Raw genomic sequence first — 55985 nt, 5'->3', positions numbered from 1 at the left:
GCGGCAGCCCATAACGCCACGCCGAGGCAGGCCAGCGGCAATCCCAGCCAGCGGCCGCGGCGCCGGGTCGTGGTTTCCTCCGGCGGCGGATCTTCGCCGGGAATCCAGCGCGGCAGTTGGTACGACAGCCACGCCAGCGTCAGCCCGACCGGCAGGGCCAGGGCGACGGCGATCAGGCTCCACAGCGTCAGGGGCATCTTGATTGCTTAGGCGGAAGCGTGCCGCTTGTCTCGACCGTCGGTCGGCGGCGCAGAAACCGAGCGTGACCATTCGCCGGGTCGCCCCGACCCCCGCCCCTGTGTAATCGGTTTCACTGAGCCCAAGATCGCCGTCAGGACGACAGCCGGAGACGCCTTCCATGCCCCACGACGCCACCCCGCCGCTCGGCGCCACGCGCCGCCGCCTGCTGGCTACCGCCCTGTTCGGGGGCGCCGCCGTGGTCGCCGCGCCCCGGATCGCCTGGGGGCAGGCGCTGCCCCACGCGGCCCGCATCGAGCAGCTGATCGCGGCCATGACGATCGAGGAGAAGGCCGGCCAGCTGAACCTGCTGAACGACCCCTTCCGTTTCCGCCCGCAGAGCGTCAATCCGACCGACGGCGAGGGTGATCCCGCGCGGGTCGCCGCCGAGATCCGGGCCGGGCGCATCGGCAACCTATTCAACGGCGTCGGGGCCGAGACCGGCCGCGAGATCCAGCGTATCGCGGTCGAGGAATCGCGCCTGAAGATTCCGCTGCTGTTCGCCGCCGACATCATCCACGGCCTGTTCACCGTCTTCCCCGTGCCCCTGGCCGAGGCGTCCAGCTGGGACACCGACCTGGCCTATCGCACCGCCCGGGCGGCGGCGGTCGAGGGCGCGGCCTCGGCCATCCACCAGACCTACGCCCCCATGGTCGATGTCGGCCGCGACCAGCGCTGGGGCCGCGTCGTCGAGGGCGCGGGCGAGGACGTGCTGCTGAACAATCTGATGTCGGTGGCCCGCACGCGCGGTTTCCAGGGCGAGCGCGGTCTGGCCGACCCGCAGGCGCTGCTGGCCACGCCCAAGCACATCGCCGCCTATGGCGCGGCCGAGGCGGGGCTGGACTACAACACCGTCGACATGTCCGAGGCCCAGCTGAAGGAGGTCTATCTGCCGCCCTTCAAGGCCGCGTTCGAGGCCGGCGCCCTGTCGACGATGAGCGCCTTCAACGACATCAACGGCATTCCCGCCACCGGCAACGAATGGCTGCTGACCGAGCTGCTGCGCGGCGAGTGGGGCTTCGAGGGCTTCGTGGTCTCGGACTACACCTCCGAGCAGGAGCTGATCGCCCACGGCTTCGCCGCTGACGGCCGCGACGCGGCGCGCATCGCCCTGCTGGCCGGGGTCGACATGAGCATGGTGTCGGGCCTGTATCTGGAACACATCCCCGACCTGGTCGCCTCGGGCGACGTGCCGATGGCGGTTGTGGACCGGGCGGTGCGCCGCGTGCTGTCGGTCAAGGCGGCGCTCGGACTGTTCGACGATCCCTATCGCGGGACCAGCGTGGAGCGCGAACGTCGCGAGGTCGGCACGGCCGAACACTACGCCCTGGCGCGCGAGGCCGGGCGCCGCTCTGTGGTGATGCTCAAGAACGACGGCGGTCTGCTGCCCCTGCCCAAGTCGGGCAAACGCATCGCCCTGATCGGCCCGTTCGGCCCCAGCCTGGATGTTTTCGGCCCCTGGACGATCTGGGGCGACGAGTCCAAGCGTGTGTCGGTCGAACAGGGTTTCCGCGAGGCCATGACCGACCCGTCCCTGCTGACCGTGGTCGAGGGCTCGGGCGTCGAAGAGGCGCTCGACGGCGGCATCGAGGCGGCGGTCGCCGCCGCCCGCGCGGCCGACATCGTGGTTCTGGCCCTCGGCGAGAGCCAGGGCATGTCGGCCGAGGCCCAATCCCGCGCCGACATCGTCGTGCCCCCGCCCCAGCAGGCCCTGGCCGAGGCGGTGGCCGCCACGGGCAAGCCGGTCGTGGTGCTGCTCAGGAACGGCCGGGCGTTGGAGCTGTCCGGCGCGGTGCGGGACGCCCCGGCGATCCTGGTCACCTGGTTCCTGGGGTCGGAGATGGGTCGGTCGGTAGCCGACATCGTATTCGGCGACCACGCCCCGGACGGCCGCTTGCCGGTCAGCTTTCCCCAGCTGTCGGGCCAGCAGCCCTTCTACTACAGCCGCAAGACCACCGGGCGCCCCGCCTCGTCGCGCGACGAGGGGTACAAGGCCCAGTTTCGCGAGGTCGGACACGCGCCGCTCTATCCGTTCGGCCATGGCCTGACCTATGGCGCGGTGACCTATGGCGCGCCGAGCGTAGGCGGCGGCGTTCTGCCGTGGGACGGGTCGCTGGAGGTGTCGGTCCAGGTTACCAACACCGGCCGCCGCGCGGCCTCCGAGGTGGTGCAGCTCTATATCCGCGACCGCGTCGCCACCATGACCCAGCCGCGCCAGCTGCTGAAGGATTTCAAGCGGATCGAAATCGCGCCGGGCGCCACCGAGACCGTGCGCTTCACCCTGCGACGCGAGCAGCTTCTGTTCGTGGGCCGCGACCTGGAATGGACCGTCGAGCCGGGCGAGTTCGACCTGTGGCTGGCCCCCTCTGCCGAGGTGGGCGAGCCGGTGCGGTTCAGGCTGGAGCGGTAGACGGCTTTCCTCCCCATCGCTGCGCGACGGGGAGGAAAGCGACCTCAGAAGCTGACCCGGAGCCTTGCGCCGTAGGTGCGCGGGCGGGTGAAGAAGCGGGTGTTGTCGAACTCGGTGATGATGATCGCCGCCTCGTTGACCGCCTCGGTCAGGTTGTTGCCGTAGACCTCGAACCGGTACTGATCCTCGGGACCGAAGGTCAGACCGGCGCCGACATCAAGGGTCCAGTAGCCCTCGACCTTGTCGCGCAGACGCATGCGCGGCGCGTTGGGGAACAGGAAATCCTCGCCGTTGAAGATGGTCATGTACTGCGACGAGCGGTAGCCGGCGGAAACGACCCAGTCGGCCTGGCCAAAGGATGTCGGGATCGCCTGGCTGAGGCTGGTGTTCAGTTGCAGCTCCGGGGTGCGTGGCAGGCGTTTGCCGTCGATCGAGCGGAAGATGGCCTCGGCCGGTGAGACGTCGGCTTGGAAGCGGAAGTCCTGGATCGGCTCGGCCTCGACCACCTCCGCCTCCAGAAACAGGGCGGTGAAATCCAGACCGAAGTTGTAGGGCAGATCGATGCCGCCATCGATCTGGGCCCCGTAAATCCGCGACGAGGCGGCGTTGTAGGAATAGCTGATGACCAGGGCCAGCGAGGTGTCCGGCGGGATCGGGATGTTCTGAGGCCCGCCCAGGAATTCGACGATCTGGGCCACCGACAGCAGAGAGGTCAGAACCTGGTCCTCGTAGTCGTTATAGAACAGCGAGGCGTTCAGGCGAGCGCGGTAGTCGCCGACCCAGAATTCGTTCTTGGAGCCGATCTCGAAGAGAGTGACGGTCTCGGGATCGTAGGTCGGGGCGACGCCGGCGTTGCCGATGTTGTCGTTGAACCCGCCCGACTTGTTGCCCGTGGCGATCAGTCCATAGACTAGGTTGTCGTCGGTGATGTCGTATTCGGCCCTGAGGCGCCAGTCGACGAAGTCGGCCTGCATGTCGCCCACCTGCTGGAAGATCTGGCCGGTGAAGGGCACGGCGAACGAGAACTTGCCGTCGGCCGGGCAGACGAAGAAGTCGCCGGTGATGGTGTCTAGGCAGTCGGGACGGTTCTCGGCGCCGCCCGGCACCGGGCCGCCCGCGAAGATGTCGTCGACGTTGTCGCGCGCGCCGAACTGAGCCACGCCGTTGAAATAGAAGTCGAGGATCTCCTGCTCGGAGATGGTCCCGTCACCGTTGGTGTCGGGGTTGAAGATGGTCCGGCCGCGACCGGCGAACTCGAAGCCCTCGGTGCCCACTCGGACGCCGCCGCAGCAGGAGAAGCCATCTCCGCCGATGGCGAAGCCGTAGCGAGCCGCCACGCCGCGCCGCTCCTTCTCGTCATTGGTGTATCGAAGGCCGACGGAATAGCGGAAGCGGTCGGTGACCTCGTAGGTCAGGTCGCCGTAGAAGGCGAAGCTCTGGGTGTCCATGTCCGGCACGTTGAATTCGATGCCCTGGAAGAACAGGCCCCGGTCGCCGGTCGAAGCCAGGAACGAGTACTGGTCCTCGCGCATGTAGAAGCCGCCCGCGCTCCAGATCAGGGGGCCTTCATTGTCGAAGAAACGGAGTTCATGGACCGTGCTTTCCGAGTCGGTGATGAACTGGAAGCGGGAGAAATTGTCGAGCACCTCGTCCAGCGGGCGATCGCCGGCGAGATCGTCCAAGACGCCGTCGTAGGACGGACCGAACGGCGTGGTGGCCTCGTAATCATACACCAGGTCGCGGTAGCTTCCGGTGTACTCCACGTCGAAGGCGTCGCCGTCGTAGAGGAGGTTGGCGCGCACGCCCCAGTGCTTGGTGTCCAGATCTGGCGTGATGCCGCGCGCGATCACCCGGCGCGGATCGTCGATGTCGTCGGGCGAGATGCCGTTGGCCAGGGGCTGGGCGTAGTTGGTGCCGGTGTAGCCGGTGCCGGTCTCGTGGACGTAATCGGCGGCCAGCAGAATCGAAAGCCGCTCGGTGGGTTCGTAGAGGAATTGGGCGCGGCCGGCGTAGTTGTCCTCCGCCTCGGCGACGTCGATGCCCTGCACCGGTCCGACATTCTCGTAATAGCTGTCGTGGCTCATGCCGTAGCCGGCGAGACGGATCGCCGCCTGATCGCCGATCGGGATGTTGAGCATGCCGCGCAGGGCGCGGTGGTCGTAGTTGCCGATCTCGGCCTCGACCTCGGCGTCATAGACCCCCAGACCCGGACGCCAGGAGATGATGTTGACCGTGCCGGCGGTGGCGTTGCGACCGCGCAGCGTGCCCTGCGGCCCCACGTTCACCTCGACCCGGTTGATGTCGAAGAAGGCCGAGCCGATGCCGTTGGGGCGCGGCAGATAGACGCCGTCCAGATGGGTGGCGGCCGCGGGGTCGCCGAGCTCCGTATTGTTCGACGAGCCGATGCCGCGGATCCAAACCTCGATATTGCCCTGGTTATTGGCGATCGACAGACCGGGCACCCGGCCCTCCAGGTCGGTCAGGTCCTGCACCCCGACCTTGGCCAGATCATCGCCTGACAACGCCACGGCGGTGCCGGCGTAGTTCTGAAGGCTCTGCTCACGTCGTTCGACGGTGACCACCACCTCGTCCAGGGTGGTGACGTCGCGGTCGTCATCCTGCTCGACCTCCCGATCGGGCGCGGCCGGCGGCGCGGCCTGCTGGGCCATTGCAGGGCTTGAGGCGAGGACGAGGGTCAGGGCGCTGCCGGCCAGCAGCGCGCAACGAGTATGGGACATCGGCTTCCTCCCGGTTCGCGATCTGTGACGCCGCGATGACGTTATCCGGCCACATTATGATAACGTTGTCAATCCCACCACGCGGGTGTTATGAGGACTTGACCTGAGCGGAGCGGCGACCGATCACCGGACGCGAGGGTGCGTCTTTCGACGTTGGGGACGGCGGATCATGGGCACGGTCACGATCAAGGATGTGGCGCGCGAGGCGGGGGTCTCGCTCAAGACCGTGTCGCGGGTCGCCAACAACGAACCCAACGTCACGGCCGCCACCCGCGAGCGGGTATCCGAGGCCATCGAGCGGCTGGGTTATGTGCCCAACATGGCCGCGCGGCGCATGGGTGGGGCGCGATCCTATCTGCTGGTCGCCTTCAATGACCGACGCCACACCCTGAGCAACTGGGAGAGCGGACGCGGCAACGACTGGGTCGATCAGATGCTGCACGGCGCCATGCTGGCCTGCGAGCGGCTGGGGTGGCGGCTGATGTTCGATCTGGTCGATGGCCAGGCCGACGATCTGGACCGTCGGGTGTCCGGGATCATTTCGTCGCTTCAGCCCGATGGCGTGATCCTGACGCCGCCGCATTCCGACGACGAGCGGATCATCGCCCAGCTGCGCGAGCGCGGCATACGGTTCGTGCGCATGGGGACCCCCGGGCCCGCCGATGGCGAACGGGTGTTCATGGATGATGAGTATGCCGCCCTGGACGCCACGCGACTTCTGGTTCGGCTGGGCCATCGCCGGATCGGCTTTATCGAAGGCAGCGCCCGCTTCGCGGCCAGCGAGTCGCGCAAGTCCGGCTTCGTCGAGGGCCTGGCCGAAGCGCAGGCGCGGCCGCGCGCGGAGTGGGTGCAGCCGGGCGACTTCACCTTCGACACGGCCGTGGAGTCGGCGCGGACGATGCTGACCGGTTCGGAGCCCCCGACGGCCATCCTGGCCGCGAACGACGAATCGGCGCTGGCGGTGCTGAGCGTGGCGCACGACCTGGGGATTTCGGTGCCGGGCCAGCTGTCGATCATCAGCTTCGACGACACCCCGGGCGTTCGCTCGGCCATCCCGCCCATGACTGCAATCCGGCAGCCGATCGCGGCCATGGCGGCGCGGGCGGCCGAGATGCTGATCGCGCGATCAAGGGGCGAGGAGCCGGACCTCAGCGACCCGAAGATGCCGCACCGGCTGGTCGAGCGCGCCTCGACGGCCCCGCCACCGCTCTGACGTCAGTGAAGGAGGGGCGCCAAGGCCGCGGCCAGGAACGCCAGACCGGCGACGAGGCCGAACAGGTCGAGGCTGCGCGCGCCGATGGATCGTGAAGGACGCATGACCGAAGGGTCGCGCCGCGACACCTAACGAGCCCTTAACAGCTCAGGGCAGCATCGCCGCCGGCGCCGGGAAGGGTCGACCGGCGGGTTCGATGTCGAGCGCCAGGGTCTTTTTCGCCAGCGCCCGTTCACGCCAGGCCAAGGCGGCGGCGCGGTATTCAGAGCGGATCGGCGAGTAAGCTTCTTCGTCCTGAGCGCCCGCGCCGCTCTGAGTGAGCGATCCGGCGTGCAGGCGCCCGATGGTCAACGGAAGGCGCAGTCGCGCCGTCTGGCGGAGGCCGAATCGCGTGGTCAGCCGCAGCCAGTGCTCCAGATCGCCGTCGATCCGCACCCGATCATAGTAGCCGATGGTCTCGCGAACGACGTGTGTCCGATAGAAGGGCGACGCCGGATTGGCGTGGGTGAAGACGCCCAACGATCGACGGAGGGCCGGCTCGCCGTCCTCGGCCATGCGGAACCAGTTGGAGCGGGTGGCGACCAGCCGGTCGTCGCGCTCCATGACGCCGACGTGGCGTTGAAGACGGCGCGGATGAGCCCAGTCGTCGGCGTCCAGGCAGGTGAAATAATCGCCGGTCGCGGCCTCCAGCGCCCGGTTGCGGGCGACATAGGTCCCGGCGTTGACCCTCGTCTCGAACACGCGAACGCGGGCGTCTTCGGCGGCAAGCCGGTGCAGGATGGCCACCGTACTGTCGCTAGAGGCGTCGTCGACGGCCAGGATCTCCAGATTTCGGTGCGACTGGGTCAGCAAGGAACGGATCGCCTGCTCCACCGTGGCGGCGGCGTTGAAGGTGCTCATCGCCACGCTGACCTTCGGACCGTCCTCGCGTGCGTCGGCGGGCGAAGTCTTGATGGCGTCGAAGCGAAGGTCGCCCGAAGGCCAGGTCGGCGTGTCCAGACGCGAGTGGTCAAAATAGGCCGCGATCCAGGCCCCTCGGGTTTGGCCGGCGCCCAGGCGGTGGGCCAGGGCCGCGCCGGCGAGGCACAGCTCAGGCGGCGCCGGATCGCCGCGCTCGCGCCGCCGCAGCAGCAGACCGCGCGCCACGGCCATCCCGGCGTGGGCGTCGCCGCCGATCGCCGTCAGCCACACGGCCAGGACCTCGGACGCCGGGGGCGGATCGTCGGTCATGGCCAGGCGCGCGGCCAGTCCCCTGCCCTCCTCCGAGGATCGTTTCCAGCGGCCGATTAGAGAGGCGCGCGCCACGGCGAGGGGCCGTCGCTCCTCTATATCCGGCGAGACGTCCTCGGCGGGCTCGCCCAGCACCAGGGCGGCGCGCATCCGGATCGACTGAGCCTCGAACACCGGGCCTGGGCCGGGGCAGTCGTCGAGGCCGGGGCAGGACGTCGCCAGATCGAGCGCGCGTCGAGCGGCCTCCAACGCGGCGCGGTAGGCCTGGGCGCGCCAGCTGAGAGCCATGTCCAGATAGGCGCCGGCGAAGGCGGTCACGGCGTCGGACCGCCCGCAATCGGCCAGCGCCCGCTTCAGGCGAAAGCCCACCCGGAAATCGGTCAGGCGGGAGATCTCGTCGATCAGGCCAACCAGGGCGCAGGCATCGGCGCCCCGGACCCAGGCCTCGAAGTCCTCCGGCAAGGGACCTTGGCGACGAAGAGGCGCCAGCACGGCCGGCCGCTGTTCCCAACCGGTCTCATCAGGATCGATGGTCCCCCCGATGTCCGCGGCCGTCGCCCACAAGGCAAGCGCCCGTTCGGGCTCGTCGGCCTCGGCGGCCCGGGCCTCCGCGATCAGCGCTTCGCGTCCGCTCACGACGGGCCCGCCCGGCTGGTCCAGCGGATCGGCGTGCGCCAGTCGGCCCCATAGCGCGCTTCGAGGAAAGCGCTGGGATCGGTGGGCCGGAGAAAGGTTCGGCCCAGAAATTCGATCGGTTTGAACGGCAGCACCGCGTCTCGTGACAGCCGGGCCAGCTTCAGCTTGTGCATGTAGAGCGCGACCTGGCTGTCGCCCCGGCGGCTGATGGGAAACAGATCGACCGGCGGTCCCTCTCCTCGTCGAAGTTGGAGCACCGGCTGGCGCGTTTCACCGAAGCTTTTGATCTCAAACCCTTGCGCCGCAAGAGCTTGCGCGAGGGCTGAGGTTTCGGCCTCGGCGCCGTCGGCGTCGGCGTTCAGCATGACCAGCATGTCCAGATCGTCGTCGTGGGCGATGAAATCGCCGTCTCGCACGGCGCCCAGGAAGGTGCCGTAGCCGATGGCCGCCTGGTAACCGGCGGCGGCCACGGCGCGTTCGACTTCGGCCATTGCGTCAAGATGCCGTTCGGGGTCAGCGCGTAGTCGGCTGCCGCTCAAGGTGTGCTTTCGGAACAGGATGGGATGCAAACGCGGGTCGCCGCCGGCTCGGGCGTGCAGGGCGTCGACGGCGGCCTCGACCCGATCCATCGCCTCGGGCGTGTCCAGCATCCGACCGAATTCGCTGAGCATCGGCCGACGGACCTCGCCGCCGCGATTGACCAGCACATGGGCGAACATCAGGGCGGTGGCCGCCTCCCGCCGCTGCCGGTCGGCCCGGTCGCGCGCGGCCTCGGCCTTGTCGATCACGGATGGGATGACGCCGGCGGCGCGCTCCAGATAGTCGGCCAGATCGGTCACGCCGCGGTCTGCGGCCCCGTCGGCGATGCGGTCCAGCAGGCGGTCGCGGGCGGCGGGCCCTCGCGCCGGTCCGCCGGCCAGCGCCGATGTCACATCCTCGAGAACGTGGCTGATGGCGTGTCCGGCCTCCGGCAGCCGGACGGCGCGCTCGCGCCAGGCCGCCAGTCGTTGCGACACCACCGCCGGATCATCGTTCACTGTCGTCACTGTAAGAGCGCCGTCGTCGCCCAGCACCGTGACCTCGAGGTCGTAACTGGCCTCGGCCCGCTCTCCGGGCTGAGCCAGCAGCCAGAGCGACGCCGGTCCGGGGCGCTCGAACTCGACCCGCCACCAGGGCTCGACGCCACCCCCGCGAAAGCCGTTCGCCAGGTCGCGATCCCAAGGCGCGCCACGGCTCGGCGAGGATTTTACCGCCAGGGCGCCGACAACCTCCGGGTCGGCGCCGCGAAGATGGATGGCCTTGAGGTCGATCGGCCCCGAGCCACGGCGTCGGATGCGGAAACCCGTGCAGCCCGAGTCGCCCACAATCTCCCAGCCCCCCAGGCCGGGATGCAGAAGCCCCGGCAGGGCCTCGCGCAGGGCGGCGGGATCGGGCACGGCGTCTCCGAAGCGGCTGACGCCCTCGAATAGCCGCCTGACACGCCGCACGAAAGGTGCGGGCCGGTGACTTCGCGCGCCAGACAGGCTAACGGCGCGCGCACATGTCCAAGCTGTCCCTTCCCGAGGAGGCCGGTCGCCGCCGGACCTTCGCCATCATCGCCCACCCCGACGCGGGCAAGACCACCCTGACCGAGCACATCCTGCTGTCGGGCGGGGCCATCCGCGCGGCCGGGGCCGTGCGGGCGCGGGGCGAGAACCGGCGCACGCGTTCGGACTGGATGAAGATCGAGAAGGAGCGCGGCATCTCCGTCTCGGCCTCGGTGATGACGTTCGAGCACGACGGCAAGATGTTCAATCTGCTCGATACCCCGGGCCACGAGGACTTCTCCGAGGACACCTATCGCACCCTCACTGCCGCCGACTGCGCCATCATGGTGCTGGACGCGGCCAAGGGGATCGAGCCGCAGACGCTGAAGCTGTTCGAGGTGTGCCGCCTGCGCGACATCCCGATCATCACCTTCATCAACAAGCTGGACCGCGAGGCCCAGGACCCGATGGCCCTGCTGGACGAGATCGCGTCACGCCTCCAGCTCGATCCCTCTCCCATCTGGTGGCCGGCCGAGAGCGGCAATCGTCTCAGGGGCATGGCCGAGGTCGGCACCGGCCGGTTCCAGCCCTATGCCCGCAAGACCGCCGGCGCCGACCACGACCCGGACCACCCCGAAGCCTTGCCGCTGGCCGACGCCTCAGCCCATTTCGAGGGTTCGGAACAGGCCGACCTGGCCGACGCGCTCGAACTGGTCGAGGCCGGCTACAAACCCTTCGACCGTCAGGCCTTCCTTGAAGGGCACATGACGCCGGTCCTGTGGGGTTCCGCGCTGCGCCACTTCGGCATCGACCAACTGCTCCAGGCCATCGGCGACTGGGCCCCGCCGCCCAAGGTGATGCCGGCCAGGAAAGAGGCCCCGCCCGAGACGCGCAACGCCCCCGCGCCCCAGGCCATCACCGTCGAGCCGGGCGCGACCGAAGTCACGGGCTTCGTCTTCAAGGTCCAGGCCAATATGGACCCCAACCACCGCGACCGCATCGCCATGTTCCGCATGGCGTCCGGCCGGTTCCAGCGCGGCATGAAGCTGAAGGTCCAGAACACGGGCAAGCAGCTGAGCGTCAACGCGCCGCTGATGTTCTTCGCCAGTGACCGCGAACTGGCCGAGGACGCCTACGCCGGCGATGTCATCGGGATTCCCAACCACGGCGTCCTGCGGGTCGGCGACAGCCTGTCGGAGAGCGGCCTGGTCCGCTTCGCCGGCCTGCCGAACTTCGCCCCGGAAATCCTCCAGCGGGTCCGGGTCAAGGACCCGCTCAAGGCCAAGCACCTGAAACGCGCTTTGGAAGGTCTGGCCGAGGAGGGCGTGACCCAGCTGTTCCGTCCCGAGCTGGGCGCGGACTTCATCGTCGGCGCCGTCGGCCAGCTGCAGTTCGAGGTCATGGCCGACCGTCTGGGCGAGGAATACGGCTTGGACGTCATCTTCGAGCCCAGCCCCTACGCCGAGGCCCGATGGATCGCCGGAGACAAGGCCGATCTCGAAGACTTCATGGGCAAGTATCGCCCCCAGATGGCCGCCGACATCGACCAGGCCCCGGTCTTCCTCGCCAAGTCGTCCTGGGAGACCGGCTATGTCGCCGAACGCTTCCCCAAGGTCGCCTTCACCAAGACCAAGGAGCGGGGCTGAGTTGGCCGCGACCCGATCGCGCGGCATAGCTGGGGCATGATCCCGGCCGAACTGCACATTGATCTTGAGGCCCTGGCGCGGAACTACCGCAGGCTGGAGGCCGTCTCAGGCAGGCCCGTGCATCCCGTGGTCAAGGCCGACGCCTACGGACTGGGCGCTACGCCGGTGGCGAGGCGGCTGCTGGCGGCGGGTGCGCGGACCTTTTTCGTCGCCCGCGCGGCCGAAGGGGTTCGGCTGCGCGCTGATCTTGGTCCCGAACCCGACATCTACGTCCTGGACGGCGCCGTGGCCGGCACGGAACGGGCGCTGATCGAGGCCGATCTGCGCCCCGTGCTGAATCACGGCGACCAGCTTCGGGGATGGCGCGGGGCCGGCGGCGGCGCCTGCGGTCTGCAAATCGACACCGGGATGAACCGATTGGGGTTCCGACCCGAGGACGCCCCCGCCGCCTTTGACGGCCTGGCGCTGGTGATGAGCCATCTAGCCTGCGCCGACGATCCGGCCGAGCCGATGAACCGGCGCCAGCGCGACGCCTTCGCCGCCGTCGCCGCCCGCTATCCGGATCAGATCAAGTCCTTCGCCAATTCCGGCGGCTGTTTCCTCGGCGACGACTACGGCTTCGACGCCGTCCGCCCGGGCATCTGCCTGTACGGCGGCGGGCCCGAAGGTCGCCCTGACCCACGCATCGCTCCCGTCGCCACCCTGACCGCCCGCGTGCTTCAGGTCCGCGACGTGCCCGCAGGCGAGAGCGTCGGCTATTCGCGCGGCTGGGTCGCCGACCAGCCCGCCCGCGTCGCCCTGTTCGCCGCCGGCTATGCCGACGGCCTGCTGCGCGCCTACAGCCCCGAGGGTCAGGCCTTTGTCGGCGGCCAACTTCGCCCCCTGATCGGCCGTGTCTCGATGGACGTCGCGGCCGTCGAGGTCACCGGCCTGGATGTCGCCGTCGGCGATCCGGTCGAGCTGTTCGGCGCCAACCGCCCCCTAGACGACGCCGCGCGGGCCGCCGGAACGATCGCGTACGAGCTGTTGACGTCGATCACGGCGCGGGTCCCGCGCGTCTATTCGGCGGCAGCCTAGATCAGGCGGCGGCCATCTCCGCGGTAGGATCCGGCGTGGCCGGCGTTCTGGGCCAGCTGACTACCGGCTCGCCCATGTCGCCATTGGCGCGGACTGCCCGCGACGTCTCGACCATGGCGAACCGATCGCCGTCCCAACGCCACCGGATGGTGTCGACCAGCACGCGCGTCCCGGCGTCGTCCTCGGGCGACTCCAGCACCGAGGTCAGTTCCTGCGTCGCCGGGTTCCAGGTGAGCGGCAGGGTCGGCGTCGGCTCATAGTCGGAACCCTCGGCGCCCATGTAGGCCAGCAGCGGCTGGCGCATTAGCTGGCCGTCCGCGGTCTGGACATAGACGGCGCGCCACCGCTGACCCTCGTTGTCGGAGCAGTCGGCCAGCACGCCGGTGGCTCCGCCCGCCAGGGCCAGGGCCTCGACCGAGCGCTCGCCCGCGTCCTCCGGCCAGCCCGAGCAGTTCTCGTCGGCCTCGATCCGACGGGTGACATCGGCGACCAGTTCGGCAGACGCCGCCGGCGTGGTGTCGACGGTCGCGGGCGCCTCTGTATCCATGGTCGGCTGGCATGCGGCCAGCACAATGGCGGTCGCCGCGACCGCGACGTGGTTGATCTGTTTCATGAAGTGTCCCCTCTTCCCGAGGCGCAGTTAGACGGGGTCGCCGGTCCAGCGTCAATCGCCGCCGTCGCCGCCCTACCGCCGGCGTCATTATCGGTCGTAGCCTGGGCGGGGCGTGCTCGCGCGCTGCCCAAATCCTGCTAAGCCTCGCCCATGGCCAAGGACAGCGCCCTTTTCGTCTGCCAATCCTGCGGAGCGGTTCACGCCAAGTGGGCCGGTCAGTGCTCGGCCTGTGGCCAGTGGAACTGCCTGGTCGAGGAGACCCGCTCGGCCCCGCCCGGCGCCATCAAGCCGACGACCAGTCGCGGCCGGGGCATCGCCTTCGAGAGCCTGTCCTCCGAAACGCCCGAACCGCCCAGAATCCGCACTGGCGTCGAGGAGTTCGACCGCGTGTGCGGCGGCGGCGTAGTGCCCGGCTCGGCCCTGCTGCTGGGCGGCGACCCCGGCGTCGGCAAGTCGACCCTGTTGCTGGAAGTCGCAGCCAAGACCGCCCGCACGGGCCGCCGCGTCGCCTATCTGTCGGGCGAGGAGGCGGTCGAGCAGATCCGCGCCCGCGCCCGCCGCATGGGCCTGGCCGACGCGGCGGTTGAGCTGGCCAGCGTCACGGCGCTGCGCGAGATTCTCTCGACCCTGAAGCGCGAACGCTTCGACCTCGTCATCATCGACTCGATCCAGACCCTGTGGAGCGACGCTCAGGACTCCGGCCCTGGTTCGATCGTCCAGGTGCGCGCCTGCGCCGCCGAGCTGGTGCGGCTGGCCAAGGCCGACGGCCCGGCCATCGTCCTCGTGGGCCACGTTACCAAGGACGGCCAGATCGCCGGCCCGCGCGTGGTCGAGCACATGGTCGATGCGGTCCTGTCGTTCGAGGGCGAGCGGGGCTATCCCTTTCGCATCCTGCGCGCGGGCAAGAACCGCTTCGGCGCCACCGACGAGATCGGCGTGTTCGAGATGGGCGACGCAGGGCTGCGTGAGGTGGCCAATCCGTCCGCCCTGTTCCTGGGCGAAGGCAAGGACCGGGCGCCGGGCGCCGCCGTCTTCGCCGGGATTGAGGGCTCGCGGCCGGTCCTGTGCGAGATCCAGGCCCTGGTCGCCCCGGCCGCCTACGGCACGCCGCGCCGCGCGGTGGTCGGCTGGGACTCGGGACGTCTGGCGATGGTTCTGGCGGTGCTGGAAGCGCGCTGCGGCGTCTCCTTCGGCGACCGTGACGTCTATCTGAACGTGGCGGGGGGATTGCGCATCAGCGAGCCCGCCGCCGACCTGGCCGCCGCCGCCGCCCTGATCTCCTCGGCCGTCGACAAGCCCCTGCCCCAGACCGCCGTCGTCTTCGGCGAGATCAGCCTGTCGGGCGAGGTCCGCGCGGTGGGCCGGGCCGACGCGCGCCTGCGGGAAGCCATGAAGCTGGGCTTCGACCAGGCCCTTGCCCCATCGGGCGGGACCGCAGCCGGCGTCCGCGTCGCCGGGATCAGCCGTCTGTCGGAAGCCGTGGAGAAGATCGCCGCGGGCTGACCCCATCTACGCAACCGATCCGTCCCCGTCGCGGTTACGCTTGTTCGGCAGACACGGAGGCTGGGCATGGCGGTGGAGAGAAGACGAGGCGGAGGGCTGCTGACGGCGCTCCATGGAGTGTTTCTGGCGTTCCCGGTCGCCCTGTTCAGCGGCGGGGTCGCGGCGGACATGGCCTATCTGCGCACCGCCGAGATGCAGTGGACCAACTTCTCCGCCTGGCTGAATGCGTTCGGCCTGGTGTTCGGCGGGGTGGTCGTCCTGTTCGCCCTGTTGGGACTGATCTTCGCGCGCGGCAAGGGATGGGGCCTGATCTACTTCCTGGTCGTCGCCGCGATGTGGATCGTCGGCTTCGTCAACGCCTTCAAGCACAGCCAGGACGCCTGGAGTTCGGTCGGAACCCTGGGCCTCGTTCTGTCCATCATCACCGCGCTCCTGGCGCTGATCGCCGGGCTGATGCGCTACGGCCGCTCCACTGTGGAGGTCCGCTGATGCGCCTTGCCCTGTTCACCGCCGCCTCTGCCGCGCTGCTGCTGGCCGCCTGCGGCTCCGAGAGTGATCCCTCGCTGAATCAGGTCGGCGCCCAGCCCGACCTGCCGGCGATCGACGAGAGCCTGGTCCCGCCGATGAAGATCGCCATGCCGACCGGTTGGGAAGGCGAACTGCCGACCGTGCCCGACGGCTATGTGATCACCCCCATCGCCACCGAGCTGCAGATCCCGCGTCAAATGCTGATGCTGCCCAACGGCGACCTGCTGGTGGCCGAGGGACGCGGCGGTGGCGCGCCGCCCATGCGGCCCAAGGACGTCATCGCCGGCGTCATCAAGAAACAGGGCAATACCCAGGTCGACAGCGGCAACCGCCTGACCCTGCTGCGCGACGCCGACGGCGACGGCCAGTTCGAGACCCGCACGGTGTTCATCGACGATCTGGATGCGCCCTACGGCCTCGCGTTCGTGGATGGCTCGCTCTACGTCGCCGAACAGGGCGCGCTTCTGCGCTTCCCCTATGTCGAGGGCCAGACCGAGATCACCGCCGAGGGCGAGGAGCTGACCAAGCTGCCGTCGCGGCTGAACCATCACTGGACCAAGGCCATGACGGCCAGCGCGGACGGCCAATTCCTCTATGTCGGCATCGGCTCCAATTCCAATGTCGGCGAGCGCGGCATGGCGGTGGAGGAAGAGCGCGCCGTGGTGTGGGAGATCACCCGCGAGACCGGCGCCCGGCGCACCCTCGCCACCGGCATCCGCAACCCGACCGCCCTGGCTATCGAGCCCACCACTGGCCAGCTCTGGTCCGTGGTCAACGAGCGCGACGAACTGGGTCCGCAGCTGGTGCCCGACTATCTGACCGCGGTTCGGGACGGGGCGTTCTACGGCTGGCCCTACAGCTATTGGGGTCAGAACGTCGATCCGCGCGTCATGCCGCAGCGGCCTGATCTGGTGGCCAGCGCGGTGCGTCCCGACTATGCGCTTGGCAGCCATGTGGCCGCGCTGGGCCTCAGCTTTGCGGTCGACGGCGGCTTTGGCGGGCCGTTCACCCAAGGCGCCTTCGTGGGCCAGCACGGCAGCTGGAATCGCCAGGACCTCAGCGGCTACAAGGTTAGCTGGGTGCCCTTCTCCGGCGGTCGGCCGGCCGGGGAAATGGTGGATTTCGTCACCGGCTTCCTGACCGGAGACGGCCAGGCGCGCGGACGGCCGGTGGGCGTGCTGTTCGATCCCCGCACCCGCGCCCTGTTCATCGCCGACGACCTCTCGAACACCGTCTGGCGGGTGGCCCCTCGCGGTGGAGCCGCGTCGGTCGCGGCGCCGCCGGCGACGACCGCCGCGCCCGCCACTGCCTCCCCGGCGACCGCAGGAGCCTGACCGGCGGGGGCGCGTTCCAGGCCGGGGGCAAGTGGAGGTTTCGACATGCGCATCGCCCTTCTCAGCGCGACGGCCCTGACGTTGGCCGCCTGCTCGCCGCCGGTTGAGGACGTTTCGGTCTCAGCCCCCGAAGCGCCTCAAGCCGGCGCCGGAACCGCGCCGCCCGCCACGAGAACGCCGAAGCCCGCAGACGACGGTGTCCGCGACATCGACTACATCGGCCGCTGGACCGCCGCCGATGGCCGCACCCTGGTGGTCACCGATCAGCCCCAGGGCGGCATGACGCTTGAGTTCGCCGAAGCCGGCGGACCGTCGCGCGCCCTGCCCGGCTCGGTTACCGCCGAAGGCCTGCGTTTCATGCGGGACAACGTGGCGGAGAGCGCAATCATCGTGGCCGACCCCAGCGACGCGTCCCGGAGGTGCCTCAGCGTCACCGACACTGAAACCTACTGCGGCTGATCGCGGACGGACCCCGATCCCACCTCGCTCGTTGTCCTGTGGACACCCACGGGAGCCGAGCCATGCTCAAGGACCGCAATTCCTCCGCCATCGTCGCCGTGTCGGACCTGGACCGAGCGCGGCGGTTCTACTCCGACACCTTGGGGCTGGAGCTAACAGCAGAGCCTCAGGACGACCTGCCGGTGCTGGCCTACCGCACCGGCGGCACCGGCCTGACCGTGTACCAGTCCGAGTTCGCGGGGACGAACAAGGCCAACGCCGTCACCTGGGACATGCAGGGCGATCTGGTCGAGAGTGTTCAGGCTCTCAAGGCCAAAGGCGTGACCTTTGAACGCTACGACCTTCCCGGCATGAACTGGCGCGACGGATGGCATGAGGCGGGTGCGGTGAAGCTGGCCTGGTTCAAAGACCCCGACGGCAACATCCTGCACCTGATCGAGAACATGTAGCCGACGTCAGAAGGCGACGCTGATCCCCGCCACCACCGCGTCCTCGTACTGGCGTCCCAGATCGTCGATGTCGGTCGAATGATACCGCACCTCGGCCTCAAGCGCGTCGGTCAGGGCGTAGGTGAAGCCGGCGTTCCAGCCGGTGTAGTCCGGGGCGTTATCCTGGGACCGGTAGCCCACGGCGGCCGTCCCTTCGAGGCGAGGCGTGAAGGCCCAGCCCAGCCGGGCTTCGGTCCAGGTGAAGGCCTCGGTCGAGCCGGCTCCGTCGGGCGAATACTGGATCTGCAACCGGGCGCTGGCCGGGCCGATCGACCGCTCGATGTCGGTGGTGAACTCCCAGGCTTCGTCGTCGACACCAGGGTTCGAATCCAGCCGCCACTTGTGGGCGACGTTGAAGTCGAAATCGAAGCCGCCAAACTGGGGCCGCCAGCCCCCGGCGAACTCGGCCTCGACGTTGGAGCCGCCGCTCTTGATGGTCTCAGCGGCCGGACCGAAATAGAAGGCCCCGTCGGCGCTCTCCCACTCGGCGCCGGCGAAGGCGAACGGGTCGCCATCTGATTTGGACGCGTTCTTGGACCGGTTGTCGGTGGCGGCGCCGGCATAGAAGCCCCATTGCCCCCCGGCCATCTCCTGGGCGGCGACCGGCGTGGCGAGCAGCGCCGCGAGCGTGGCGGTCGCGAGAAGGACGGTTTTCATGTCGAGGGGAGCCCGTTGGCTGTGAAGCGGTACGGCGCTCTTAGCTCCGTTTTCTGACGAAATTATCACAGGCCGCGTCGAACTCGGATTTGAGCCGTCCGACCAAATCGGCCGCGCTCGGAATATCGTGAACCGCCCCGGCCCCCTGCCCCGCCGACCAGACGGTCTTCCACGCCCGCGCCTCCTCGCCCATGTCCAGCTTGTGCTCGGGCAGGCTCTTGGGATCGATGCCGTTCTCGACCAGGGACGGCGTCAGGAAATTAGCCGGAATGCCGGAGACGGCCGGCGTGTAGGTGATGTCAGAGGCGCCCGCGCCCACGATCATCTGCTTGTATTCGGGCTGGGCCAGGCTCTCGGTCGTGGCGATGAAGCGCGTGCCCATATAGGCGAAGTCGGCCCCCATCATCAGCGCCCCGGCCACGTCCTGGCCGGTGGACAGACAGCCCGACAGGATGATGGTCCCGTCAAAGAAGGACCGCACCTCATTGATCAAGGCGAAGGGATTGACCACGCCCGCGTGGCCGCCGGCGCCGTTGGCCACCAGGATCAGGCCGTCGACCCCCGCCTCGGCCGCCTTTCGCGCATGGCGGACATTGGCGATGTCGTGGAACACCACCCCGCCATAGCCGTGCACCGCCTCGACTACATCGCGCACGGCGCCCAGCGAGGTGATGATCAGCGGCACCTGCTCCTCCACCGACACCTGCATGTCGGCCAAGAGGCGCGGATTGGTCGGGTGGACGATGTGGTTGACCCCGAACGGCGCGGCGCCCGGCTTCAGCCGCGCCTTGATGTCCTTCAGCCACTCCCGATAGCCCTCGGTGGTGCGCTGGTTCAGCGACGGGAATGTGCCGATCACGCCGGCGTTGCAGGCCTCGACCACCAGGTCCGGGCCGGACACCAGGAACATGGGCGCGGCGATCACCGGCAGGGTCAGTCCCCGGTTCAAGGACGCCGGAATGGCCATGGGCAGTCTCCCCGATTGTTGTCCGCGATGGTTAGGCCGCTGTCGCAGGGGAAGGCAACGCCCGTTGGCGCTCACGCCCGCCCGGCGCTATCACCCCGCCATGTCCGAGCCCGACTCCTTCGCCCAGACCAAGATCGCCGCCCGCGCCTGGTTCGAAGCCCTGCGCGACCGCATCCACGCCACGCTGGAGAAGTTAGAGGACGAGGCGCCAGCCGACCTATGTCGGGGACAGCCGGGCCGTTTCACGCGCAAGTCCTGGGACCGACCGGAAGGCGGCGGCGGCGTCATGGGCATGCTGCGCGGCCGGCTGTTCGAAAAGGCCGGGGTCCACGTCTCCACCGTCCATGGCCGCTTCCCGGACGACTATGCAAAGAACGTCCCCGGCGCCGCCGACGATCCGCGCTTCTTCGCGACGGGAATCAGCCTGATCGTCCATCCGCTGAACCCGCACGTCCCGACCGTGCACATGAACACCCGCTTTATCGCCACGACCCAGGCCTGGTTCGGCGGCGGCGCGGACCTGACGCCGGTGCTGGACCGCCAGCGCGACCAGAGCTTTCCCGACGCCGTCGATTTCCACGCCGCCTTCAAGGCCGCCTGCGACGCCCACGACCCGGCCTATCACCCGCGATTCAGGGCCTGGTGCGACGAGTATTTCTTCCTGCCGCATCGCAACGAGCCGCGGGGCATCGGCGGCATCTTCTATGATCACCTGCACTCGGGCGACCGCGCGGCGGATTTCGCCTTCACCCGCGACGTGGGCGAGGCTTTCCTGAGCGTCTATCCGGAGATCGTGCGCCGCCGCATGACTACCCCCTGGACCGAGGCCGATCGGCTGGAGCAGCGTGTCCGGCGCGGCCGCTATGTCGAGTTCAACCTGCTCTACGACCGCGGCACCACCTTCGGCCTCAAGACCGGCGGCAATGTCGAGGCCATCCTCAGTTCCATGCCCCCAGACGTGGCCTGGCCCTGAAGCCGAACCAGACCCCGGCGTGCGACTTCGTGGCGCCACACTGGCGCGCTAGGGTGGGTAATGACGACTCCTGAACGACACGCCCTCGCTACCCAGCGCGCCGAGGCCTACGCCCCTCGCCCCACGGGGGGATCCCTGATGGCGGGCTTATGCGGGTTGGTGTTGGCGGTCCTCGCCGACATTTCGGTGTCGGGATTTTATGGGTGGGAGTTGCGAGAACATCTTGCCCTGACAGCTATACTTGCAGCCTGCGGCTTCGCTACGGGTTTCGGAAGCTACAAGCTGGCAGTTCGAAAGAGCAGGCGCGCCCAGGCCAATGAACTCAGCCATCTAGCCGATACGGGGGTAGAGAACGACACGGCCAAGTCCTAATGGGAAGACCGCGCCGATCGCAGCCGCTCTTCTGTTCTAATTAGGCTCCACGTCCGACCAGCAGCCGCGCATCGTCTCCTCCGCCTCGACGGCGAGTTGGGCGACCGGCCCGTCCGACGCGCTTTCGATCGCCAGGCGCGCCCATCGGTCGCCGAAATAGACGCTGGACGTTTCAAGTCTCGCCTTCCAGCCGTCGATCACAATGCCTCTGAGTTGGGTCGGGACGGGCAGAGGTTCCGCCAGATCGGGCACGCCCGCCAGGTCGATGCTCGGGTGCGGCACGGCCTCGATCGCCTTGAGCACATCCAGCATGGCCGGGCAGGTGTCGATATCGGTGTAACGGATGCGAATCGCGAAGCCGCCGTCCTCGTCGCCCGGCGCGATCTCGGCCCAGCGCGCCAGCCAGACCCGCCGGCGCTGATCGCCCTCCGAGCGCCACACATGATGGAAGGTGACGACGGCGCTGTCGAACGTCATGTCTTGGACAACAGCCAGGGTGACGGTCGGACCGACGCCCCCCAGGTACTGTTGCGCGACCTCGGCCAGCGCGGCGCCGGCGTTCGCATAGGTACTCCCGAAGTTTTCCGCAGGCGCAATCTGGGCGGCTTCGACGTAGGTGATCGGCGGTTGGCTGTCTTCGGAATGATAAATCCAGGGAGGTCCGCTGATCATGAGAGCGATCGCCGTCAAGAGGAACGTGCTCATTACCCCGTCTCCTCAGGACAACCTACCCACCGGCGCGACAAGTGGTAAGGGATCATCGCCGCAGCCCGCAACCTTAACGCATTATTTGACCGTAAAGATTGCAGCGCGTGGCCGCCGTGCACGTCTCCAACGAAAACACCCCCCGGATCGCTCCGGGGGGTGTTGTCTCAATCCGGCCTCAAGCAGCTCGCCTCCGCGAGGCGAGCGATAGGCCAAGCGTAAAGCTTACTCGACGATCTTGGACACGACGCCGGCGCCGACGGTGCGGCCGCCTTCGCGGATGGCGAAGCGCAGCTTTTCTTCCATGGCGATCGGGGTGATCAGCTCGACGTCCAGCTCGGCGTTGTCGCCGGGCATGATCATCTCCACACCTTCCTTGAGGTGCACGATGCCGGTCACGTCCGTGGTGCGGAAGTAGAACTGCGGGCGGTAGTTGGTGAAGAACGGCGTGTGACGGCCGCCCTCTTCCTTGGTCAGGATATAGGCCTCGGCCACGAACTTGGTGTGCGGGGTGATCGAGCCCGGCTTGCACAGCACCTGGCCGCGCTCGACGTCCTCACGCTTGGTGCCGCGCAGCAGTACGCCGACGTTGTCGCCCGCCTGGCCCTGATCCAGCAGCTTGCGGAACATCTCGACGCCCGTGCAGGTCGTCTTCTGGACCGGACGGATGCCGACGATCTCGACTTCCTCGCCGACCTTGACGATGCCGCGCTCGACCCGGCCCGTGACCACGGTGCCGCGGCCCGAGATCGAGAAGACGTCTTCCACCGGCATCAGGAACGGCAGGTCGATCGGACGCTCCGGCTGCGGGATGTAGTCGTCGACCGTCTGCATCAGCGCCAGGATCTGGTTCTCGCCGATCTCGGGGGTCTTGCCCTCGACCGCGGCCAGAGCCGAACCCTTGGTGATCGGAATGTCGTCGCCCGGGAACTGGTAGGAGCTGAGGAGCTCGCGCACCTCCATCTCGACCAGCTCAAGCAGCTCTTCGTCGTCGACCATGTCGACCTTGTTCATGAACACCACCAGCGCCGGCACGCCGACCTGACGGGCCAGCAGGATGTGCTCGCGGGTCTGCGGCATCGGGCCGTCGGCGGCCGACACCACCAGGATCGCGCCGTCCATCTGCGCCGCGCCCGTGATCATGTTCTTCACATAGTCGGCGTGGCCCGGGCAGTCGACGTGGGCGTAGTGACGGTTGGCCGTCTCATATTCCACGTGCGCGGTGTTGATCGTGATGCCGCGGGCCTTTTCTTCCGGCGCCGCGTCGATGTCCGCATAAGCCTTGGCAACCGCGCCGCCCGACTTGGCCAGCGTCATGGTGATCGCCGCCGTCAGCGTCGTCTTGCCGTGGTCAACGTGACCGATCGTGCCGATGTTGCAGTGCGGCTTGTTACGTTCGAACTTTTCCTTGGCCATCGCCAAACTCCTGTGTGGCCCGGGTCCGTTCAGCGGATGGGCGGGGGGCTCATCAAAAACCTGGAGCGGGTAGACGGGATCGAACCGACATCCTCAGCTTGGAAGGCTGCTGCACTACCATTGTGCTATACCCGCGCAGAGAACGCGGGAGGCTCCTCGACCGAGGAGACGACCGCGCCCGGCCGATCCGTAGTCCCGGCGCCTTCGATCGGACCGCGCGTGGTGGGGGAAGCAGGACTCGAACCTGCGAAGCTTACGCAGGGGATTTACAGTCCCCCCCCTTTGCCGCTCGGGACATTCCCCCAGCGCGCGTGTCAGACCGACGGACCGTCGCGCCGAAGGTCTTTCGACCACCGGCGAAACAAAGGCTTAGAAGTCCGGCTTTGCCTGGTTTAGAGGGATGGCCGGACCCGAAAGCCCCAAGGGCTCCAAATCGGAGGGCGTCTTATAGTGTCGTCGAAAAGAGAAGGCAACGACCGCAACAAGGCAGGTTTCGGGCCGAAATCGCGCGGGCCGAAACCCAGGCCCCACGGTGGTTCAAGGGGCGGCGACGGTCCTCGCGAAGCTCGCGCCTGGTCACCGAAACCCGAGGCGCGACCGACCGGAGAACGACCGGAACGCGCCGGTCGCGGCCAGCGCGAAACCAAGGCTGATTCCGCCGACTTCCTGTGGGGGCGTCACGCCGTCATGGCCGCCCTGGAAAACCCGTCACGACGCGGGGCCGGTCGCCTGTTCGCCACCCCCGATCGCGCGGCGGAGGTCGAGGCCCTGGCCGGCGGCCGCACGGTCGAGGTGCTGGACGGCCCGGCGCTGGCCCGCCTCCTGCCGGCCGGCGCGGTGCATCAGGGTCTGGTCTTCAAGGCCAAGCCGCTGGACGGCGTCTCGCTGGAAGAGATGGCCGAGGCCGGGTCCGGCGTCATCGTCATGCTGGACCAGATCACCGATCCCCAGAACGTCGGCGCCATATTCCGCTCGGCCCTGGCCTTTGGCGCGCGAGGGGTGGTGATGCAGGAGCGGCACTCTCCCATGCTGGCCGGCGCTCTGGCCAAGGCCGCCGCCGGCGCCACTGAACGCCTGCCCTTCGCCCGGGTGACCAACCTGTCGCGGGCGCTGGAGACGCTGGCCGAGATGGGCTGGCGCGCGGTCGGCCTGGACGGCGCTGCGGACGAGACGCTGGACCAGGCCCTGGACGGCCGTCCGACCGTGCTGGTCATGGGCTCGGAAGGCGACGGCATCCGCCGCTTGGTCGCCGAGCACTGCGACGCCCTGGCCCGCATCGCCATGCCCGGCGGCTTCGAGAGCCTAAACGTCTCCAACGCCGCCGCCATCGCGCTCTACGAGGCGACGCGCGCCCGCTGATCAGAGCTCGGAAAACTCCGCCGACCCGACCACGGGGCCCAGGGGCGCGTCGGCCGGCGGAGTGACGCCCGGCGCCTCCATGGAAATGGCGATGGCGGTGGCCTGACCGGCCATGGGCCTGAGCCCGGCGTCCAGCTCCATCGTGTGTGCCTCGCCGCCGACGGCGCCGACCAGCCGCACGCCGCCGTCCGGCGCCATCAGCCACAGGTGCGGCACGCGTCCCTCCGCGTCTGCCTCGCCCGCCGGAGCGACATAGAGGCGGCCGGTGGCGGGGTCGTAGGCCAGGGTCAGCATCGTCTCGCCGCTCTCCAGCTGCAGCGTCGCAACCCGCGTGATCGACGGCTCGACCACCGGCGGCGCCGTGACCGGCGGCAAGGGCTGAGGCTGCGACGCCAGCACCACCAGGCCGACCATGCTGGCCGCCAGCAGGCCGGTCGCGCCGACCGCCCAGGCGCGCCAGAAAGCGAGCTTGCCGTTGTCGTTCGCCGCCGTCGGCGCGCCCCGGCCGCCGAACAGCCGCATAGTCACGGCCGGCCACACCGCCGCCGACGGCGCCACGCCTGGAATCTCGTCGGCCAGCCGCGCCAGATCCTCGTTCCAGCGTTCGACCTCACGGGCGAAGGCGGGCTCGGCCGCCTCGCGCACCCGCGCGGCGCGCTCGTCGTCCGGCGACAGCACGCGTAGCGCCAGTTCGCCGGCCAGGATAATATCGTCTTCGGGAAGGGGCGTCGCGCTCATCGCTCCAGACACTCCCTCAGCTTGATCAGACCGCGCCGGATCCAGCTCTTGACCGTGCCCAGAGGGGCTGAGGTCCGCTCGGCCACCTCCTCATAGGTCACCCCCTCGAAGAAGGCGGTGCGGATCGCGCCGCGCGTCCGGGTTTCCAGTTCGTCCAGGCAGACATTCAGACGGCGAGCGTCGTCGGCGGCCTCCACCCGCGCATCGGCCGGCATGGCGTCGTCGGCCAGATCGATGGCGTCCTCCACCGGCGTGGTCCTGACCCGCATGGGCGCCGAACGCAGCCGGTCGATGGCGCGGTTGCGCGCGATCGTCACCAGCCAGGTGATCGGGCTGGCGCGACCGGGATCGAAGCTCCCGGCCCGGTTCCACACGGCGACATAGGTTTCCTGCACGACATCCTCGGCCAAGGCTCGATCGTGCAAGATACGCAGCGCCACGCCCATCAGCTTCGCCGAGGTGGCGCGATAGACCGTCTCGAATGCCGATCGATCCCCCTGCCCCACGCGGGTCAGGGCCTGGGCCAAGCTCTCGCGGGTCATGGCGGCGTCAGTCATGCAGATAGTCCAGCCGCGTCTTGCCCGCCGCACGCATCTCTCCGAGATGCCGCTCGTGCTCGCCCGACAGCTTGGCCTGAGCCTCCGACGCCTCGACATAATGGCCGGCGTCTATGTGTTTCAGCAGGGCCTTGCCCGCCATCAGATGCCCGGGGAAGAAGAAGTCGACCGCCGAGCCGATGCCCCACACTCCGCTGGAGGCGGTGTCCAGCAGCAGATACCCCGCCATGCGGGCCAGCACCTTGGGCGGCGCCTTAGCCTCGAAGGCGTTCCAGAACATGTAGGCGGCGGCCCCGGCGCTGTAGACCGGGCCCGCCACGGGAATCCAGGCCATGACTCCGTCCAGGCCGACGCCGAACGGGCCGACGCCGACCACGCGGTCAGACAGCCGTTTGATTCGATCGACCCGGCCGCGAATTTTCTCGATGTCCCCGCGCGTCCTGGCCATGCCCGTCTGTCGCTGTCCCCGGCCCGACGCCGCGTCACCCAAACGGCCAAGCGTCGCCATTGGTTCACAAGCCTCTCCCGCGCGAGGCCCGGACGCGCTATCGCCGGTGAATGCTGAGGACCGCCGCCAACATCGTCGCCGCCCTGACCCTGTGCGCGCCGCTCGCGGTAGCGCTGGCGTCTCTGATCGGACACGGCCATCGCTGGCCGGACATCCTGACGCAGTTCCCGGCCCCGGCCCTGGGCGCGACCGTCGCCCTCTTGCTGGCCCTATGCCTGTTGCGCCTGTGGCCGGCGGCGGCGTTCGCGGGCGTGGTCGCGGGGCTGCTGCTGCTGGCCCTGCAGCCGCAGTGGTTCCCGGCCCAGGGCCGCGCCGGCGCCGGCGCCCGCCCGGGCTTCACGCTTTACTCCGCCAATCTTTGGGCCCGGAACGACGACGTCGCCGCCATGCGGCGCTCGATCGAGGCGGCCGACGCCGATGTCCTGGTGTTGATCGAATTCGGCGACGCGGCGAATGGCGCGATCGACGACCTGCTGGCCGGCTATCCGCATCGCGCCGTCACCCGCCGCCACGGGCGCGGCGCCGGCGGCCCGGTGCGCAGCGTCATCGCCTCGCGTCTGCCGCTGACCCCGCTGGACGGCGACGGCCGCAATATCGAAACCGCCGTGGCCCGCGTCGAGACGCCGATGGGCCCCGTCACCGTCGTGGGGGCGCACCTGACCCGGCCCTGGCCGTTCCAGTATCAGTGGGGACAGATCAACCAGGCCGACGCCCTTCTGACGCGCACGGCCGCGCTGGAGGGACCGGTGGTGATCGCCGGCGACTTCAACGCGACGGTCGCGGGCCGCATCGGCCGCAAGATGCGCTCCGAGGGCGGGCTGACCTCCGCCGGCGGCTATCCCGGCACCTGGCCGGTCAGTCTGCCCGCGCCGCTGAGGATCACCATCGATCAGGTCTATCACACGCCCGATCTGGTCGCGGTCGATCGCCGCCTGGGCCTGCCGACAGGCAGCGACCACCGGCCGGTGGTGGTGGAGTTCCGGCCGTCGGCCTGAACCCTCACATGTTCGGATAGTTCGGGCCGCCGCCGCCTTCCGGCGTGGTCCACACGATGTTCTGCGACGGATCCTTGATGTCGCAGGTTTTGCAGTGGACGCAGTTCTGGGCGTTGATGACGAAGCGCGGATCGGTCTTCGCCGCCTCGTCGCCATAGACCACCTCATAGACCCCGGCCGGGCAGTAGAGCCGCGCCGGCTCGCCGTACTTCGGCAGGTTCACCCGAATCGGCACGGTCGGGTCCAGCAACTTGAGGTGGGCCGGCTGGTCCTCGGCGTGGTTGGTGTTCGAAACGAACACGCTGGACAGCTTGTCGAAGCTGAGTTTGCCGTCCGGCTTGGGATAGGCGATCGGCTGGTGCTGGGCTGCCGGTTCGGTCGAGGCGGCGTCCGTCTTGCCATGCTTCAGCGTGCCCCAGGGCGACCAGCCGCCGAACAGCTGGGTGATCTGCATCTCGATCCCGCCCAGCAGGGTGCCGAGCGTGTTGCCGAATTTGGCCAGCAGCGGCTTTACGTTCCGCACCAGCTTCAGCTCGGCCGCGATCGAGGAGGCCTCATAGGCGGTCTGGTATTCGGTGAGGACATTACCCTCGCGACCGGCCCCGAGCGCCTCGAAAGCGGCGTCGGCGGCGAGGATGCCCGAACGCACGGCGTTGTGGCTGCCCTTGATCCTCGGCACGTTGACGAAGCCCGCCGAACAGCCCAGCAGCGCCCCGCCGGGGAAGGCCAGTTTCGGCACCGACTGATAGCCGCCCTCGGTGATCGCCCGCGCGCCATAGGCGATCCGCGTGCCGCCCTCCAGATGCTCGGCGATGGCCGGGTGGTGCTTGAACCGCTGGAACTCGTCGAAGGGCGAAAGATAGGGGTTCTTGTAGTTCAGGTGCACCACGAAGCCGATCGCCACCTGATGGTCGCCGAAGTGATACAGGAACGACCCGCCGCCGGTCTTGTCGTCGAGGGGCCAGCCCAGGGTGTGCTGAACCAGGCCCGGCTGGAATTTCTCGGGCGGCACCTGCCACAGCTCTTTCAGCCCGATGCCGAACTTTTGCGGTTCGGCGTCGTCGCACAGGTTGTGGCGGGCCATGATGGTCTTGGCCAGCGAGCCGCGCACGCCCTCGGCGATGAAGACGTATTTGCCGTGCAGCTCGATGCCCGGTTGGAACTCGCCGGTCGGCTTGCCCTCGCGATCGATGCCGAAGACGCCGGCGACAACGCCCTTCACGCGCCCGGTGTCTTCCTCCCAGACGACATGGCTGGCGGCCATGCCGGGATAGACCTCGACGCCCAGCGCCTCGGCCTGCTCACCCAGCCAGCGGCACAGGTTGGCCAGCGAGCCGGCGTAGCAGCCGTGGTTCTTCATATAGCCGGGCTGGGGCAGCAGGCTGATGTCCAGCTGTCCGGCCGGGCCCAGCACCAGGAAGCGGTCTTTGGTCACCGGCGTGTCCAGCGGCGCGCCGCGCTCCTTCCAGTCGGGGAAGAGTTCGCTCAGGCCGGCCGGATCGATCACGGCGCCGGACAGGATATGCCCGCCGATCTCGGCCGACTTTTCCAGCACGGCGACCGAGAGCTCGCGACCGTCTTTTTCAGCGCGCTGCTTCAGGCGAATGGCGGAGGCGAGCCCGGCCGGCCCTGCCCCGACGATGACGACGTCATACTCCATGACTTCGCGTTCGACGCCCTCCAGCGCCTCCGCAGGCGGCAGGTTGTCGATGATCGCTTCCTGGCGCGGGCTCGCGGCCCCGCCCTCGATCGCTTCCTCGGCCATGCCTGATCGCCCCATCGTCGGTGTGGATTTTCTGTCCCCGCTTATCCCGAGGTGACGCGGGGCCGGTCAAGGCTTATGCCGGGATTGTTCATGACACCGGGTCTCGACAGTCGCGCCGCCGAAAGCCTGCTCGCCTTCTGGGCCGAGGCGGGCGTCGACGCCTGTTTCGACGACGCGCCGGTCGATCGCACCCGCCTGCCGCCGCCCGCGCCGCGCCAGGCCACGCTGAAGGCCGTGGCCTCGGTCCAGGCGCCGGTCGCGTCCGGCGACATCGCCGCCGCCGTCGCCGAGGCCCGCCGCCTGGCCGCCGCCGCCGACAGTCTGGAGGCGCTGGGCGAGGCCATCGCCGCTTTCGAGGGTTGCGGCCTGCGCACCCAAGGGGCGCGTCAGGCGGTGTTCGCGCGCGGAAATCCGACCGCGCCGATCCTGGCCATCGGCGAGGGGCCGGGCGCCGAGGAGGACGCGCGGGGCCAGCCGTTCATGGGCGAAGCCGGCCGGCTGCTGGACCGGATGTTCGCCGCCGCCGGCCTGACCGATCGGGTGTTCATCACCAACACCGTCTTCTGGCGGCCGCCCGGCAACCGCACGCCGACCCCGGAGGAGCAGGCGGTGTGCGCGCCCTTTGTCGAGCGGACCCTGGCGCTGCTGCGGCCAAAGGCGGTGCTGTTGATCGGCGCGGCGGCGGCCAAGAGCGTGCTCCAGACCGATGACGGGATTTTGAAGCTGCGGGGTCAGTGGCGGGAATGGCGGCTGGCCGAAGGCGATATTTCCGCGCCCGCGCTGGCCACGCTGCATCCGGCCTTCCTGCTGAGGCAGCCGCTAAGGAAACGTCAAGCATGGTCGGACATGCTCGCGCTCTCGGCTCGCCTTGAAGGCGAGTCCTGATTCTGGCAGTCTTCACGACAGACGACCGATCGTAACAGTCGCGCCGCGTTCCGGAGTCGAGACCGGACGACTGCGCCGAACGAGGGGGCCGCCGCCCATGAGCTTGAGACGACGCCGCGCGCTATCCGCGCCCGCCATCGCGATTCTGGCCGCCGTCGGCGCCGCCCTGGCGACGCCCGTCATGGCCATCGAGGTTGAGGAAGCGATCGAGAGCGAGGTTCGTTCCACACTCGACGCCGCCCTGACCGCTACCGCCGGCGCCTCCGTTTCGGCCGCCGCCAACGACGCGCCGGTGACCGCCCTCTCCGCCGCCGATCGGCTCAGCTACACCAACGCCTTCGACGCCCTGCGTCGCGGCCAGATCGACGAGGCGCGGGCCAGCGCGCGGGGGGCGTCCGACCGCATCCTGGTGGGCCTGATCGAATTCGAGGCCCTGTTTCATCCCAGCCATACCGCCACCTACGAAGAGCTGAGCGCCTGGCTGGAGCAATATGCCGACCTCCCCTCGGCCGACCGTGTCTACGCCCTGGCCATGCGTCGCCGTCCCGACGGCGCGCCCGAGCCGCGTCGGCCCGGCGGCAACGCCGTGGCCCGCACCTGGGCCAGCGTCCAGGCCGCAGCCGACCAGTCGCCCGAGGAAATGGGGCCGAAGGCCGCGCGCATCGCCTATAACAACAACGACCTGGCCGAGGCCTACCGACTGGGCGTGTCGATTGGCGACTGGTGGACGGCGGGTCTGAGCGCCTGGCGCCAGAACGATCCGGGCCGGGCGCTGGACGCCTTCGAGCGCGTCGCCCACGACCCGACCGAGGACGCCTGGGTCCGCGCCGGCGCCGGGGTCTGGGCGTCGAAGGCGGCCGCCGCGGCGGGCCGTCCCGACAAGGTCCAGCCCTATCTCGAACACGCAGCCCAGTGGCCGGCCAGCTTCTATGGCCAGATCGCCCTGGCCCAGCTGGGTCGCGAGCCCACCATTCACAATGACGGGCCCCAGCCCTACCTCGCCCAGGCCTCCCAGACCTTCACCGGCGGCCCGTCCGACGTCGGCCCGGCGGTCGCCAATGGCGAGTTGAACGCCTTCCTGCAATCCGACCAGCAGGCCCGCCTGACCCTGGCCTTCGCCGAGGTCGGCCGGACCGAGGACGCGCGCGACGGTCTCAAACGAGGCCTGCGCACCGCCGTGGGGGAGGACGCGCGTCGCCTGTGGATCGGCCTGGCCCGCACGCTCGGAGCCCGCGTCGCCGGGCCGCGCGACGACGCCCGCCGCATCGACGCCAATGACTTCCCCTTGCCGGCGCTGGAGCCCGAGGGTGGTTTCGTCATCGAACGCGCCTTGGTCTACGCCCTGGCCCGCAAGGAAAGCGGCTTCAACGCCGAGGCGCGCAGCTCGGTCGGCGCCTATGGGATCATGCAGGTGATGCCCACCACCGCCGCCGAGCTCGCCGGCGATTCAGGTTTCGCCTCCGATCCGCAAAGGCTGTGGAATCCGGCGGTCAACATGCGGCTGGGGCAGGCCTATATTCGCAAGATGCTGGATATGAACGCCTTCCAGGGCGACGTCCTGCGCGCCGTGGCCAGCTATAACGCCGGGCCGGGACCGATGCTGGGCGCGCTGCGCAAGCTGGGCCCGGACGCCGATCCCCTGCTGCTGATTGAGACCATCGATGTGCCCCAGGCCCGCCAGTATGTCGAAGACGTGATGGCGGCCTACTGGATCTACCAGCGCCTGCTGGGCGGATCGCTGAACACCCTGGGCGCCGTCGCCGGAGACGCCCGGCTGATCCCCGCCAGCCTTGACGCCACGACGCCCTCCGTGACCGCGCCGGCCTTCCCGCTGCCCGACCCGGGGCGTCTGATCCAGGTGGCGTTCGACCCTCGCGTGGGCGGCTGAACGCGCCCACCTGACAGGGTCGTTCAGATCGCGTTCAGGCTGGAAACCCTGTCCTGATCCCACAATCGGGAGGCGCATCGCCCCCGCAGGGATTACTGGAGTGGTTCGATGGCCGTCCTGACCGTTGGCGACAATTTCCGTCTCGACATGCGCACGCTGGACCTGCGCGACCTGATCGGACCGGACACCTGGTGGGGCGACGACCACATCGAGGTCAAGCACGCGCCCGGCGACTACACCGACTATTACGGCGACTTCGACTACGACTGGTACGGCAACGTTTACGGCCGCATCTTCGAGATCGAGAGCAGCTATTACGACGAGCTGGATTTCTCGATCACCGGGCTGAACCTCGACGCCGAGGACTATTTCCGCTGGGCGGACAAGAACGCGCGCGAGAACGCCTATGTCGCCATGTTCAGCGGCGATGACGACTTCTATGGCGGACGCTACGACGACTGGCTGAACGCTTATGGCGGCGACGACTACATGTTCGGCTTCGGGGGCGACGACACCCTGCTCGGTGGCGACGGCGACGACTGGCTGGACGGCGGCACGGGCGCCGATTGGCTGGAAGGCGGACGCGGCAACGACGTCTATGTGGTCGACAACGCCGGTGACCGGATTCTGGAGCACGGCGGCGAGGGCTTCGATCTGGTCGAGGCGACCATCAGCTACACCCTGGGCGCCAATGTCGAGGATCTCACGCTGCGCGGCTCGGCGAACATCAACGCCACGGGCAACAGCCTGCAGAACATCCTCACCGGCAACGCGGGCGACAACATCCTCGACGGTCGCGGCGGCGCCGACTTCATGGAGGGCGGCAAGGGCGACGACATCTACATCGTCGATCATCGCGACGACGTGGTGGTGGAGAACAACCGCGAAGGCTTCGACGAAATCCGTTCCTCGGTCAGCTATGACCTGGCCGGGACCTATGTCGAGCGGCTGGTCCTGACCGGCTCCGGCGACATCGACGCGATCGGCAACAGCCAGGCCAACCGGCTGGTCGGCAATTCCGGCGACAACATCCTGGACGGGCGCGGCGGCGCCGACCAGATGGCCGGCGGGCGCGGCGACGACACCTATTATGTCGATCACGCCTCGGACCGGGTCTGGGAGAACCGGGGCGAAGGCCGCGACCACATCATCACCTCGGTCAATCTGAACCTGGCCCGCGTCTATGTCGAAGACCTGACCCTGACCGGTTCGGCGACCTATGGCATCGGCAACAGCCTGGACAATGTCATCACCGGCTCGGATGGCTTCAATGTCCTGTCCGGCGGCGGTGGGCGCGACACCCTGATCGGCGGCCGCGGCCAGGACCAGCTGACCGGCGGCTCCGGGGGCGATACCTTCGTGTTCCGGTCGATCCAGGACTCGTCCGTGGCCCTGTCGGACCGCATCACCGATCTGGCCGACGAGGATCGGATCGATCTCAGCCGCATCGATGCCGACACCACCCGCGGCGGCGACCAAGCCTTCGCCCTGGTCGACGCCTTCTCGGGCCAGGCCGGACAGGCGACCCTGACCTATCAGGGCGGCGTCACCTTCCTGAACCTCGACATTGACGGCGACGGCAGCTCCGATTTCCTGCTGCGGCTTCAGGGCGACCAGCGCGACCACGACAACTGGGCCTGGTAGGCCAGGCTTGACGGCCGGGCCCGGAGGCGCGACGCCTTCGGGTCATGAGCCGTCCCGCCGTTCTGATCGTCCAGCGTCATCTGGCGCCGCTGTCGGTGTTTCTGGAACCGACTTACGACGTCTTTCGCCTGTGGGAGGGTCCGCCGATCGAGGCGCGGGACGCCGTTCGCGCCCTGATCGTCGCGGGGGAGTTCCCGCTGGATTCGGTTCTGGTCGAGGGCTTGCCCCGGCTGGAGCTGATCGCCTGTTTCACCTCGGGCCACGACGGCATCGATGTCGACTGGTGCCGCGAACGGGGCCTGAAGGTCAGCCATGCGCCGGGGGTCAATCACGAGGACGTGGCCGACCATGCGATGGGTCTGATCCTGGGGTCGGTGCGTAACATCGTCCAGGGCGACCGGTCACTGCGCGCTGGCGGCTGGACACCTGAGGCCAAGAGCCTGTCGCCGTCGCTGCGTGGCAAGCGGGTCGGCATCGTCGGTCTGGGCTCGATCGGCGAGGCGGTGGCGCGCCGGGCCGAAGTCTTCGGCATGGACGTGGCCTGGTGGGCGCCGCGCGACAAGGCCGCCGACTGGCCCCGCACCGACAGCCTGATGGATTTGGCCAGATGGTCCGACATTCTGGTGGTGGCCTGCCGCGCGGATGAGACCAATCGCGGGCTGATCTCGGCCGAGGTGATCGAGGCGCTGGGCTCGGACGGTCTGCTGGTCAATGTGGCGCGCGGCCAGTTGATCGACGAGGACGCCCTGATTACGGCGCTGAAATCCGGCAAGCTCGGGGCGGCGGCGCTGGATGTCTTCGCCGAGGAACCGACCGATCCCGCGCGCTGGGCCGATGTCCCCAACACCGTCCTGACGCCGCACACCGCCGGCGCGACCGATCAGGCGGTGCAAGCCATGCTGCGGCTGTTGCTGGCGAACCTGGAGGCCCATTTCGCGGGTCGGGATCTGGTGACCGAGGCGCGCTGACGCCCTCATTTCCGCTTGCATAATCATATAAGGATATCCTTATATGATCCGATGAGTTTCAGCGCGGACCAGGCGATCGAGGCATTGCGCGCGGCGGGGGAGCCGACGCGCCTGAGGGTGCTGTCGCTGCTGGCGGCCGACGAACTGTCGGTGATGGAGCTATCCGGCATTCTGGAGCAGAGCCAGCCGCGCGTGTCGCGACACCTGAAGCTGATGGCCGACGCCGGGCTGATCGAACGGTTTCCGGACGGGGCGCGGGTCTTCTATCGCCTGTCGTCGGAGGCCGCCGCGCGGCGGCTGGTCGAGACGGCTCTCGATTTGATCGAGGACGACGCCTTCGACCGCGACCACCAGCGGCTGGAGCAGGTGCGCAAGGAGCGCGAGGTCGAGGCCGAGGCCTATTTCGAGCGCGTGGCGCCGCAGTGGGACCGGATTCGCAGCCTCTATGTCTCCGAAACCGCGGTCGAGGCGGCCATCGACCGGCTGATCGGACCCGGTCCGTTCGACCGGGTGGTCGATCTGGGCACCGGCTCGGGGCGGATGCTGACCCTGGTGGGCAAGCGGGCGCGGGTGGCGATCGGCCTGGACCTCAGCCAGAACATGCTCAACATCGCCCGCTCCAACGTGTCGCGGGCGGGGCTGGAGAAGGTCGAACTGCGCCACGGCGACATCTTCGCCACCCGCCTGCCGGCCCAGAGCGCCGAACTGGTGATCGTGCATCAGGTGCTGCACTATCTGTCCGATCCGGCCTCCGCCGTGGCCGAGGCGACGCGGCTGGTGGCGCCCGGCGGCCGCATCCTGATCGCCGACTTCGCGCCCCACGACCACGAGCGGCTGCGCGAGGAGCATCAGCATCGCCGGCTGGGCTTCACCGACGCCGAGATCGGCGAGTGGCTGCGCGAGGCCGGGTTGACCCCGGCCGCGCCCGTGGCCCTGCCCCCCGACCATGACGGCCTGACCGTGACCCTGTGGACCGCGCGCCGAGCGGTCGTCGAAGCGAGAGGCGTGGCCTGATGTCGATCCCCCTCGCCTCCCCCGTGGGACCGACCTTGGCCCAGGCCCGCGCCCTCTTGCTGTCGCCGCTCGGGCCGGTGGCGCGGGCGGGGTCTAACCATGAGCCGGTGCGGGTTTCGTTCGAATTCTTCCCGCCCAAGACCGACGAGGCTGAGGACCGGCTGTGGCAATCCATCCGCCGGCTCGCGCCGCTCAATCCGGCGTTCGTGTCGGTGACCTATGGCGCGGGCGGCTCGACGCGGGAGCGGACCCACAGGACGGTCCAGCGGATCATCGCCGAAACCAGCCTGCGCCCCGCCGCCCACCTGACCTGCGTTGAGGCCAGCCGCGACGAGGTCGATGAGGTCATCGCCGGCTACAAGGCCATCGGCGTCGACCACATCGTGGCCCTGCGTGGCGATCCGCCGGATGGCGCCGGCATCGGCGGCGTTTATCGCCCGCGCGAGGACGGCTACGCCAACGCTACCGAATTGACCGCCGCCATCAGCCGGGCCGGCGGGTTCGACGTGACCGTCGGCGTCTATCCCGAACGGCATCCCGAGAGCCCGTCGCTGGACCACGACATCGAGGTGCTGAAGGCCAAGGTGGACGCCGGGGCCACGCGGGCCGTCAGCCAGTTCTTCTTCGACATCGACGCCTTTCTGCGCTTTCGCGACCGGGTGCGGGCGGCGGGGATCGAGATCCCGCTGATCCCCGGGATCATGCCGGTGACCAATTTCGCCGGACTGAAGCGGATGTGCGGGGCGTGCGGAGCCAGTGTGCCCGATTGGCTTTCGGCGCATTTCGAGGGGCTGGACGACGATCCCGACACCCGGCGCCTGCTGGCGGCCTCGATCGCCGCCGAAACCTGCGCGCGGCTGCAGGAGGAGGGTTTTCAGGATTTCCACTTCTACACCCTGAACCGGGCGGGCCTGGTCTACGCCATCTGCCGGGTGCTGGGGGTGCGCGAGCACAGGGCCGCCCCATGACCCGCACCGAACGCATCGCCGCCCTGCATGCCGCCGCGCGCGAGCGCATCCTGGTGCTGGACGGCGCCTGGGGGGTGATGATCCAGCGGCGCGCGCTGTCCGAGGCCGACTTTCGCGGCGAGCGGTTCGCCGAGCGGCCCCTTCCGCAGAAGGGCAACAATGACACCCTGATCCTGACCCGGCCCGACATCGTCGCGGACCTGCACGACCTCTACTACGCCTCGGGCGCCGACATCTCCGAGACCAACACCTTCTCGTCCACGACGATCGCCCAGGCCGACTATGGGCTGGAGGACGCGGTCCATGACCTGAACGTCGAGGGCGCCCGGATCGCGCGCGAGGTCGCCGACCGCTGGACCGCGAAGGAGCCGCACAAACCCCGGTTCGTCGCCGGCGCCATCGGCCCGACGAACCGCACCCTGTCGATCAGCCCGGACGTGAACGACCCCGGCTTTCGCGCCGTTTCGTATGATGAGGTCTATGCCGCCTACAGCCAGCAGGCCCGGGCGCTGCATCAGGGCGGGGTCGATCTGTTCCTGATCGAGACGGTGTTCGACACCCTGAACTGCAAGGCGGCGATCAAGGCCATCCTGGACCTGGAAGACGAGGGCTATGAGCCCCTGCCCCTGTGGATCAGCGGCACCATTACCGACCGCTCCGGCCGCACCCTGTCTGGCCAGACCGCCGAGGCCTTCTGGAACAGCGTGCGCCACGCCAAGCCGTTCGCGGTCGGGTTCAACTGCGCGCTGGGCGCCGACCTGATGCGGCCGCATGTGGCCGAGCTGGCGCGGGTGGCCGACACCCTGGTCGCCGCCTATCCCAACGCCGGCCTGCCCAACGCCATGGGCCAGTACGACGAACAACCCCACGAAACCGCCCACTTCATCGAGGAATGGGCGACGTCCGGCCTGGTCAATATCGTTGGCGGCTGTTGCGGCACGACGCCGGAGCACATCGCCTGTGTGGCCCAGGGCGTGGCGGGGGTCGAGCCGCGCGCGATCCCGGTGCGTCCGACGGCCATGCGTCTGTCGGGACTTGAGCCGTTCGAGGCGGTGGCATGACCCCTCGAAGCGATTGGCCTCCGCCCCATCTGGAAGCTTTTTCCGCAGTACTCCCTGAACTCAACCGTGAAAGCGATCGGGGCTTGGTTCTGGTGGCGTGCAGCTTCATCGATAACCAGTTGGCTGAAGCAATCCGTGCTCGGCTCCTCGATGTTCCTGCCGTTGAGAAACTGATTGAAGGGTTTAGCGCGCCCTTGGGCACCTTCTCGGCTCGAATTGCGATCGCACGGGCAATCGGAGTGCTTTCCGAGACTGAACATGCCGAGTGTGAACGTCTGCGGAAAATTCGGAACGAGTTTGCGCACCGCGTCCATTGCTCGTTCGATGATACGAAAATCACCGCGCTTGCTAAAGCGCTAACGTTTAGCGCGAAGCCCTACGTCAAAGAGAATGGCGAGAAGGTGGAAGTCAATTCGCGTGGGCTCGTATCAACCGCTGTCACCGCTTTGATGCTGCAGTTCACCAATCGCGCGCACTACGCATCGAAACACCGCATTGCCGATCGGCAATGGGAGTACTGACCAAGATGCGTCCCAGCTTCATCAACGTCGGCGAGCGGACCAATGTCACCGGCTCGGCCAAGTTCCGGAAGCTGATCGTCGAGGGCGATTACGCCGCCGCCCTGTCCGTCGCGCGCCAGCAGGTCGAGGCGGGCGCCCAGGTCATCGACGTCAACATGGACGAGGGGCTGCTGGACGGCGCCCGGGCCATGACAACCTTCCTGAACCTGATCGCCGCCGAGCCCGACATCGCCCGCGTGCCGATCATGATCGACAGCTCCAAATGGGAGGTGATCGAGGCGGGGCTGAAGTGCGTCCAGGGCAAGCCGATCGTCAATTCCATCTCGATGAAGGCGGGCGAGGCCGAGTTCCGCGAACAGGCCGTCAACTGCCTGCGCTATGGCGCCGCCGTGGTGGTGATGGCCTTCGACGAACAGGGGCAGGCCGACACGGCCGCACGCAAGATCGAGATCTGCACCCGCGCCTATCGCATCCTGGTGGACGAGGTCGGATTTCCGCCCGAGGACATCATCTTCGACCCCAACATCTTCGCCGTGGCGACGGGGATCGAGGAGCACGACAACTACGCCGTCGACTTCATCGAGGCGACGCGGGCGATCCGCCAGACCCTGCCTCACGCCCATGTGTCGGGCGGCGTGTCGAACGTGTCGTTCAGCTTTCGCGGCAACGAGCCGGTGCGGCGGGCGATCCACAGCGTGTTCCTGTTCCACGCCATCGCCGCGGGCATGGACATGGGCATCGTCAACGCCGGCGACCTGCCGGTCTATGACGACATCGACCCGGAGCTGCGGGAGGCCGTCGAGGACGTCATCCTGAACCGGCCGCAGCGGACCAATGTGTCCAACACCGAGCGGCTGGTGGACCTGGCGCCCCGCTACAAGGGCGAGAAGGGCCAGGCGCGGGTCGTCGACCTGAGATGGCGCGAGGCCCCGGTCGGCAAGCGGATCGAGCACGCCCTGGTCCACGGCATCACCGAGTTCATCGAGGCCGACACCGAGGAGGCGCGGCTGGCGGCCGAGCGGCCGCTGCACGTCATCGAGGGGCCGTTGATGGACGGGATGAATGTGGTCGGCGACCTGTTCGGCGCGGGCAAGATGTTCCTGCCCCAGGTGGTGAAGTCGGCGCGGGTGATGAAGCAGGCCGTGGCCTGGCTGGAACCCCATATGGAGGCCGAAAAGGCCCAGCACCCGCGACGTCAGGCCGGCAAGATCCTGATGGCCACGGTCAAGGGCGACGTCCACGACATCGGCAAGAACATCGTCGGCGTCGTGCTGCAGTGTAACAACTACGAGGTCATCGACCTGGGCGTCATGGTCCCGGCCGACCGCATTCTGGACGAGGCCGAGGCCCACGGCGTCGACGTCATCGGACTGTCGGGCCTGATCACCCCCAGCCTGGACGAGATGGTGTTCGTGGCCTCGGAGATGCAGCGGCGGGGCTTTGACCGTCCCCTGCTGATCGGTGGCGCCACCACCAGCCGCACCCACACGGCGGTCAAGATCGAACCGGCCTATCAGCGCGGTTCGACCACCTATGTGATCGACGCCTCGCGCGCGGTCGGGGTGGTGTCCGGCCTGCTGTCGCCGACGGACAAGGCCAGAAACGAACAGGCCACGCGCGACGACTATGTCCGCATCCGCGAGCAGTACGCCCGGGGGCAGGACAACAAGGCCCGCGCCCCGCTCGAAAAGGCCCGCGCCAACCGCTGGCGGCCGACCGAGGATCAGGCGCCGGCGGGCCGGCCGTCGTTCCTGGGCGTGCGGGCGTTCGACGCCTGGGACCTTTCGGATCTGGCCGACCACATCGACTGGACGCCCTTCTTCGCCAGCTGGGAGTTGACCGGCCGCTATCCGCTGATCCTGGAGGACGAGGTGGTCGGCGAGGCGGCTCGTGACCTTTTCGCCGATGCGCAGGCCATGCTGAAGCGGATCGTCGAGGAGCGCTGGTTCACGGCGCGCGGCGTCGTCGGCTTCTGGCCCGCCAATGCGCGCGGCGACGACATCGTGGTCTGGACCGACGAGGGTCGGACCGAGGAGCTGGCCCGGTTCCACGGCCTGCGCCAGCAGATCGCCAAGTCCAACGGCAAGCCCAACCTGTGTCTCTCCGACTTCGTGGCGGAAGACGGCGACGACTGGATCGGCGCCTTCGCCGTCACCGCCGGGCATGGCGAGCTGGAGAAGGCGGCCGAGTTCAAGGCGGCGGGCGACGACTATTCCGCCATCATGGCCACGGCCCTGGCCGACCGGCTGGCCGAGGCCTTCGCCGAGCGGCTGCACCGCGAGGTGCGCGCCACGCTGTGGGGCTATGCGCCGAACGAGGCGGCCGCGATCGAGGATCTGATCGCCGAGCGGTATCAGGGCATCCGCCCCGCCCCCGGCTATCCGGCCCAGCCCGACCATACCGAAAAGGCGACGCTGTTCCGGCTATTGGAGGCGGAGGCGAACGCCGGCATGGCACTGACCGAGAGCTTCGCCATGACGCCGCCGGCTTCGGTGTCGGGGCTCTATTTCGGACATCCGGGCAGTCACTATTTCGGCGTCGGCAAGATCGACCGCGACCAGGTCGAGGACTACGCGCGCCGCAAGGGTTGGGACGTGGCCACCGCCGAACGCTGGCTGGCGCCGATCCTGAACTACGACCCCGGCGCGGCGAGCCGCAACGCCGCCTGACCGCACCCGGCCGCAACGGCGTCGTGAGCGCCGGTCATGGCGATCGCCAGCATGCGCACCTTCGGCGCGAGATAGGTAAGCCGCTGATCTCAAAGAAAAAAGGCGGCGAAGCCGAAGCCTCGCCGCCCTTTCCGTGACCCCAAAGGATCGCGGTTTTTAGAAGTCCGCGGTCAGGCCGAAGAACCAGTACTGGCCCAGGGCGTCGTAAGACTGCGGATAGGTGTTGCCGTTGCCGGTGGTGCCGACGCTGTAGGACAGCGGCGGATCGTTATCGAACACGTTGTTCACACCGATGCGGAAGTTGACGTTGTCGCGGATCTGCCACGCCGCCGAGAGGTCGAAGTAGTTCTCGGCGTCGAAGTAGCGGTCGATCCGGTTGCCGCCATCACCGTTCAGGACGAACAGCTCAGCTTCACCCATGTGGCGCCACGTACCCGAAATGTCGACAGCCCACGGGGTCACCCAGGTCAGGCGCGCGCGGTGACGATACTCCGGCGTCGGCTGGCCGCACTGGTTTCCGTAGAAGCCAACGCAGTCGTAGATCGTCGAGCCGTCACCCACATCAACGATATACTCGTCCAGCAGGGTGGCCGAGAAGTTCAGAGCCAGCTGGCCGTAACGGTCCATGCCGAAGTCGGCCAGGTCCAGACCGTAGTTGACGTTGAAGTCGATGCCCTTGGTCTCGAGGCTACCGATGTTGATGTTCAGGTCTTCGACGAAGCCGCTGCCGACCCACAGCTGACCATTGGGGTTACGGTTGATGCGGTCGCACGCCGTCTGGTCGTTGTTTTCGTAGCAGGCATTCAGCGTGTTGAGCGCACCGAACGTCGAGACCAGACCATCGATCGAGATGTCGAAGTAGTCCACCGAGGCGTTGAAGCCGGGCAGGAAGCTGGGCGTGAAGACAACGCCCATGGTGTAGGTGTCGGACTCTTCGGCTTCCAGTTCGGGATTGCCCCCTTGCAGGAAGTTGTACTGACCGGCCGGGCTGTCGAGACCCGGAGTGCCGTAACGATCGGTGGGAACACCCGTGGCGACGCACTGCGCCAGAGTCGCCGTTTGGGCCGGACCGCAGGGATCCTCGTCGAGGTCGAACAGGTTGAAGCCCTGAGCCGTGAACAGTTCGATCACGTTCGGAGCGCGGACGGCGCGGGCGTAGCTGGCCCGCAGACGGATGTCCTCGATCGGGGCGTAGTCGGCGCCGACCTTGTAGGTGTCGGTGGCGATGCCGGTCGAATACTCCGAGTGGCGATAGGCCGCGTCGATCGAGGCGTAGTCAGCCCAGGCCTGACCTTCGGCCAAGGGGATCTGGACTTCGGCGAAGACGTCCTTGGTGTCGATCGAACCGCCGAAGCCGATGGTCGGTCCGCCCTGACCGGCGCCATCGCCGGTGGCGAAGGCGGCGTCCGTGGTCGAATCCAGAGCGTCCCGACGATACTCGGCGCCGAAGGCGACCTGAACGCCGCTGTTGGCGAACGGCGACTGGAACCCATACATGCCCAGGTCGCCGGTGACGGCCGCGGTCACGATCTGCTGCGTGGTTTCACCGGCCTGGATCAGCGGGATCTGGAGATAGTCCAGCTGCTCCTGGGTGATGCCGCCGACCGAGAACGGATCGTAGGGCACGCACGCCGGATCGGTGCCGTCGATGACCGACCGACAGGTCGGCACGCCACCAACGGATGTCACGTCCAGCGCGCGGGCGAGACGCGAAACCGAAAAGTCGTTGAGATAGACCCGGTCCAGATCGACGCGGCTGTACTGAGCCGCGATGTCGTAGTTCCAGCCCTCGGTGATCAGGCCGCGCAGGCCGACAACCATCCGGTAGGACTGATAGTTGATCGAGTCCTGACGACCGCCGCCCTCGACGTTACGACGACCGATATACAGGGGCACGTCGGTGCCGGCGGTGATGTCGGCGGGGCTGCAACCGATGGCGGCTGACTGCTGCGCCGACAGCAACGGGTTGTCGCAGCCGATGGTGCCGTTGTTGTAGAAGCTGCCCGAGGGGGCGATCTGCGCCACGGACGAGTAGTCCGTGAACATCAGCTGGGCAAACGCTTCGGCGTGCTCGTTGAACTCGTAACGACCGAACGCGCCGAGAGTGTAGCGCTCGTCAGGACGCTGATAGTAGTTCAGCGGGCCGAAGTTGTAGGCGTTCGCGGCGGTGCTGTACGGGATGAAGTCGCCGGTCGTCTGATCGACGGTGAAGTTGTAGTTCGCGAAGTCCGTGAACTGGCCCGGGAACGATGTGCCCGACCCGCCGCACTGGTGATTGTCGCCGACGCTGGGGATCGGCGTTCCGGCCGGCACGCCGAGGGCGCACGCCGAATAGTCGCGGAAGCCCTGGAGGACTGGGTTGTTTTCGCGATAACCCGCGTAGGCGGTGATGTTGCCACGGCCGTCGGGAGCGTTGATGCCCATGGACAGCGTGACTTCGCGGCTTTCGCCGTCCACCACCGTGTCGTCCGGCAACCGGAACTGATCGGGGTTGGTCTCGCCGCGACCGGCGATGACGTTGCGCAGGTTGCCGCTGCCGTCATAGTCGTTTTCGTGACGGTAGAAGCCGTACTGGGCGTCGATCTGAACGCCCTCGTAGTCCTTGCGCATGATGAAGTTCACGACGCCGGCGACGGCGTCCGACCCGTAGACGGCCGAGGCGCCACCGGTCAGGACTTCAACGCGCTCGACCAGCTGACCCGGGATCTGGTTCAGGTCGGCGGCGGTGTCGTTCGGCGAGCCGTAGCCCATGCGACGACCGTCGATCAGCACCAGGGTGCGGTCGGAGCCGAGACCGCGAAGCGACACGGTGGCGGTGCCGGTGGCGCCGTTGGCGACGGTGGAGTTCTGCGCGGCGAAGGCCTGCGGCAGCTGGGTCACCAGGTCCTCGACGCGGGTCACGCCGGCGACGTCGATGTCCTCGCCCGTGACCTGGGTAACCGGGCTGGTGGTCACCAGGTTGGCCTGCGGGATGCGGGTGCCGGTGACGACGATCTCTTCGAGCTCGGTGGCTTCGGGCTCGCCGGCGTCCTGGGCGAGCGCCGGAGTGGCGGCCATGGCGGCCAGCGCGATGCCGCCGATCATCGTCGAGGCCAGCAGGCGCTCACGAGTGGTGCGAACTTTCAAAGTTAGTCCTCCTGAGTCCGGCGACGAAATCCAAAACTGGACCTCCCCCCGCCGGCGAATTTTTGTGTCATACGACCGCCCCGGCACGCCCCTGCGGCATTCCGGCACAGGTTGACTAGCCACCGCGTCGCGAAAAGGGTCAAAGGAAATGTGATCGGATGACGACGGTCGCGGACAAACTGTCGCATTCCCGCCACGCCTCCATCACCGAACGGTCGCATCTGGCGCCAAGGCGCCCGGTGTGGTGAAACCTCGGCGCCCAAGGCGCCCGGTGTGGTGAAACCTCGGCGTGGCTTATGGAGACACGGATATGACGTCGCCCCGCTTCGGACTGGCCGTGGCCGCGTCCCTGATGGCCATGAGCACCGCAGGCGCGGCGTCCGCCCAGGCGACCAGCGAACGGCCGGCGTTGCTGAACCAACTGGTCGAATGCCGCAGCCTGACAGACTCCGGGGCGCGGCTGGATTGCTATGACCGCGCCTCCGAGGCGCTGGACGCCGCCGAGCGCCAGGGCGAGGTCGTGGTGGTGGATCGCGCCCAGGTCAGTGAGACCCGGCGCCAGCTGTTTGGCTTCGACCTGCCGTCGATGCCGTCCTTTATCACGCGCGGCGAGACCGAGGAGCGGCTCGACGCCATCGAGACGACCTTGGTGCGCGCCAGTCAGGCCGGCGACGGCAAATGGACCTTCCGGTTGGCCAATGGCTCGACCTGGAGCCAGATCGACAGCGGGCGGGTGCGGTTTCGCAATCGGGAAGGCGAGGCGGTCCGCATCCGCCGCGCCGCGCTGGGCAGCTATCAGATGGTGTTCGACGGCAGCCGGGCCGTTCGCGTGCGCCGCCAGTAGGAGCGATCGATGACCGATTTCCGCATTCTGACCGATGATGTCTGGGCCTCGCCTCAATTAACGCCCGCCGATGTTTCCGAGGCGGCCGATCGGGGCGTGACCCTGATCGTCAACAACAGGCCCGAGGGCGAGCAGCCGGATCAGCCGACGGGAGCCGAGATCGAGGCGGCGGCGCGCGAAGCCGGGGTCGCCTATGCCGCGGTTCCGATCCAGGGTCGTCCGACGCCCGACCAGGCCGCGCAGGTCGGCGACCTGCTGGCGAGGAACTCCGGCAAGGCGCTGATGTACTGCCGCTCGGGCATGCGGTCGACGGCGGCCTGGGCCATGGCGGCCACGGCTTCGGGCGCGATCTCGGCCGACGACGCCCGTGCGCTGGCGGCCTCGGCGGGCTATGATCTTTCGGGCCTGCCGCTCTAGCGGCTGATCGCCACGCGGGTGGCGTAAGGCGCGGGCTCCGGGGTGCAGGAGGCGACCATCAGTTGCGCCGCCATGAGACACAGCACGGCCGCCGCCACCGGCTGCAGCCGGTTGGAGATGGAGATGATGTCGAAATGACGCATTCCGGCCCTTCCCTGCCCTGTTCGAGGCCGATGGCCGCAAGGGTCGCGCCATGATCCCCTTCGTCCGCGAGTTCGATTTCGAGTACGGCCGGGTCGACCGGGTGTCGCCGCGCCTGCGTCGGGTGATCTGCAACAATCCCGGCCCCTTCACCTTCACCGGTACGGCGACCTTCATCGTCGGCGACGACGAAGTGGCGGTGATCGACCCCGGCCCGATCGACGAGGCGCATCTGACGGCACTGATGGAGGCCCTGAAGGACGAGCGGGTGACGCATATCCTGCTGACCCACACCCATGCCGACCACTCGCCCCTGGCCAAGGCCCTGCAGCAACGCACCGGCGCGCCGATCCTGGCCGCGCCTCCTCCGGCCCGGCCCACCAGCGCCTCGGCCAATGAGGGCAATGGCGGCGAGGGCTGGGACGAGACGGCGGTCTTCCCGCCCGACAGGGTGCTGAGCGACGGCGAGACGATCAACGGGCCGGACTGGTCGCTGACGGTCATGGCCACGCCTGGCCACGCCTCCAACCATCTGGCCTTCGTCCTGCCGCAGGAGAACGCCCTGCTGGTTGGCGACCACGTGATGGGCTGGTCGACCAGCGTGGTCGTGCCGCCGGACGGCTCGATGGCCGATTACATGCGCAGCCTGGACCGGGTGATCGCCGGCGACTTCTCGGTGCTGTGGCCGACGCACGGGCCGCCGGTGGTGCATCCGGCCGCGTTCCTCGAAGCCTACAAGGCGCACCGGCTGGACCGCGAGCGGCAGATTCTGGAGCGCCTGGCCGCCGGAGACACCACGATCCCGCAGATGGTCGCGGCCATGTATGTCGGCCTTGATCCCCGGCTGGTCCCCGCCGCCGGCCAGTCGGTGCTGGCCCATCTGATCAAGCTGGTCGAGGACGGGCGGGTGACAGCGACGCCGGCGCCGACCGTGGATGCGAAGTGGCGGCTTACCTGAGACTACGCGCTCGCCAGAAAAAATGAGTCCAAGAGTCCAACGTCGACGTGCGGGCGCGAAACGTTTCTCAATGGTTTCAATGGTTGGAAGCGGAGACAGACGCGCGGCGACGTTAGACTCATGCCTGATCTGAGTGTCCAGCGGCGCCTCGCCGGTGGGGCGGCGGGCGTTGTGGGGGAGCTGTCGAGCGGCGGCCATGGTCGCAGTATGAGGCGCCCGGCCGGGGGGTCGTAGATCCGGACACTGCGTCGGCTCTGATCCCCGCGTGGCGCGACGCGAGCGCCCCGAATGCGGGATCAGGCCCTATTCCGCCAGCGCCTCGGCCACGGCGAGGGCGGTGCGGCAGGCGGCGCCGCCGTCGGCGCGGTCCTCGCGGCCGGCGACAAGGACATCGGTAGCGCCCGGGCGGATGCGGATCACCACGTCCTGCTCGAAGCCGTACCAGAAGCTGGAGGTCCGGCCCTCGGCGCGGAACGGGCTGACGCCCAGCACCTGGAGGTTGGCCGCTTCCAGAGCCGCCCTCGCCTCCTCCGGCGCGGCCTGGCGAGGCACGGTGGCGAGGCCCGGACACCACTCGGCGTCGCCCTGGGTCAGCAGCGGCTGGGCGCCGGCTCCGCGCCGCTCGGCCATGATCTCGCTGGAGAAGCCGGGGCGATCGGCCCAGTCGCTGGCGGCCTGACTGACCGGCGGGTTGGTGGCCAGGTCATTCCGCTCCTGCGCTACCCACAGATAGATCACCACATTGACGATCAGGGCCGCCACCAGGGCAAGGCCGATCACGCGCTGGCCGCCGCGCCAGGCGATGACCGCCCCGCCGGCGCCGGCAAGCCCGCCCAGAATGCTGAGCACGAGGACGGCGTTCAGGCCGATCGTCCGGTAGCCGAATTCCGCGCTCCACACGCCAAAGCGCGCGCCGAAGACGCCCAGCACCAGCGCCAGCGGACCCAGCAGGGCGACGATCAGGAGCGCCCGGGACGCCATCGGGGCCGCGCGGGACGGCGACGCTGACGAGCCTTGCGTCATCCGGCCTCCGGCAGACGATAGTCCTTCATCCGCTCGCGCAGCACCTTCTTGTCGATCTTGCCGGTGGCGCCCAGCGGGATGTCGTCGACGAAGACGACGTCGTCGGGCATCCACCATTTGGCGATCTTGCCTTTGAGGAAGTCGAGGTGCTCGGCCTTGTCGCCGGTCTCGCCGTCCTTGAGCTTGACGAGCAGCACGGGCCGTTCGTCCCACTTGGGATGGGCGGCGCCGATGACGGCGGCCAGCTCGGCCTTGGGGTGGCCGACGGCGATGTTCTCGATCTCGATCGAGCTGATCCATTCGCCGCCCGACTTGATCACGTCCTTGGCGCGGTCGGTGATCTGCATGAAGCCGTGGTCGTCGATGGTGGCCACGTCGCCGGTGTCGAAGAAGCCCTCGTTGTCGAGGATCTCGCCGCCCTCGCCCTTGAAATAGGCGCCGGCGACCGTGGGCCCGCGCACCATCAGCCGGCCATAGGTCTTGCCGTCGCGCGGCATCTCCTGGCCGGCGTAGTTCTTGAGTTTCAGCTCGACGCCCAGCGGCGGCACGCCCTGTTTGACCCGCCACTTCATCTGCTCGTCGTAGGGCAGGCTTTCCAGCTCGGGGGTCAGGTTGGACAGGGTGCCGATCGGCGAGGTCTCGGTCATGCCCCAGCCCTGAACGACCTCGATGTCGAACTCGTCGTGGAAGGCGCGGATCAGGCTCTCCGGCACGGCCGAGCCGCCGATCAGCACGCGGCGCAGGGTCGAGAACTTCAGCCCGTTCTGCCGGACGTGGCCCAGCAGGCCCTGCCACACCGTCGGCACGGCCGCTGAGAAGGTGACGCCTTCGCTCTCCAGCAGCTCATAGATGCCTTCGCCGTCCATACGGGCGCCCGGCATGACCAGCTTGGAGCCCGCCGCCGGACCGCCAAAGGCGATGCCCCAAGCGTTGGCGTGGAACATCGGCACCACCGGCAGGATCACCTCCTTGGGCGTCGCGCCCATGACGGTGGTCTGCAGGCCGAGCAGGGTGTGGATGAAGTTGGAGCGGTGCGAATAGAGCACCCCCTTGGGGTTCCCCGTGGTGCCCGAGGTGTAGCAGAGGCCGCAGGCGGTCTCTTCCGAGAAGCCGCCCCACTGGACGTCCTCGGACGCGCCCTCGATCAGCTCCTCGTAGCAGTCGACCACCGGCAGCGGCGTCTCGGGCATGTGCGCGCGGTCGGTGAAGATCACCACCCGCTCCACCTTCGGGCAATGCGGCAGGATGGCGTTCAGCAGTGGCACGAAGGTCAGGTCGACGAAGATGATCCGGTCTTCGGCGTGGTTGATGATGTAGACCAGCTGTTCGGGGAACAGGCGCGGGTTCAGGGTGTGACACACCGCGCCGATGCCCATGATGCCGTACCAGGCCTCGATGTGGTCGGCCGTGTTCCAGGCCAGGGTGGCGATGCGGTCGCCGGGCTTCACATCCAGATTCAAAAGGGCGCTGGACACCCGCCGCGCGCGGCGGTGGATTTCGCCATAGGTGGTGCGTTCGATTGGCCCCTCGACCGATCGGGTCACCACCTCGCGCTCGCCATGCCAGTTCTTGGCGTGATCGAGTATCCGGTCGACCGTCAGCGGCCAGTCCTGCATCAAGCCCAGCATCGTTCCCTCATGTGCGTCTGTTTCGGCGCTTGGCGACGACGCTATGCGGGTGAACGGCGTTTAGCAATCTGACGTGGGGTCAGCTTCGATGCGGCCTTTCGTCCGGCGGCGCGCACGAATAGAACGCCGACATGCCGCTTCTCATCGCCATCACCGGGGGCTCGGGGTCGGGCAAGAGCACCCTGGCCGAGACCCTGGCCGCCGCCCTGCCCGCCGGTCGCGCCGTGCTGGTGCGCGAGGACTGGTATTATCGGGACTCGGCCAGGGTGCCGGGGTTCGACGCGGCGACCTTCGATTTCGACGACGTGGCGGCGCGCGACCATGACCTGATGATCCGCGATATGGCGGCGCTGAAGGCGGGACGCGACATCACCGCGCCGATCTATTCCTTCGTCACCCACGGGCGCGAGCCGGGCGGCCAGAACGTCGTCGCCGCCGATCTGGTGGTGGCGGAGGGGACGCACCTGCTGTGCACACCCGAGCTGGCCGCGCTGTTCGACATCAAGGTGTTCGTCGACACCCCCGCCGACATCCGCTTCATCCGCCGGCTGCTGCGCGACCAGGTGGAGCGAGGGCGAACAGCCCAGTCGGTGATCGACCAGTATCTGCTGACCGTGCGGCCCGGCCACGAGCGGCTGACCGAACCCGCGCGGGCGCGCGCCGACTTCGTGGTGGCCGATCAGACGGCGGCGGTGCGTCTGGAGGACCCACAGGCGGTGGTGCGGCTGGCCGCGCCCCTGCTGGCCGACCCTCGCGTCGCGGCCCTGCTGGCCTAGAGCAAGGCCCCGTCGCGGATCGGATAGGGGAAGGCCTCCAGCAGATCGTCGAAGTTCAGCTTGGGTTTCGGCAGATAGGCGAACTCGGACACGGCCCGGATATTCAGGTCATTGATCGCGCCGGGGTCGAGCGTCGCCACGCGCACGCCGTCGCGGTCGATGGTGGTGAAATAGTCCTCGAACTTGAAGTCGCCGCCGATCAGACCCGCCTCCTTGATGCGCAGCCAGACCCAGGGCACGCCGTAGGCCTGGGCCACGATGACGCCGTGCAACGAGGTCGACAGCACACACTGGGCCGAGGCGATTTGATCGACCACAACATCAGGCTGATCCTGAACCTCGACAGTGTGAAAGCGCGAATCCGCCAGTCCCGTGAACAGCGGCTTGTGCGAATAGTGAGGGACCAGCACCACCTTGTCGCGCAAATCCTCGCGGAGCCGTGGCGCGTAGAAACGCGGTAGAAGGCTGGCCGGATCGCCGAAGACCCGCGGGGCCGTCCAGCCCAGCTTCCTCAACTCCTTGAAGGTTCTCCAGCCCCTCACGGCGTGGATTCGCGCCGGCTCTTTATCGGCGAGATCGCGCATATGGTCAGCGCCGAGCGCGCAGATGGATCCCGCGCCCCAAATCTCTAGGCCGGGCCTGTCCAGCGAATGGACCAGCGAACCCGCCGTCGCCAATCCGGTGATGCCGTCCTTGTCGGCTCGGTGGCGGATGTTTTCGGTCGATCGCCCGGTCATCAGTTCGACCAGCCAAGGACCGATGAGGTCACCGAAATTGGTCTTCTTGGCCCACCAATAGAGGCGGATGGGATCGGTCTCGGTCATGACTTGGCCTTGGCCGCCTGGGCCTTCGCGAAGCTGTCGGCGATGAGAGGCATCGCCTCCTCGTCGCGACCGGCGAGGATAAGCTCATAGATGTCGCGGGTGGGCTTGCGGGCCGAAGCCAGGGCCGCCTCGCGGTGCCTGCCCAGAAACTCACGCACCAGCTCAAAGCCGCGGGCGCGTGTCGCCGGATCAGCGCCAGGCAAGCTATGGATGTGACGCATTAGCCGGTGGTCGTAATCGATGCGGATCAAGCTGGTGTCCGGAAAACGCTCGCTCATCCGGTGCTGGGCGACAAGCGCCTGGGTCAGTTCGATCTGGCGGAAGCGGCTGGTCAGGTTCGTCTCGGTGAGCCGTCCCTGGGTGATTGAGCGGTTCTCCGGGTCGTGGCGCTTGCGATAGAAATAGGTGACCAGCGGCAGGGTCGCGACGGTCTTGGCCAGGGCGTAGGTGTGATAGCTGAAGACGAAGTCCTCGCTGGTCATGCCCACGGGGAATTCGATCTGGTTCCTGACCAGAAACTGGCGTCGGAACAACTTGCCGTGGATGGCGATGACGTTGAGGATCCGCTCGATGGACTCGGGCTTACCCACCTGCTCGGCGGTGAACATCGCCTTGGTCGTGTAGTTGCCCGTGCGATCCCAGTAACGGCGACGGTTCGACAGGACGATGTCGGCCTTGGTCTTTTCCGCCGCGTTCAGCAGCGCGCGGGCCGCCCCCGGCGCCAGCCAGTCGTCGCCATCCAGATAGAGGATGTAGTCGCCCGAGGCCTGGGCCACGCCGACATTTCGCGCCGCGCCCGGGCCGGCGTTCTCCTGGGCGATCACGCGGCACTTGGGCTCGCCCTTCAGGAAGCGGCAGGCGCGCACGAAGGTTGAGTCCGAAGAGCCGTCGTCGATGACGATGATCTCGGCGCCCTCGATGCCCTGATCGACCACCGACGACAGGGCGCGGTCGATATAGTCTTCGATATTGTAGGCGGTGACGATGAAGGTGACCGGGGTCTCGGGTCCTTCGTGGAGCTTCTTGCCCCCGGCGAGCTTGGCTGAGATCGGGCCCGTCACGGCGCACTCCACATATTGCGGCCGTCGGGCGGGCGCCGGGTCGAGGTAGCCGCCCCCCTCCCCGCGCGCAACCCAGGCAGGGCGACGCATCGACGAAGCTTCGGTGACACCCTATCTGAGCGGACAGACTTCAGGAGCGCCCATGGCCCACGTGATCCGCGACGACCGACCCGCCGACAAGGCGGAACGCTATGCCGAGGTCGAGGGGGAGATCCTGGCCGTGCTGGACGGCGAGCCCGACCTGACGGCGCGCATGGCCACGGTCGCCTCGATGCTCAACGACGCTTTCCCGGACTACTTCTGGACGGGCTTCTACGTCGTCGATCCGGCCAAGGGGGACGAACTGGTGGTCGGCCCCTATCAGGGCACCTTGGGCTGCCTGCGCATTCCGTTCGGCCGGGGTGTGTGCGGCGCGGCGGCGGCGACGCGGAAGACCCAGGTCGTCGAGGACGTCCACGCCTTTCCCGGCCACATCGCCTGCGACAGCCGTTCGAACAGCGAAATCGTGGTCCCGGTCACGGACGCGGCCGGTCGGCTGATCGCGGTGCTGGACGTCGATTCAACCAAGCACGCGACCTTCGACGCCGTGGACGCCGAAGCCCTGGAGCGGCTGACGGCAAAGGTGTTCGGCGCCGGCTGAACGCCGCAGGCCCCGTCCGGCCGTCAGGGCTCGTAGATCGCCAGGACCGGCGCGAGGCGGGCCGCCACCGCTGGATCGTCCGCGCGGGCGTCACGCAGCGCTCGGGCGTCGGCTAGAAGCTCGTCGCCGCAGCGCAGCTCGTCCATGCGGGCGTTCAGCTGCTGGTCGCGTTCGGAATTGTCGCCGCCGAATTCGCCCGCCATGTGCTCGCACTGGACCGCCCGCCACTCGATCGCCTCGAGCGGGTCCGACGGTTGGGCTTCGATCCCGCGATAGCGATCCTGGGTGGCCTGCCAGGTGGTGGCCGCCGGCAAGTCGGCGCTCAGGGTCGGGCCGGACGCGGGGGCGGACGCCTCAGCCGGGACCGGTGGGGCGGTTTCCTCCACGGGATCGCAGGCGCAAAGAATGAAGGCCGTCAGGCCGGTGGCGACGATACGAAACATGGAGAGCCCCTCCCCCGGGCCGGTCGAGACGCGACGGTGAGCGGTCCCGGCAGACATAGCAAGGGTCTTTGAACGGCCGACGGCGATCGTTTCGCCCTGTCGATCCCCAGGCGCCGATGCTGTCAAAGAATTCACGGGTCAACCAACGGAAATCGTTAGATGCTCGGGGCCCGCGGATTTGTGGAGGCGACCATGGCGACTGGGTTCGAAATCGGAGCGGCCGCCGTGGTGTGGGCCGCCATGGGCGGCGCGGCCTTGGCGCAGGGGGCCGCACCCCTGACCGCCAGGGACGTGATCGGCGAGTGGACGCTGGCGATCACGCCCGCCGAGCGGCGCGGCATGAGCATCACCGTCGAGGCGCCCGAGGGCGGCCGGCCCGACCTTCCCCTCGAGATCACGGCGGCGTCCGGCGATCGGATCGCCTGCGTGCTGCGCGCCAGACCCGCCGAGTGCCTGGTGAGGAATGGAGAGTTAGTGGTGGTCATGCCCACAAGTTCGGGCTCGGCCAGGATGACCTTCACCCTCACCGAAAGACTGGCCCAGGGATTCAGGGGCTCGGCCAACGTCCGGGTCCGACTGCTGCCGTTCGGCGGCCACATCGGCGCGGTGACGATGACGCGGCGGTAGCGGTGGGGCTCGACAGCGGCCGCGTGGGCGGCGGGGGTCGAGGCGGCGTGACGTAGCCGGTTGCGGGGAGCGTCCCGATAGCCGCTGTCGACCCGTTGCGGACATCTCGACTTCGCTGCTGATTGCTGGTTTCGTCTGATCCGTTGGGAGGCGACGATGCTCAAAACGGGCGGTATGCTGCCATTAGGCTTCGGCGCGTTTTCAATTTTCGCGGTGCTGGCTGGGCTTGCTCTGCTTGTAGGCGCGATCCATGCCTCGCCGGGCTGCACTGGCCCTAAAGTCCAGCGATGTGACTACGTGGCGACGGCGACGGCTGCCGTTACCCAGTTTGAACACCATCCGTTCCAGTCAGACCTCGGTTTCGAAATCTTCGATCAAGGTTCGTCGGTCTTGGTCCAGCAGTTCACCCCGCCGGGCGAACCCTCTTTGAACCACGCGCCCTCTGTCCTGATAGACAAGAACAGCTGCCGCGCGTGCAGCGTAGGCTGGCAGTTGCCCACGCACGGGGACCCACGCGACCCCTATGTCGGCCCCCTCATCACCCGCGTCCCCGCTGAAGACACCGCAGGGGCAGCGGAACGAGCCAAGCGATGGGAAGGCGGGCCGGGCGGGGTCGCCCTTCTTTAGCGCCCATGTCCGCTTTCCACCCTTATCAGCCAGGCCGTCAGTCCGCTTTCCGTCTCCAGACGCAAAAACGGCCCCGGATCGCTCCGGGGCCGTCTCTGTGCTTGCGCGGCAAGTCCGGGTCTTACTTGACCTGGACCTTGGCGCCGGCTTCGGTCAGCTTCTTGGCGATTTCGTCGGCGTTCTGCTTGGAGACGTTCTCGACGACGTTCTGCGGGGCGCCTTCGACCAGGTCCTTGGCTTCCTTCAGACCGAGGTCCGAACGCACGCCGCGGACTTCCTTGATGACGTTGATCTTCTTGTCGCCACCGTCCAGCAGGACGACGGTGAATTCGGTCTGCTCTTCAGCAGCCTCGGCCGCGCCGCCGGCGGCGCCGCCACCGGCCGGCATGGCCATGGCCACCGGAGCGGCGGCGGAAACGCCCCACTTTTCTTCCAGCAGCTTGGACAGTTCGGCGGCTTCGAGGACGGTCAGTTTGGACAGGTCTTCGACGATCTTGGACAGGTCAGCCATGGGATAGTTTCCTTCGGAGGATTGGGTTGGATAGTGGAGTGCGGAGATGGATGGGCGTTACGCCGCGTCCTTGGTGGCATAGGCGTTGAACACCCGGGCCAGCTGGCCGGCGGGCGCCTGAACGACACCGGCGATCTTGGTCGCGGGGGCGTTGATGAGGCCCAGCAGCGAGGCGCGGATCTGATCCAGCGACGGCAGTTTCGACAGGGTCGAAACACCGGCGGCGTCCAGAACCTTGTCACCCATGAAGCCGCCCTGGACGACGAACTTGTCGTTGCCCTTGGCGAAGTCGGCGGTGACCTTGGCGGCCGTCACCGGATCGGGCGCATAGGCGATGCCCACGGGGCCCTTGAACAGGCCGTGGTAGTCGCTGCCCTCTTCGGCTTCGAGCGCCTTGAGCGCCAGGCGGTTCTTGACCACCTTGAACGCGCCGCCTTCCTTGCGGAGGCGGCCGCGCAGGTCTTCCATGTCCGCAACGGTCAGACCCAGGTTGTGGGTCACGACCACGGCGCCGGCGTCGGCGAACACGCCCTTGAGCGTCTCGATCGACTCGGCCTTTTGTGCGCGGTCCATTGCGGTCTCCAGTCAGTCGTTCGCCGCCGGGGCGATTCCCGACGGCGTGGGGTCCGGACACGCTTGCGTCGCCGCGAGCGGATCAGGGCCGGTCTTGATTGTCCGAAGGAAGCCGATATCCCCGTCCATCCCGGAACCGGGCCGACAGGCGGGATCGTCTGCATCCCCATCTCCCCTCGGCGACCAGGGGGCTCCCTGGCTGGTTACGGCATGGGTGACCCCCACGCCCCGAAGTTCTCGGACAGGCATCGCCCCGGCGGACCGGAGCGAAGAAGGCGCGCTCTATACAGGCTTGCGCCGGGAAATCAACCGGCGGGCTTGCTGTTCCTGGCGGCACCGGGCGCCTCACAGTCGAACTCAGCGCAGTATTTCGCCATCAGCGAGGTCATCATCTCGATCAAGGCGCCCTGCATGATGGCTTCCTGTCGCATGCCGACCTGGAGTTGATTGGTCGCGATGGTCTGGCCCAGAGGCGTGGAATAGAAGTCGACCAGGGCCTGCAGCTCCGCCTCGCTGTGGAGCTCGGCCATGACCGGGACCATCTGGGTCATCACGGAATTGACCATGCGCTGCACCGCCGGCACGCCCTGACGACGCATGAAGTCGCGCTGCTCATCCGTCGCCGCACCGTCAGCCGCCATTTGCTGGCCGACGGCCTCCTGGATCAACTTGCCCAACTGGTCGGTCTGAACCAGTCGGACATATTCCTGAGCCAATTCGGTTCGGCGCTGGGTGTCGTCCTGCGCCAGGGCCGGGCTGGCCAAGGCCATCGCGCCGGCTACGATCAACAGCACACGCAACATGGGACGCCCTCCAATGATCCTGCACCGTTAGGTCGCGCGCCGCCGTTCGGCAAGCGCTAGGTCTTGAGGGCCCCGAAGGCCTCGATCAACGCCGTCAACTCCGGCTCGTCGACCAGGGGCGCCGCCTCTCGAGGGGCCATCCAGCGGCGCTCACGTTCGTCGGCCTCGGGCCAGGCGTCCGCCTCCTCCGTCACCTCGAGCGGGAACAGATCGACCACGCAGGGCTGGAGCCGATTGTTCTTCAGCCGCTTGTCGTAGTGGAACGCGCCCAAGGGCTCAGGCGCGATCACACCACGCACCCCCGCCTCCTCCCAGGCTTCCTGAGCGGCGGCCTCGGCGGCGGTCTTCCTGGGCATGGGCCAGCCCTTGGGCGTCACCCAGCGGCGCGTCTCACGCGAGGTCACCAGCAACACCTCCACGCCATCGGTCGCGCGCCGCCACGGCAGGGCGGCGACTTGACGACGGTGGTCGCGAACGACCCTGACGCCCTTGCGGCGGGACATGGCGGACAGCGCTCCGGGAACCGCGAGTCGCCCGGTCGGCGCTTTCGCAGGGGCGAGGCGTTTAGCCCCCCGTCCGGTCAACGTCAAGAAATCCGGCCACGGACCATTTTCTACGCCAGTGGTGCGGCAGCTTGACGCACCCCGATTCATGGCAGATTACAGACCGGTAATCATCCGTCCTCCCTGAGCTTT

The 55985-nt window shown here is 68.2% G+C and carries 52 protein-coding genes and 2 tRNA genes (1 of these 54 only partly in view); 28 read left to right on the top strand and 26 right to left on the bottom strand.

Annotated features, from left to right (window positions below; all coding sequences use genetic code 11):
* A protein-coding gene (locus tag EES48_RS03430; RefSeq protein WP_122464947.1) for a prepilin peptidase crosses the window boundary here: on the bottom strand, positions 1 to 197 show its 5' end (the start). It extends 475 nt beyond the left edge of the window; 197 of the gene's 672 nt are visible here — the first part of the coding sequence; the start codon lies at positions 195 to 197; its stop codon lies beyond the left edge, outside the window.
* 161 nt (positions 198 to 358) lie between these two features.
* Between EES48_RS03430 and bglX the strand changes: the two genes are divergently transcribed.
* Positions 359 to 2647 carry a beta-glucosidase BglX gene (gene bglX / locus EES48_RS03425; RefSeq protein WP_122464946.1) on the top strand — a complete coding sequence of 763 codons (2289 nt, stop codon included), beginning with the start codon at positions 359 to 361 and terminating at the stop codon, positions 2645 to 2647.
* Between the two features lie 44 nt (positions 2648 to 2691).
* Here bglX and EES48_RS03420 read toward each other — a convergent pair whose 3' ends face one another.
* Complete coding sequence (locus tag EES48_RS03420; RefSeq protein ID WP_122464945.1) at positions 2692 to 5385, bottom strand: TonB-dependent receptor; 2694 nt, start codon at positions 5383 to 5385, stop codon at positions 2692 to 2694.
* A gap of 169 nt (positions 5386 to 5554) precedes the next feature.
* On the opposite strand from EES48_RS03420, the gene EES48_RS03415 reads away from it, so the two are divergent.
* On the top strand, positions 5555 to 6598 hold the full coding sequence (locus tag EES48_RS03415) for a LacI family DNA-binding transcriptional regulator (protein ID WP_122464944.1): 1044 nt from the start codon (positions 5555 to 5557) through the stop codon (positions 6596 to 6598).
* 147 nt (positions 6599 to 6745) lie between these two features.
* Here EES48_RS03415 and EES48_RS03410 read toward each other — a convergent pair whose 3' ends face one another.
* Together EES48_RS03410 and EES48_RS03405 are read right to left on the bottom strand one after the other, a co-directional pair.
* The gene (locus EES48_RS03410) at positions 6746 to 8464 is read right to left on the bottom strand and encodes a glycosyltransferase family 2 protein (RefSeq protein ID WP_122464943.1); all 1719 of its coding nucleotides are present in this window, start codon (positions 8462 to 8464) and stop codon (positions 6746 to 6748) included.
* Positions 8461 to 9900 (bottom strand): hypothetical protein, encoded by a 1440-nt coding sequence (locus EES48_RS03405; protein WP_122464942.1) that lies wholly within the window; start codon positions 9898 to 9900, stop codon positions 8461 to 8463. Before EES48_RS03405 ends, EES48_RS03410 begins: the two co-directional genes overlap by 4 nt.
* 104 nt (positions 9901 to 10004) lie before the next feature.
* On the opposite strand from EES48_RS03405, the gene EES48_RS03400 reads away from it, so the two are divergent.
* Together EES48_RS03400 and alr are read left to right on the top strand one after the other, a co-directional pair.
* Positions 10005 to 11636 carry a peptide chain release factor 3 gene (locus tag EES48_RS03400; RefSeq protein WP_122464941.1) on the top strand — a complete coding sequence of 544 codons (1632 nt, stop codon included), beginning with the start codon at positions 10005 to 10007 and terminating at the stop codon, positions 11634 to 11636.
* Positions 11637 to 11672: 36 nt separating this feature from the next.
* Entirely contained in the window at positions 11673 to 12713 is a 1041-nt protein-coding gene (gene alr / locus EES48_RS03395; protein ID WP_122464940.1) for an alanine racemase, read from the top strand.
* Between the two features lies 1 nt (position 12714).
* On the opposite strand, the gene EES48_RS03390 is transcribed toward alr, so the two are convergent.
* Positions 12715 to 13326: a hypothetical protein gene (locus tag EES48_RS03390; protein WP_122464939.1), complete on the bottom strand. Its 612-nt coding sequence runs from the start codon at positions 13324 to 13326 to the stop codon at positions 12715 to 12717.
* Between the two features lie 150 nt (positions 13327 to 13476).
* Here EES48_RS03390 and radA point away from each other — a divergent pair, with 150 nt between their 5' ends.
* The 5 genes from radA (at position 13477) to EES48_RS03365 (ending at position 17599) form a co-directional block, all read left to right on the top strand.
* On the top strand, positions 13477 to 14829 hold the full coding sequence (gene radA / locus EES48_RS03385) for a DNA repair protein RadA (protein ID WP_122464938.1): 1353 nt from the start codon (positions 13477 to 13479) through the stop codon (positions 14827 to 14829).
* 66 nt (positions 14830 to 14895) lie between these two features.
* Complete coding sequence (locus tag EES48_RS03380; RefSeq protein ID WP_122464937.1) at positions 14896 to 15318, top strand: DUF2231 domain-containing protein; 423 nt, start codon at positions 14896 to 14898, stop codon at positions 15316 to 15318.
* On the top strand, positions 15318 to 16691 hold the full coding sequence (locus EES48_RS03375) for a PQQ-dependent sugar dehydrogenase (RefSeq protein WP_122464936.1): 1374 nt from the start codon (positions 15318 to 15320) through the stop codon (positions 16689 to 16691). Before EES48_RS03380 ends, EES48_RS03375 begins: the two co-directional genes overlap by 1 nt.
* Positions 16692 to 16736: 45 nt before the next feature.
* Positions 16737 to 17150 carry a hypothetical protein gene (locus EES48_RS03370; RefSeq protein WP_122464935.1) on the top strand — a complete coding sequence of 138 codons (414 nt, stop codon included), beginning with the start codon at positions 16737 to 16739 and terminating at the stop codon, positions 17148 to 17150.
* Positions 17151 to 17212: 62 nt separating this feature from the next.
* Positions 17213 to 17599 carry a VOC family protein gene (locus EES48_RS03365; RefSeq protein ID WP_122464934.1) on the top strand — a complete coding sequence of 129 codons (387 nt, stop codon included), beginning with the start codon at positions 17213 to 17215 and terminating at the stop codon, positions 17597 to 17599.
* Positions 17600 to 17605: 6 nt separating this feature from the next.
* On the opposite strand, the gene EES48_RS03360 is transcribed toward EES48_RS03365, so the two are convergent.
* Both EES48_RS03360 and EES48_RS03355 read right to left on the bottom strand, forming a co-directional pair.
* Complete coding sequence (locus EES48_RS03360; protein WP_122464933.1) at positions 17606 to 18295, bottom strand: TorF family putative porin; 690 nt, start codon at positions 18293 to 18295, stop codon at positions 17606 to 17608.
* Positions 18296 to 18335: 40 nt separating this feature from the next.
* On the bottom strand, positions 18336 to 19262 hold the full coding sequence (locus tag EES48_RS03355; protein ID WP_122464932.1) for an NAD(P)H-dependent flavin oxidoreductase: 927 nt from the start codon (positions 19260 to 19262) through the stop codon (positions 18336 to 18338).
* A 100-nt stretch (positions 19263 to 19362) separates the two neighbouring features.
* On the opposite strand from EES48_RS03355, the gene hemF reads away from it, so the two are divergent.
* Entirely contained in the window at positions 19363 to 20235 is an 873-nt protein-coding gene (gene hemF / locus EES48_RS03350) for an oxygen-dependent coproporphyrinogen oxidase (protein ID WP_122465118.1), read from the top strand.
* Positions 20236 to 20643: 408 nt separating this feature from the next.
* Here the strand turns inward: hemF and EES48_RS03345 are convergent, their stop codons facing one another.
* The 4 genes from EES48_RS03345 to EES48_RS03330 all read right to left on the bottom strand — a co-directional run bounded on the left by EES48_RS03345 (position 20644) and on the right by EES48_RS03330 (position 23032).
* The gene (locus tag EES48_RS03345) at positions 20644 to 21312 is read right to left on the bottom strand and encodes a hypothetical protein (protein ID WP_122464931.1); all 669 of its coding nucleotides are present in this window, start codon (positions 21310 to 21312) and stop codon (positions 20644 to 20646) included.
* 225 nt (positions 21313 to 21537) lie between these two features.
* On the bottom strand, positions 21538 to 22728 hold the full coding sequence (tuf, locus tag EES48_RS03340; protein WP_122464366.1) for an elongation factor Tu: 1191 nt from the start codon (positions 22726 to 22728) through the stop codon (positions 21538 to 21540).
* A gap of 61 nt (positions 22729 to 22789) precedes the next feature.
* Positions 22790 to 22863, bottom strand: a tRNA-Gly gene (locus EES48_RS03335).
* 85 nt (positions 22864 to 22948) lie between these two features.
* Positions 22949 to 23032, bottom strand: a tRNA-Tyr gene (locus tag EES48_RS03330).
* A gap of 362 nt (positions 23033 to 23394) precedes the next feature.
* On the opposite strand from EES48_RS03330, the gene rlmB reads away from it, so the two are divergent.
* A complete protein-coding gene (gene rlmB / locus EES48_RS03325; RefSeq protein ID WP_240623211.1) occupies positions 23395 to 24087 on the top strand; it encodes a 23S rRNA (guanosine(2251)-2'-O)-methyltransferase RlmB in 693 nt (230 codons plus the stop codon).
* On the opposite strand, the gene EES48_RS03320 is transcribed toward rlmB, so the two are convergent.
* From EES48_RS03320 to EES48_RS03310, 3 genes are read right to left on the bottom strand one after another with little or no spacing between them, the layout of a single operon-like run.
* Positions 24088 to 24825 (bottom strand): anti-sigma factor, encoded by a 738-nt coding sequence (locus EES48_RS03320; RefSeq protein ID WP_122464929.1) that lies wholly within the window; start codon positions 24823 to 24825, stop codon positions 24088 to 24090. It abuts the gene before it with no gap.
* Complete coding sequence (locus EES48_RS03315; protein WP_122464928.1) at positions 24822 to 25382, bottom strand: sigma-70 family RNA polymerase sigma factor; 561 nt, start codon at positions 25380 to 25382, stop codon at positions 24822 to 24824. The genes EES48_RS03320 and EES48_RS03315 overlap by 4 nt, the downstream gene beginning before the upstream one ends.
* The gene (locus EES48_RS03310) at positions 25375 to 25830 is read right to left on the bottom strand and encodes a DUF4112 domain-containing protein (RefSeq protein WP_122464927.1); all 456 of its coding nucleotides are present in this window, start codon (positions 25828 to 25830) and stop codon (positions 25375 to 25377) included. The genes EES48_RS03315 and EES48_RS03310 overlap by 8 nt, the downstream gene beginning before the upstream one ends.
* Positions 25831 to 25940: 110 nt before the next feature.
* Between EES48_RS03310 and EES48_RS03305 the strand changes: the two genes are divergently transcribed.
* Complete coding sequence (locus EES48_RS03305; protein ID WP_122464926.1) at positions 25941 to 26885, top strand: endonuclease/exonuclease/phosphatase family protein; 945 nt, start codon at positions 25941 to 25943, stop codon at positions 26883 to 26885.
* 4 nt (positions 26886 to 26889) lie between these two features.
* Here the strand turns inward: EES48_RS03305 and EES48_RS03300 are convergent, their stop codons facing one another.
* Complete coding sequence (locus EES48_RS03300; RefSeq protein ID WP_122464925.1) at positions 26890 to 28650, bottom strand: electron transfer flavoprotein-ubiquinone oxidoreductase; 1761 nt, start codon at positions 28648 to 28650, stop codon at positions 26890 to 26892.
* A 90-nt stretch (positions 28651 to 28740) separates the two neighbouring features.
* Between EES48_RS03300 and EES48_RS03295 the strand changes: the two genes are divergently transcribed.
* The 9 genes from EES48_RS03295 to metH all read left to right on the top strand — a co-directional run bounded on the left by EES48_RS03295 (position 28741) and on the right by metH (position 40268).
* Entirely contained in the window at positions 28741 to 29535 is a 795-nt protein-coding gene (locus EES48_RS03295; RefSeq protein ID WP_122465117.1) for a uracil-DNA glycosylase, read from the top strand.
* 97 nt (positions 29536 to 29632) lie between these two features.
* Positions 29633 to 31423: a lytic transglycosylase domain-containing protein gene (locus EES48_RS03290; RefSeq protein WP_122464924.1), complete on the top strand. Its 1791-nt coding sequence runs from the start codon at positions 29633 to 29635 to the stop codon at positions 31421 to 31423.
* 108 nt (positions 31424 to 31531) lie between these two features.
* The gene (locus EES48_RS03285) at positions 31532 to 33067 is read left to right on the top strand and encodes a calcium-binding protein (protein WP_122464923.1); all 1536 of its coding nucleotides are present in this window, start codon (positions 31532 to 31534) and stop codon (positions 33065 to 33067) included.
* Between the two features lie 44 nt (positions 33068 to 33111).
* Positions 33112 to 34035 carry a 2-hydroxyacid dehydrogenase gene (locus tag EES48_RS03280; RefSeq protein WP_122464922.1) on the top strand — a complete coding sequence of 308 codons (924 nt, stop codon included), beginning with the start codon at positions 33112 to 33114 and terminating at the stop codon, positions 34033 to 34035.
* Positions 34036 to 34086: 51 nt separating this feature from the next.
* On the top strand, positions 34087 to 35049 hold the full coding sequence (locus EES48_RS03275) for an ArsR/SmtB family transcription factor (protein ID WP_122464921.1): 963 nt from the start codon (positions 34087 to 34089) through the stop codon (positions 35047 to 35049).
* Positions 35049 to 36017, top strand: coding sequence for a methylenetetrahydrofolate reductase [NAD(P)H] (gene metF, locus EES48_RS03270; protein WP_205679327.1), 969 nt, complete (start codon positions 35049 to 35051; stop codon positions 36015 to 36017). The genes EES48_RS03275 and metF overlap by 1 nt, the downstream gene beginning before the upstream one ends.
* Positions 36014 to 37078, top strand: coding sequence for a homocysteine S-methyltransferase family protein (locus EES48_RS03265; RefSeq protein WP_122464920.1), 1065 nt, complete (start codon positions 36014 to 36016; stop codon positions 37076 to 37078). Before metF ends, EES48_RS03265 begins: the two co-directional genes overlap by 4 nt.
* Positions 37075 to 37599, top strand: coding sequence for a transcriptional regulator (locus tag EES48_RS03260; protein ID WP_122464919.1), 525 nt, complete (start codon positions 37075 to 37077; stop codon positions 37597 to 37599). Before EES48_RS03265 ends, EES48_RS03260 begins: the two co-directional genes overlap by 4 nt.
* Positions 37587 to 40268 carry a methionine synthase gene (gene metH, locus EES48_RS03255; RefSeq protein WP_122464918.1) on the top strand — a complete coding sequence of 894 codons (2682 nt, stop codon included), beginning with the start codon at positions 37587 to 37589 and terminating at the stop codon, positions 40266 to 40268. Before EES48_RS03260 ends, metH begins: the two co-directional genes overlap by 13 nt.
* A gap of 156 nt (positions 40269 to 40424) precedes the next feature.
* On the opposite strand, the gene EES48_RS03250 is transcribed toward metH, so the two are convergent.
* Positions 40425 to 43394: a TonB-dependent receptor plug domain-containing protein gene (locus tag EES48_RS03250; RefSeq protein WP_240623194.1), complete on the bottom strand. Its 2970-nt coding sequence runs from the start codon at positions 43392 to 43394 to the stop codon at positions 40425 to 40427.
* A 310-nt stretch (positions 43395 to 43704) separates the two neighbouring features.
* Here EES48_RS03250 and EES48_RS03245 point away from each other — a divergent pair, with 310 nt between their 5' ends.
* Both EES48_RS03245 and EES48_RS03240 read left to right on the top strand, forming a co-directional pair.
* Positions 43705 to 44238 (top strand): hypothetical protein, encoded by a 534-nt coding sequence (locus EES48_RS03245; protein ID WP_122464917.1) that lies wholly within the window; start codon positions 43705 to 43707, stop codon positions 44236 to 44238.
* Between the two features lie 9 nt (positions 44239 to 44247).
* A complete protein-coding gene (locus tag EES48_RS03240; protein ID WP_122464916.1) occupies positions 44248 to 44655 on the top strand; it encodes a protein tyrosine phosphatase family protein in 408 nt (135 codons plus the stop codon).
* Here the strand turns inward: EES48_RS03240 and EES48_RS14735 are convergent.
* The gene (locus EES48_RS14735) at positions 44652 to 44798 is read right to left on the bottom strand and encodes a hypothetical protein (protein WP_162997982.1); all 147 of its coding nucleotides are present in this window, start codon (positions 44796 to 44798) and stop codon (positions 44652 to 44654) included. The two genes, EES48_RS03240 and EES48_RS14735, sit on opposite strands and share 4 nt — an antisense overlap.
* Before the next feature lie 50 nt (positions 44799 to 44848).
* Between EES48_RS14735 and EES48_RS03235 the strand changes: the two genes are divergently transcribed.
* A complete protein-coding gene (locus EES48_RS03235) occupies positions 44849 to 45754 on the top strand; it encodes an MBL fold metallo-hydrolase (RefSeq protein WP_122464915.1) in 906 nt (301 codons plus the stop codon).
* Between the two features lie 303 nt (positions 45755 to 46057).
* On the opposite strand, the gene EES48_RS03230 is transcribed toward EES48_RS03235, so the two are convergent.
* Together EES48_RS03230 and EES48_RS03225 are read right to left on the bottom strand one after the other, a co-directional pair.
* Entirely contained in the window at positions 46058 to 46735 is a 678-nt protein-coding gene (locus EES48_RS03230) for a DUF1499 domain-containing protein (protein ID WP_162997981.1), read from the bottom strand.
* A gap of 38 nt (positions 46736 to 46773) precedes the next feature.
* On the bottom strand, positions 46774 to 48405 hold the full coding sequence (locus tag EES48_RS03225) for a long-chain-fatty-acid--CoA ligase (RefSeq protein ID WP_122464913.1): 1632 nt from the start codon (positions 48403 to 48405) through the stop codon (positions 46774 to 46776).
* 131 nt (positions 48406 to 48536) lie between these two features.
* On the opposite strand from EES48_RS03225, the gene udk reads away from it, so the two are divergent.
* A complete protein-coding gene (udk, locus tag EES48_RS03220) occupies positions 48537 to 49181 on the top strand; it encodes a uridine kinase (RefSeq protein ID WP_122464912.1) in 645 nt (214 codons plus the stop codon).
* On the opposite strand, the gene EES48_RS03215 is transcribed toward udk, so the two are convergent.
* Both EES48_RS03215 and EES48_RS03210 read right to left on the bottom strand, forming a co-directional pair.
* Positions 49178 to 50005, bottom strand: a complete 828-nt coding sequence (locus EES48_RS03215) for a polysaccharide pyruvyl transferase family protein (RefSeq protein WP_122464911.1) — start codon at positions 50003 to 50005, stop codon at positions 49178 to 49180. The two genes, udk and EES48_RS03215, sit on opposite strands and share 4 nt — an antisense overlap.
* Entirely contained in the window at positions 50002 to 51066 is a 1065-nt protein-coding gene (locus tag EES48_RS03210; protein ID WP_162997980.1) for a glycosyltransferase family 2 protein, read from the bottom strand. Before EES48_RS03210 ends, EES48_RS03215 begins: the two co-directional genes overlap by 4 nt.
* Before the next feature lie 142 nt (positions 51067 to 51208).
* Between EES48_RS03210 and EES48_RS03205 the strand changes: the two genes are divergently transcribed.
* Positions 51209 to 51706, top strand: coding sequence for a GAF domain-containing protein (locus EES48_RS03205; protein WP_122464909.1), 498 nt, complete (start codon positions 51209 to 51211; stop codon positions 51704 to 51706).
* Between the two features lie 23 nt (positions 51707 to 51729).
* On the opposite strand, the gene EES48_RS03200 is transcribed toward EES48_RS03205, so the two are convergent.
* Positions 51730 to 52149, bottom strand: a complete 420-nt coding sequence (locus EES48_RS03200; protein ID WP_162997979.1) for a hypothetical protein — start codon at positions 52147 to 52149, stop codon at positions 51730 to 51732.
* Between the two features lie 192 nt (positions 52150 to 52341).
* Between EES48_RS03200 and EES48_RS03190 the strand changes: the two genes are divergently transcribed.
* Both EES48_RS03190 and EES48_RS03185 read left to right on the top strand, forming a co-directional pair.
* The gene (locus tag EES48_RS03190) at positions 52342 to 52776 is read left to right on the top strand and encodes a hypothetical protein (protein ID WP_162997978.1); all 435 of its coding nucleotides are present in this window, start codon (positions 52342 to 52344) and stop codon (positions 52774 to 52776) included.
* 156 nt (positions 52777 to 52932) lie between these two features.
* Positions 52933 to 53403 carry a hypothetical protein gene (locus EES48_RS03185; protein ID WP_122464905.1) on the top strand — a complete coding sequence of 157 codons (471 nt, stop codon included), beginning with the start codon at positions 52933 to 52935 and terminating at the stop codon, positions 53401 to 53403.
* 121 nt (positions 53404 to 53524) lie between these two features.
* Here EES48_RS03185 and rplL read toward each other — a convergent pair whose 3' ends face one another.
* From rplL to EES48_RS03165, 4 genes are all read right to left on the bottom strand, one after another.
* On the bottom strand, positions 53525 to 53914 hold the full coding sequence (gene rplL / locus EES48_RS03180) for a 50S ribosomal protein L7/L12 (RefSeq protein ID WP_122464904.1): 390 nt from the start codon (positions 53912 to 53914) through the stop codon (positions 53525 to 53527).
* A gap of 57 nt (positions 53915 to 53971) precedes the next feature.
* Entirely contained in the window at positions 53972 to 54487 is a 516-nt protein-coding gene (rplJ, locus tag EES48_RS03175) for a 50S ribosomal protein L10 (protein WP_122464903.1), read from the bottom strand.
* 305 nt (positions 54488 to 54792) lie between these two features.
* On the bottom strand, positions 54793 to 55290 hold the full coding sequence (locus EES48_RS03170) for a DUF2059 domain-containing protein (RefSeq protein WP_122464902.1): 498 nt from the start codon (positions 55288 to 55290) through the stop codon (positions 54793 to 54795).
* Positions 55291 to 55346: 56 nt separating this feature from the next.
* Entirely contained in the window at positions 55347 to 55793 is a 447-nt protein-coding gene (locus tag EES48_RS03165; protein ID WP_122464901.1) for an NUDIX hydrolase, read from the bottom strand.
* Positions 55794 to 55985: the final 192 nt, after the last annotated feature.

The organism is Brevundimonas lutea, assembly GCF_003704105.1.
In the GTDB taxonomy this organism is placed as follows: Bacteria; Pseudomonadota; Alphaproteobacteria; order Caulobacterales; family Caulobacteraceae; genus Brevundimonas; species Brevundimonas lutea.
Note: the sequence above shows the minus strand (reverse complement) of the source record. Positions and strands in the feature narration are given on the sequence as shown.

Coding starts and splice junctions, on each gene's coding strand:
- EES48_RS03370 (WP_122464935.1), top strand. CDS start 16,737: ATGCGCATCGCCCTTCTCAGCGCGACGGCCCTGACGTTGGCCGCCTGC.
- EES48_RS03230 (WP_162997981.1), bottom strand. CDS start 46,735: ATGGCGTCCCGGGCGCTCCTGATCGTCGCCCTGCTGGGTCCGCTGGCG.
- EES48_RS03415 (WP_122464944.1), top strand. CDS start 5,555: ATGGGCACGGTCACGATCAAGGATGTGGCGCGCGAGGCGGGGGTCTCG.
- alr (WP_122464940.1), top strand. CDS start 11,673: ATGATCCCGGCCGAACTGCACATTGATCTTGAGGCCCTGGCGCGGAAC.
- EES48_RS03235 (WP_122464915.1), top strand. CDS start 44,849: ATGATCCCCTTCGTCCGCGAGTTCGATTTCGAGTACGGCCGGGTCGAC.
- tuf (WP_122464366.1), bottom strand. CDS start 22,728: ATGGCCAAGGAAAAGTTCGAACGTAACAAGCCGCACTGCAACATCGGC.
- hemF (WP_122465118.1), top strand. CDS start 19,363: ATGTCCGAGCCCGACTCCTTCGCCCAGACCAAGATCGCCGCCCGCGCC.
- metH (WP_122464918.1), top strand. CDS start 37,587: ATGGGAGTACTGACCAAGATGCGTCCCAGCTTCATCAACGTCGGCGAG.
- EES48_RS03275 (WP_122464921.1), top strand. CDS start 34,087: ATGAGTTTCAGCGCGGACCAGGCGATCGAGGCATTGCGCGCGGCGGGG.
- EES48_RS03315 (WP_122464928.1), bottom strand. CDS start 25,382: ATGACTGACGCCGCCATGACCCGCGAGAGCTTGGCCCAGGCCCTGACC.
- EES48_RS03365 (WP_122464934.1), top strand. CDS start 17,213: ATGCTCAAGGACCGCAATTCCTCCGCCATCGTCGCCGTGTCGGACCTG.
- EES48_RS03300 (WP_122464925.1), bottom strand. CDS start 28,650: ATGGCCGAGGAAGCGATCGAGGGCGGGGCCGCGAGCCCGCGCCAGGAA.
- EES48_RS03380 (WP_122464937.1), top strand. CDS start 14,896: ATGGCGGTGGAGAGAAGACGAGGCGGAGGGCTGCTGACGGCGCTCCAT.
- metF (WP_205679327.1), top strand. CDS start 35,049: ATGTCGATCCCCCTCGCCTCCCCCGTGGGACCGACCTTGGCCCAGGCC.
- EES48_RS03285 (WP_122464923.1), top strand. CDS start 31,532: ATGGCCGTCCTGACCGTTGGCGACAATTTCCGTCTCGACATGCGCACG.
- EES48_RS03320 (WP_122464929.1), bottom strand. CDS start 24,825: ATGAGCGCGACGCCCCTTCCCGAAGACGATATTATCCTGGCCGGCGAA.
- EES48_RS03280 (WP_122464922.1), top strand. CDS start 33,112: ATGAGCCGTCCCGCCGTTCTGATCGTCCAGCGTCATCTGGCGCCGCTG.
- EES48_RS03190 (WP_162997978.1), top strand. CDS start 52,342: ATGGCGACTGGGTTCGAAATCGGAGCGGCCGCCGTGGTGTGGGCCGCC.
- EES48_RS03205 (WP_122464909.1), top strand. CDS start 51,209: ATGGCCCACGTGATCCGCGACGACCGACCCGCCGACAAGGCGGAACGC.
- rplL (WP_122464904.1), bottom strand. CDS start 53,914: ATGGCTGACCTGTCCAAGATCGTCGAAGACCTGTCCAAACTGACCGTC.
- EES48_RS03290 (WP_122464924.1), top strand. CDS start 29,633: ATGAGCTTGAGACGACGCCGCGCGCTATCCGCGCCCGCCATCGCGATT.
- EES48_RS03265 (WP_122464920.1), top strand. CDS start 36,014: ATGACCCGCACCGAACGCATCGCCGCCCTGCATGCCGCCGCGCGCGAG.
- EES48_RS03225 (WP_122464913.1), bottom strand. CDS start 48,405: ATGCTGGGCTTGATGCAGGACTGGCCGCTGACGGTCGACCGGATACTC.
- EES48_RS03390 (WP_122464939.1), bottom strand. CDS start 13,326: ATGAAACAGATCAACCACGTCGCGGTCGCGGCGACCGCCATTGTGCTG.
- EES48_RS03245 (WP_122464917.1), top strand. CDS start 43,705: ATGACGTCGCCCCGCTTCGGACTGGCCGTGGCCGCGTCCCTGATGGCC.
- EES48_RS03240 (WP_122464916.1), top strand. CDS start 44,248: ATGACCGATTTCCGCATTCTGACCGATGATGTCTGGGCCTCGCCTCAA.
- EES48_RS03170 (WP_122464902.1), bottom strand. CDS start 55,290: ATGTTGCGTGTGCTGTTGATCGTAGCCGGCGCGATGGCCTTGGCCAGC.
- EES48_RS03420 (WP_122464945.1), bottom strand. CDS start 5,385: ATGTCCCATACTCGTTGCGCGCTGCTGGCCGGCAGCGCCCTGACCCTC.
- EES48_RS03360 (WP_122464933.1), bottom strand. CDS start 18,295: ATGAAAACCGTCCTTCTCGCGACCGCCACGCTCGCGGCGCTGCTCGCC.
- EES48_RS03355 (WP_122464932.1), bottom strand. CDS start 19,262: ATGGCCATTCCGGCGTCCTTGAACCGGGGACTGACCCTGCCGGTGATC.
- EES48_RS03310 (WP_122464927.1), bottom strand. CDS start 25,830: ATGGCCAGGACGCGCGGGGACATCGAGAAAATTCGCGGCCGGGTCGAT.
- EES48_RS03165 (WP_122464901.1), bottom strand. CDS start 55,793: ATGTCCCGCCGCAAGGGCGTCAGGGTCGTTCGCGACCACCGTCGTCAA.
- udk (WP_122464912.1), top strand. CDS start 48,537: ATGCCGCTTCTCATCGCCATCACCGGGGGCTCGGGGTCGGGCAAGAGC.
- EES48_RS03305 (WP_122464926.1), top strand. CDS start 25,941: ATGCTGAGGACCGCCGCCAACATCGTCGCCGCCCTGACCCTGTGCGCG.
- EES48_RS03400 (WP_122464941.1), top strand. CDS start 10,005: ATGTCCAAGCTGTCCCTTCCCGAGGAGGCCGGTCGCCGCCGGACCTTC.
- EES48_RS03295 (WP_122465117.1), top strand. CDS start 28,741: ATGACACCGGGTCTCGACAGTCGCGCCGCCGAAAGCCTGCTCGCCTTC.
- EES48_RS03200 (WP_162997979.1), bottom strand. CDS start 52,149: ATGTTTCGTATCGTCGCCACCGGCCTGACGGCCTTCATTCTTTGCGCC.
- EES48_RS14735 (WP_162997982.1), bottom strand. CDS start 44,798: ATGCGTCATTTCGACATCATCTCCATCTCCAACCGGCTGCAGCCGGTG.
- rplJ (WP_122464903.1), bottom strand. CDS start 54,487: ATGGACCGCGCACAAAAGGCCGAGTCGATCGAGACGCTCAAGGGCGTG.
- EES48_RS03375 (WP_122464936.1), top strand. CDS start 15,318: ATGCGCCTTGCCCTGTTCACCGCCGCCTCTGCCGCGCTGCTGCTGGCC.
- EES48_RS03215 (WP_122464911.1), bottom strand. CDS start 50,005: ATGACCGAGACCGATCCCATCCGCCTCTATTGGTGGGCCAAGAAGACC.
- EES48_RS03260 (WP_122464919.1), top strand. CDS start 37,075: ATGACCCCTCGAAGCGATTGGCCTCCGCCCCATCTGGAAGCTTTTTCC.
- EES48_RS03345 (WP_122464931.1), bottom strand. CDS start 21,312: ATGAGCACGTTCCTCTTGACGGCGATCGCTCTCATGATCAGCGGACCT.
- radA (WP_122464938.1), top strand. CDS start 13,477: ATGGCCAAGGACAGCGCCCTTTTCGTCTGCCAATCCTGCGGAGCGGTT.
- bglX (WP_122464946.1), top strand. CDS start 359: ATGCCCCACGACGCCACCCCGCCGCTCGGCGCCACGCGCCGCCGCCTG.
- EES48_RS03185 (WP_122464905.1), top strand. CDS start 52,933: ATGCTCAAAACGGGCGGTATGCTGCCATTAGGCTTCGGCGCGTTTTCA.